The organism is Phyllobacterium ifriqiyense, from assembly GCF_030817885.1.
GTDB classification, from domain to species: domain Bacteria; phylum Pseudomonadota; class Alphaproteobacteria; order Rhizobiales; family Rhizobiaceae; genus Phyllobacterium; species Phyllobacterium ifriqiyense.
The window spans coordinates 343,582-400,091 of sequence record NZ_JAUSZT010000002.1; the positions used below are offsets into that span (position 1 = coordinate 343,582).

Here is a 56,510-nt window from a genome sequence, read left to right on the forward strand (position 1 = left end):
CTGGACGGGGTGCCGATCTTGGAGGCTTTGGAACGCTGTGATGGGCTATTTGCGGAAAAATGGTGGCACTGGTTTTTCTTCGCCCAGGCAGGTAAGCCTGAGCAGGCTATTCTCGCTGATCCGATTGCATGGTATGGCGGGTCTGAGGAAGCAATGGGAAGCGAGAACCACGCGGATTTTCTGGCGGCGATCACCAACCCAGAGACGGTGAGGGGGATGCTCGGCGACTATAGAGCCGGCTTGGCGATCGACGCCCATCATGACCGCATCGACCGGGACAGCGGTCGCACAGTAGTCTGTCCTACCCTTGTTCTGTGGTCGCTCAGGGATGATCTCGAGCTACTTTATGGCGATGTGCTTGGCGTGTGGCGACCCTGGGCGCCAGACTTGCGTGGCCACGGCATCGACAGTGGACATCACGTCGCCGAAGAAGCGCCTGAACGGCTTGCTGAAGCATTGTTGGCTTTTTTTTCCTCGTCCGAGTGATAGGCCAAAGTCATTCGGACACCGTAAGCAACGAGCATCAAACTGCCTTGGTCTTGCAGCGTGGCGGCCAAACTGTGAATTCAAACTACAAAACCGCACGTAGCCGGTCATAGGTAGGTACCAGGTTCATAAGCGCGGCTGCGGCTCTCCTGTCGTCCCCAACGACAAGGGGATGTTGCAAACTGCCTATCAGACGGGCCTGTTCAGCAACGATGACAGCGGCATCTACACTGCCGATACGGGCGAGACAAGCCGCGGCATCGCTGGTCCTGCGGGCACCTACCCGAACCGCAAAATGGATCAGGTGTCCGCGCAAGGCATCATCGCAGTTGTCGGCGACCAGTTCTGCCAGTGCTTCGGCCGCTCTGCTATTGCCCAAACTGCCTGCGGGCATAACAGGCGCGTGTTCCATCGACAGCCACTGTTTTGCTGCCGGGATCGCAGCCTTAATGATATCGACCTCCGTTACATTTCGTTGCCGTACGAATCTGGTGCGCATGGTGTAGGGCGTTCCGTAAGCTACTGTCTTCGCAGCCCAAGCAGCCATAAAATCGGTCAGAGGGAGCAATGCAAAGGGGTAGCCTTGGGGATCATGCATCAGCACGCGCTCCTCATCGACCTCCAGCACGACAACATAATGGTCAGCCTCTATGGGTTCTTTCATGCCAGGTTGGTGGGTCAGATATCCCATTTCGACCGGACCCACCCAGACGGGCCCATGGGTCAGCGCCGACTTTAAGCCTGAAAGCGCCTCCTCAGCCGTTCCGCCTCTTGCGACATCAGATGACCAGCCGAGAGCAGCAAGCGCGTCGTCAAAACCTCGTTCCGGATCCCAGCCATAAGGGTCAAAGAAGGGCAATCTGCCGCCAATCAGCTGCATGCCGAACGGGCTTGCCGTGGAGAATTCGATCACGGCCGTCGAGGGCGCAGCGGCACCAAACATCATGGCAAAGGCATTGGCGTAGCAATAAGGTCCGGAGCCGACATAGGGGATATTCATATTTAGGCACTTTCTTCAGGGATTGACTGGATAGACGATGTCGAAAGGCGCGTTGTCGCTACCGGGATAGATTTCATAAGGACTGTCGATGATGGTAAGGCCTTGCCGGTCGATCCAGGTTTCAATTGCGTCGTAGACGGACAGCACCAAGGGGAAATTCTGTTGGTCTGCGGGTACCGGCGTGAAGACCTCACGCCGAGCAGGCAGCAGACGGATTATCAAGTCGCTGGTTGGCTCAACGGGGCCATCGCAGGTTATCGCAACCTCGACAGGACCATCAGCGTCACGTGTGGTGAGGTTGTGATGATGCACACTCATCCTGCCATTATGGGCAAGACCTGAAGCGGCAAGATGTTTGCGAATATCCGCTTCGGCTTCCGCCATAAAGCCATTAAGGCCGGTCACTGTCACCGCTCGCTGACGGCTGACGATTTTGGTGGCATCAACCTTGCGCAACGCAATCGACAGAGCAGGATGTGTGAGGTCGGCTTGGAAGGCCATTGCCTCAACAAATTCGGTATGGACGGCGAGACGGGCATTTTGCGCCTCCAGCCACGTGCGCAATTCGATTGCACGCGCTTCTGCTGGCAGTTCCAGCAAGACAGCGATGCGGGCCATCGACAGTCCAAGCTGTCGCAATCTGGCAATCAGCCGGGCACGAGGTGCCTGTTGCGCCGAATAATACCGATAGCCGGTCTGTGGGTCGACATAGGCCGGGACAAGCAGCCCTTGCTCAGCATAGAGCCGCAGTGCCTTGGCAGAAAGACGGGTGGCCGCGAGGAAACGACCGGCAAGCAGATGAGAATGAGTCATGTCACCTGTCTAAGGCCTGCCCTAAGGGCGAGGTCAAGTGGCATTGGGTTACGCATTTCATAATGTCACTTGAAGGAAGCGTTCAGTTTATCATGACGGAGACGCTTGCGTAGGGTGTTTCGGAGAAGCTCGCTTGACTAACGCATAGCTCAATGGTTATACGTTTAATCATAACCATGGAGATATATGTTTTGCTGCCGAGCCACACCATATTGTTCAAAACGCTCGCCGATCCGACCAGGCGGGCTCTCTTCGAGCGCATGTGCCGAGAAGGAGAGCAGACGGTTGGGGCGCTGACGGCCCAGGCCGGAATATCGCAACCCGCGGTCTCAAAGCACCTTGCAGTATTGAAGCGGGCAGGGCTGGTGCGCGATCGGCAGGAAGGTCGCCAGACGCACTATAGTGCTCAACTCTTTGCTCTGGCACCGCTGATAGACTGGACAAGCCAAATGACCGGCTTCTGGCAAGACCGATTTGATGACCTCGAAAACCTGCTCAAAAGGATGGACTAATGACCGAAGCCTCAACGCAAACACGCTCCGTAGTTGTCGAGCGTGAAATCTCTTATCCAGCGGAAAAGATCTGGCGCGCTCTGACGCAACCATACCTCATAGAGGAATGGCTCATGAAAAATGACTTCAAGCCTGTTGTCGATCACCGGTTCAGTCTTAACGCAGATTGGGGCTCGGTTAACTGCCAGGTAACGGCAATCGAGCAGGACAGGAGGCTGTCATATACATGGGCAGCGTATGGTCTTGAGAGTGTCGTCACATGGACACTCATTCCGACGAGCACGGGGACGAGGCTGCGCATGGAACAGTCGGGATTCCGACCGGATCAGGAGCAGGCCTACCATGGTGCCAGGGATGGATGGCCGAAATTTTTCGATGCCCTTGAAAAGGTCTTGGCATCGATAGAGTGAAGCCGACCGGCGCAAATAATCGGATGTCATCAGGCGCAACATAAGGGGATTCCATTGAATATAAATGTTTGGATTCGGCTGGCACACCGATGGCTGTCTATCGTCTTTACGATAACCATCATTGCTAATTTCGCTCTCTTGGGGATGAATGACAGTGATCGTCCCATGTGGGTAGTCTACTCTCCTTTGATCCCACTTTTCTTGATGCTGTTCAGTGGCCTGTACATGTTTGCACTGCCTTATGCTGCAAGGTGGCGCAGTCGGCGACGTGTCAGCGCCGGAGAGTGAGCCGGCCTGCGATGTTCGAGTAACTGTTTCCCGTAATAAATTTCAGGATTTACTCGTCACGTCTTCAAGGGATGATTGCACCCGGACCTACGCCGGTGCGATTATTCTTGAGCGGGCAGTCGCCACCACAGGCATTCGTGAGTTTCTTTTACCGATGTCTTAAAATAAGGTCCTTCAGGAGGGTCGCTGAGGGACGATCTTCACGTCCGAGATCGCGAACACTGCTCATATGATCAGCTTGAGCGATGTTTCTGGTTGTCACTTTCTGCCCCCCGGCAGCCAAGAGAGTGGCGAAGTCCGCCGCTTGCTGGTGGAACGGAGGCGTTTCGTTGGCTCCGACGGCGATAAGCACTTCGCAGCCTTTGTCATAGTGATGTGAAATGGGCGAGAATGCCTCGACTTCTGCATCGGTGATGCCAATTTCGGAAGCGAGAAAAGATTTTTGCAAAGGCTTCAGATCGTAGATCCCGCCCAGCAAAAGCCCTGCAGCAATATTCGAAGTGCCGTCCGGTTTGTGAAACAGGAATGTTGCAAGGTGGCCGCCAGCAGAATGCCCACTCACAGTAATCCGAGACGGATCACCACCATAATCGGCGATGTGTTGGATCACCCATTGCTTCGCGCGTCGCACCTGATCCACGAGCACGGCCATCCTGGAGCCGGGCATAAGCGCATAATCGATAATAATGGCGATCGCTCCGGCGCTAGTCACTGTCTCGGCAATATAGGAGTAATCCCGTTTGGAGAACATCCGCCAGTAGCCTCCATGAATGAATATGTGCACCGGACGGCGTTCGCGTGCGCCATCGGGGAGGAAGATGTCCAGCGTTTCATTGGTGCCAGTCCCATATGGGACGTCCAATTTGGCGTTGAGCCTATCGCGGGTTCTGGCACTGGCTGCAATAATGTCCTCCACGATAATATCGAAATCTGCGACATGAGCGCGGATGCGGAAGGGATCATTTTCCAAGATCAGTCTCCCGGTTCAGAAGCTTGTTGCGATATACTTGGCTTCCATAAACTCGGCAATGCCATGATGTTGGCCGCCTTCGCGCCCGAGTCCGCTCTGCTTGACTCCGCCGAAGGGAGCGGCGGGGTCGGAAACCAGCCCCCGGTTTAACGCGATCATTCCAGCTTCTATGCCGGAAGAAACACGAAGCCCGCGGGCGAGGTCGCGCGTATAGACATAGGCGGCCAGTCCATACTCCGTGTTGTTGGCCCAGCTGACTGCCTCTTCTTCCGTTTCAAAACGGTAAAGCGGCGCGACGGGGCCGAAGATTTCTTCGCGCGCCATCTCGCAAGTGTCTGGAACATCAACCAAAACCGTTGGCGGGTAGAAGAAACCGGACCCAGCGGACATTTCGCCACCGCATAGAGCGCGGGCACCCTTGATTATCGAATCTTGGACCAATCGATCGATCTTTTCAACAGCTTTTCGCGTTATCATCGGGCCGCATTCCGTCTGTTCATCAACGCCTCGCCCAACCTTCAGAGCCGCCATCCGCCGCGTAAGGCCTTCGGCAAATGAATCATATATTCCAGACTGTACATAGAAGCGGTTGGCAGCGGTGCATGCTTCTCCCGCGTTACGCATCTTGGCGATCATGGCTCCGTCGAGTGCGGCTTCAAGATCGGCATCATCAAATACCACAAATGGGGCATTGCCGCCGAGTTCCATGGAGGAGGAAATAACGTGCTTGGCTGCTTCGCCTAACAGAAGTCGACCGACTCCGGTCGAACCCGTAAATGAGAGCTTTCTCACGCGCGGGTCTGCCAGTATTGCAGCGGTGATGGGGCCAGGATTACTTGTTGTCAGAACGTTGACGACGCCTGATGGTAAGCCGGCTTCTTCATAGATGGAGGCCAGGGCGTAGGCGGTCAGTGGCGTTTCACTTGCTGGTTTCAAGATCACCGTACAACCTGCGGCCAAGGCAGGTGCGATTTTGCGAGTAGCCATAGCTGCCGGAAAGTTCCAAGGTGTTATTAGCAGGCAAATCCCTATGGGCTGATAGTCAACAATGATCCGATTGGTGCCTGATGGCGCTATCCCAAATTCTCCTGAGATGCGTACGGCCTCTTCCGCGTTCCAACGGAAGAATTCCGCAGCGTAGGCGACTTCACCGCGAGCATCGCGCAATGCCTTGCCGTTCTCCATCGATATGAGTGTGGCCAGCATCTCTGAACGTTCAATCATCAACTCAAAGCAACGTCGTAAGATTTCGGATCGCTTACGAGGGGGAGTTGCACGCCATGCGGGGCCTGCCGCGGCGGCAGCATCGATGCATGCGCGCGCATCCTCTACCGTCGCGTCGGCCACAGCCGCAATTCGTTTGCCTGTTGACGGATCGATGACATCAATCTGTTGGTTGCTGTAAGCCGGCCACCAGCTTCCGTTAATATACAGACCACGAGTGGTGGCGCCGATATCGGGTCCATTGACGTCAGGCGTCAGCGTTTTCTGTGCAACGGTCATGTGTTGTTCCTCGGTGATTAAATGGCAGAAGCGGCGAAGTCGCCGTCATAGGCTGCTCTTACAAGACGTTTCATCGCGTCCAGATCGAAGGTTCGGGGATTGTTTTTGATCAATCTGTCGATACCGAACGCCTGCTCGGCAGTCCAATCGAGCTTGTCTAAAGGCAGACCAAGGTCAGCCAGCGTGGGTGTTATGCCGATCGATGCGAAAAGCCTGCGGATTTCTTCGATTGCAATTTTTGCATTCTCTTCAATATCCGAGCCACTGGCGAGGCCGAGAGCTGTGGTGATCTCGGCCATTTCAGCGGCGCAGACACGTTTGTTATAATTCATGACGTAAGGCATCATGGTTGCCACCCCGAGGCCGTGAGCCGTGTGCGTGACTGCTCCGGCGGGATACTGGATTGCATGGGCTGCGGCAGTTCCTGCTGTGCCGAACGCGCAGCCAGCTGCCAGTGCACCCATCATCACATCAGCTCTCGCATCTTCGTCCGACCCATCCTTGCAGGCCTTCTCCAAACTGCGGCCCAGCAGCTTAATTGCCAGCAATGCAAAATGATCGGTCAGTGCGCTTTTGCCGATGAAGACGTGGTTCTGCGCCAATGTGTGATCGGTGCCGCGGCGAACTGCTGTAAAAGCCTCAATGGCATGGGTGAGGGCGTCCGCACCGGCAACTGCTGTCAAACCGGGCGGGCAGGTCATTGTTAGTTCCGGATCGCAAATGGCCGCTGTTGCAACCAGATGGGGACTGGATATTCCAACCTTAAGGGTCCGCCCAGAGTCGGAGATGACTGCAACCGGCGTTACTTCAGATCCCGTTCCAGCCGTCGTTGGAACGGCAATGACTGGAAGAACAGGGCCGGGAACCTTGCACTCGCCATAATAATCCTCCAGTTCCCCGCCATGGCTAAGCAGGAGAGCCGCGCACTTTGCCATGTCCAGACAGCTTCCGCCGCCAATGCCGATTACCATGTCCGGACCAAACTCCCGCGCATCATCGACGCAAAGCGACACCGTCTCACTTGGCACATCCGGCTGAACCGCGTCGTAGATCAAGACCTCTATAGAGGCTGCGTTTAGCGCCTCGTGGATTTGCGCAAATATCGCCGTCGCTGCGAACCGCTCATCGGTGCAGATCAACGCTCGCTTTCCGAGTCTTGCGGCAACCATCGGTAAAGCATGACGCTGTCCTTTGCCAAAGAGAATTTCACGTGGGAGCCGAAGTGCAGCAAAAAGGGTCATCGTCCATTTCCTTGGAAGCGTTTACAGAATGGGGATATAAAATCGTATAGGATATGGGATTGCATATACGAAACCATTATGCTAGTGAGGGTCTATGTCAAGAGGCAACTTATGCAGAAGAAAAATTCGATGATCATAACCGAAGCGCCTGATCAAAGTGGTTTCATCCAAAGAAGCAATAGCTTGGCGGGAAGCGTTTATGACGCCATTTTTGCACAGTTAATGTCACTGAAAATCGCGCCGGGAGCCCGCATAACCGTCGATAATTTGGTGCGTGAGTTGAACGTTTCGCAGACGCCGATCAGGGAAGCGCTCGGCAGGCTCGAAGGAGAGGGGCTCGTGGTGAAGACCCACTTGATCGGCTATAGCGCTGCACCGCAGATCACCCGCCGCAGATTTGACGAACTGTACGAACTGCGCCTGCTGCTTGAGCCGGATGGTGCGGCGAAATCTGCCGCCGTGATGGATGAGACGAAGCTTGCAGCACTTCAGGAAGCGGCGGGTGTCATGGGGCGCGGAGACGGCACGGACGAGCGCATCCGTTACTCGACATTCGCCCGTCAGGACGCGGTATTTCATGACAAGATCATGGAGTTTGCAGGGAACGAGCTTATCCGCGAGACACTTAATCACCAGCACTCACATTTTCATATTTTCCGTCTGATGTTCCACTCCCGCGTAACCGAAGAAGCTTTGGATGAGCACGAAGCGTTGCTCGCAGCCTTTGCAGCAGGTGACGTTTCTGCTGCAAAACAGGCAATGCGTATGCACCTCCAGCATTCGCGTGATCGTCTGCTCCCGGCATTCGACTGAGGCCGGCCAATGTTCGCTGCTTCAAGACTTCAACAGGAGAGCGATGAGGCAGCCGGTGGCGACACTTGTGGACCGGTTCTGCAAGCCAAAGGGATGTCAAAAGATTATGGTCCAGTCACGGTCTTGTCCGATGTCTGGCTGGATGTGCTACCCGGCAGAATTCATGCCATCATCGGAGAAAATGGCGCAGGAAAATCAACCTTTATGCGATTGCTTGCAGGATATGCGGAGCCAACTGCAGGAACGCTCTCTATAGCCGGTTACGACGTCAGGTTCTCAAGGCCCGAACATGCACAGCAGGCAGGAATTGTTCTCGTTCACCAGGAAATCCTGCTTGCAGAAGGACTAACGGTTGCCGAGAATCTGTTCCTCGGACGTGAGCTTATGTGGAATGGAATGGTCGACGATCAATCCATGCGCCGTATAGCTGCCGAAAAACTTTTGGAATTGGGATGCCGGGTATCGCCCAATGCGCTGGTTCGTGACATCGCGCTTGCCGATCGGCAGCTTGTTCAGATCGCGCGTGCACTTCTTGATGACTATAAACTTGTTATATTTGACGAACCTACTGCGGTTTTGACCGGAGATGAGGTAGAGCGACTCCTGGGAATTATCCTGAAGATAAAAGAGCAGGGTGCCGCAGTTCTATATATTAGCCATCGTCTCGATGAAGTGCAGCGGATCGCTGATCAGGTAAGCGTGTTGCGGGACGGCAAGATGGTTGGAACCTATCCTGCTCAAGGTCTGACGCAAATGGACATGGCCCGCCTTATGGTCGGGCGTGATCTGGCGGCGCTTTATCCAGTCAAACGCCTCAAAGCTTCCAACGTGCCGTCACTGGAAGTCCGGGGTCTGGTCGTGTCGGGCTACGCCAAGGACATTTTCTTCACTGCACACAAGGGAGAAATCCTGGGTTTTGCAGGCATGATCGGTGCTGGGCGGACGGAAGTATTTGAAGGCATCATGGGTTTGCGACCGGCACATGGATCTGTCGTGCTGAATGGCCGTATCATCGATATCCGTCATTGGCGCGCTGCCATGGATGGAGGTATTGGATACCTTACCGAAGACCGCAAAGGTAAGGGACTTTTGCTCAACGAAAAGCTCGCGCCAAATCTGACACTTTCCGCACTCACACGCTTTCATTCAGGCCTGATGATGCGCAAAGCTCGTGAGCAAGCCGCCCTCGTTAAAGCCGTGGAAAATTACGATATCCGGCTCAAGAGCTTTGGCGTCAAGGCGGGGCAACTTTCCGGAGGCAATCAGCAGAAATTGCTGCTTGCAAAAGTGCTCCTCACCGATCCGTCAATCATTGTTATCGATGAGCCCACGCGGGGCATCGATATTGCAAACAAGGCGCAGATTTATGCATTCATCCAGCGCCTGGCGGAAGAGGGCAAAACTTGCATCGTCATTTCTTCCGAAATGCAGGAACTAATTGGCATCTGTGATCGGATTCTCGTGATGCGGGAGGGACGCATTACCGGCGAGGTGACAGGCGAGAAGATGACGGAACATGAAATTGCGCTGCTGGCAACCAGTGATGTGACGACAGCGGCGAGCAGGGAGGAATGACATGAGTGTTATTACAGGCTCAGCAGCACTTCGGCAGGAGCGGGACTGGAATATCGGCTGGACCGATTTTGGGCCATTTTTGGCACTCCTGGCACTCCTGGTGGTCGGCTTCCTCGTCAACCCCGACTTTCTTTCCGCTACGAACCTGGGGAATGTCATCACGCGTAGTGCTTTCATTGCCATTATAGCGGTCGGCGCAACATTTGTAATTTCCTCAGGGGGACTGGACCTTTCCGTGGGTGCGATGGCGGCGTTCATCACGGGCATCACTATAATGTTCATGAACAGCATGGCACCAGAGTGGGGTGTTTGGGCAATTCCCGCCGGGATGGCCGTAGCCGTGGTCGTGGGAACCGGCTGTGGTCTGATGAACGGTCTGATCGTTACGGTAGGGAGAATCGAGCCATTCATCGCCACGCTCGGCACAATGGGAATCTTCAGGGCATTGATTACTTACATGTCCGACGGCGGGACGATCCCGATTGATCGGAGCCTGCGTGAGGCCTACCGCCCTGTTTACTTCGGTACGGTAGGGGGGATACCACTGCCAATCCTGATCTCAATTGCGGTGGCCGCTGTGGCGTCCTTCATTCTCTACAAGATGAAGTATGGGCGCAAGTGCGCTGCGGTTGGGGCAAATGAAGACGTCGCGCGCTACTCTGGTATCTCAATAGTCAAAACACGCACGATCGCCTACGCAATGCAAGGCGCATGCGTAGCAATTGCAGCGATATGCTACGTCCCGCGCCTTGGCGCTGCAACGCCAACAACGGGTGTCCTGTGGGAACTTCAGGTTATCACTGCCGTCGTCATCGGTGGAACGGCCCTGCGCGGTGGTAAAGGCCACGTATGGGGCACGGTCGCAGGTGCTGTAATCCTCGAACTCATAGCTAATTTGATGGTGCTGTCGGATTTCGTCTCTGAATATCTGGTGGCAGGCGTTCAAGGCGTAATCATTATCATCGCTATGCTCATTCAAAGGTTCTCAAAATAATCCGCGTCGGGACCACGCGGATCATTAATTTCAGGTCCAATTCTGGGAGGAATGTATGTTTAAGAGTAGATGGATTGCCCCTGTAGCCATAGGCGTCATTTTGATCGCAAGTCAGGCGCTGGCTGCCGATAAGAAAGTGATCGCAGTCTCAATACCGGCGGCTGACCACGGCTGGACTGCCGGTGTTGTCTACCATGCCCAAGCTGCCGCAAAGGAAGTTAACACCGCATTTCCGGACGTGGAAGTCGTTGTCAAAACGTCGCCCTCGGCCGCGGCTCAGGTTAGTGCCCTGGAGGATCTGTCCGCCGGTCGAAAGCTCGATGCGCTTGTAATCCTGCCGTATTCTTCGGAAGAACTGACCACACCGGTCAAGGCGGTCAAAGATGCCGGAACGTTTATTACCGTCGTTGATCGGGGTTTGAGCGATGCCTCTATACAGGATCTATATCTTGCCGGTGACAATATCGCGGTTGGTCGAAACACGGCAAAGTACTTGATTGAAAAACTAGGGGGCAAGGGCAACCTCGTTGTTCTTCGCGGAATTCCAACAGTTATTGATGACGAACGGATTCAGGGCTTCAATGACGCCATTAAAGAAACAGAGCTGAAAGTTCTGGATATTCAGTATGCAAACTGGAATAGCGATGAAGCGTTCAAGCTGATGCAGGACTACCTCGCCAAATATCCTCAAATTGACGCAGTCTGGGCAAACGATGACGACATGCTGCTCGGCGTGCTTGAGGCGGTGAAGGAATCCGGGCGCAAGGACATCAAACTTGCACTCGGCGGGAATGGCATGAAGGATATTGTAAAGAAGGTTATGGATGGTGACGCGATGACTCCGGTCGAAACACCATACCCGCCCGCAATGATCAAGACCGCAATTTATATGACAATAGCCAATCTCGTTGGTCAGGCGCCCGTTCGCGGGACCGTCAAGCTCGATGCACCACTGATCACACAAGAGAATGCAAAGGAATACTACTTCCCCGATTCTCCGTTTTAACCAACAACGATGAACCGGGCGGCATGTGCCGTCCCAATGCATGAGATAAGAGGAGCAAGACATGGCAGGCAAGAAAATACTTATGCTGACAGGCGAGTTTACCGAGGAATACGAAATATTCGTTTATCAGCAGGCGATGGAAGCGGTCGGGCATACGGTTCACGTCATATGTCCAGACAAGAAGGCAGGCGACCTCATCAAAACGTCGCTGCACGATTTCGAGGGCGACCAGACTTACACCGAAAAGCTTGGACATTTCTTTACGATCAACAAGACGTTTTCAGAGGCCGAAACGCAGCTTGACCAATACCACGCAGTATACGCCGCTGGCGGTCGCGGCCCCGAATACATCCGTACAGATAAGCGCGTCCAAGCTATTGTCCGGCACTTTCACGAGAAACAAAAACCGATCTTCACAATCTGTCACGGCGTTCAAATACTTATCGCCGTGGATGGCGTTGTACGTGGCAAGAAGGTTGCAGCACTTGGAGCATGCGAACCTGAAGTCACTTTAGCGGGCGGCACCTACATCGATCTTTCGCCCACAGAAGCCTATGTCGATGGTACAATGGTATCCGCTAAAGGATGGACTGCGCTTGCGGCCTTTATCAGAGAATGTCTTAAAGTGCTTGGCACGGAGATCAGGCACAGCAACGACGTGGCTAAGGCTGCCTAGGTCAAAAAATCCCAAATGGCCGCTTAACGAGCGGCCATTTTATTAAAACTACGCAACGGCGGGCAGGAATTCCGGCGCTGTGTTATCGCTAATTGCCATGTTGGCTGACGCTTGCATCGAGCACAGTCATCGCGGCTTGCAACCGGATCTCGCCGATTGCTACCATTTTGTGGAACACTGCCTTTCCTCAAAACGGTCTTCTCCAGATTGAACAGCTCGTGCATTTTTCCCGTTGAAGGCGGTCGGTATGGAATCGCTTTACAAACGGAGACATCGTCATGAAGCTTTATTTCCATCCCCTTTCCGGCCATGCGCACCGGGCCCGACTTTTTCTATCTCTCTTGGGCCAATCCTTTGAGTTGATTGAGGTTGACCTGGCAAAAGGCGAACATAAAAAGCCGGAATTTCTAGAGCTCAACAGCTTCGGACAGGTCCCTGTCCTTGTAGACGGTGAAACGGTCATTTCGGACTCTAACGCAATTCTTGTCTATGTCGCCAGGAAGCTTGGCAAAACCGACTGGTTTCCAGAAGATGCGGTTGGCGGTGCCAGAGTTCAGCGCTGGCTCTCTGTTGCAGCTGGGCAACTTGCCTTCGGTCCTGCGGCGGCCCGACTGATCACAGTATTCGGAGCAAAGTTCAATGCTGAAGAAGTCATCGGACGCGCGCACGCACTCTACAAGGTTCTCGAAGGGGAACTAACTGTCAGGAAATGGTTGGCTGCCGATCATATTACGGTCGCGGACGTTGCTATCTACAGCTACACTGCCCGTGCGCCTGAAGGAAATGTTGACCTTTCTGCATACCCAAACTTGCGCGCTTGGCTACAGCGTATTGAAGCACTTCCCGGTTTTGTTGATTTTGCCAAAACGCCCGTCGGTTTTGCCGCCTGAGGGAAAAGGAGAGAGCCATGTCGGTCAACGGCCAAGTTGTATATGAGCTGGCGGTATCGCCATGGCACGAAGGCGAAAAGAAACTCCAGAACGCTGTCGGTGTTTTGGATAAAATGGAAGATATTGGGCGGCGATTCATCCGGGACCGCCTGATCGAACAGCACCGGAATTTTTATCCACAACTGCCTTTTGTGGTTGTCGGTGCCGTAGACGGCAATGGTGATCCATGGGCTACGTTTTTGGCGGGTAAGCCCGGGTTCATGAGCGCCACAAATGAGCACAGTCTTAAAATTGCTGCCCTCCGCGATCCCGGTGATCCGGCCGTTTTCGGGATGAATGAAGGCGATTCCATTGGTATTCTGGGCATAGAGCTTCATACGCGACGCCGAAACCGGCTGAACGGTATCGTCGCTAATTGCACTGACGCGCAAATCGATCTTCAAGTTGTGCATAGTTTCGGGAATTGCCCCCGGTATATCCAATATCGGGATTATGAGTTCGTTCGTGATCCAGCCGTTGAATTCCACACCACGCCGGAAGTGCTCGGCGGGCTTGATGAGGAAGCCAGAGATCTGATCTTGAAGGCGGATACGTTTTTTGTTGCCTCTTATGCACAGGTCGAAGGCAATCGCCAGGTCGATGTATCGCATCGGGGCGGAAAACCTGGTTTCGTTCGTATCGGACCAGATGGTCTTCTCACGATTCCCGATTTTAACGGCAATCTGTTCTTTAACACGCTGGGCAATATTGCCTTGAATGGTCGCGCCGGACTGGTGTTTGCAAGCTTTGATACAGGGGAAGTTTTGCAGATGAGTGGGCGAGCCGAGATCATTCTCGATTCTCCCGAAATTGCCGCCTTTCAGGGCGCTGAGCGATTATGGAATTTTCGCCCCGAACGCATTGTGAGAAGACGCGAGGCGCTGCCACTGCGCTGGGCAACCCGACGGAATGGTGAAAGCCCCTTTTCAACGATGACAGGTGATTGGCACCAAGCAGCCAATCGCCAGAGGGCCACCGAACTTGCGAAGGCCTGGCGGCCTTTTAGAGTAGATCGGATCGTCGATGAAAGTTCGGTTATAAAGTCCATTTATCTTTCGCCGAACGACGGGGCAGGGTTGATTCCTCACGCCGCGGGCCAGCATCTTCCTGTACGCATTTCCATCGACAAAGAAAGCGCCCCTCTTATCAGGACATATACGCTCTCGGTTGCACCATCAGACGGAGTGTACCGGATCAGTGTGAAAAAGGATGGCCGGATATCCGGGGTTCTGCATCAATTGAAAGTTGGATCCATCATAGAGGTTCGCACACCTGCGGGCGGCTTTACCATTGATCCACTGGAGCCACGACCAGTTGTGTTGTTGGCAGCTGGTATTGGCATCACGCCAATGTTGGCAATGCTTCGGCACCTTGTTTATGAGGGTCGGAGAAAACAAAGAATGCGCAAAACCTGGATGATTTATTCCGCTCGCACAAAGGCCGAGCAAGGGTTTGGCGCCGAGCTTGCGGATTTGGTGTTCGAAGCCAATGGAGCAGTTCGTCTCGTAAAGGTCCTTTCAGCGACCGAAGATGCGACGCACGGCGTCGACTTCGACGAAGCGGGACGCATCAATATAGAGCTGATTAAAAAAGTTTTGCCCTTCGACGATTTCGATTTCTATCTGTGCGGGCCGTCCGCTTTCATGCAGGACACCTACTCTGCTTTGCGATCCTTGAATGTGCCTGACAAACGCATTTTTGCCGAGAGCTTCGGTCCCGGATCAATCTCCAGACAAGCTGATGCAGATAGGCTAGACGGAAATGAAAGTCTGGCTCTCTCGACGGTCGCCGTACCGGTCATTTTTACTGAATCTGCCAAGGAGACCCGATGGCTCCCTGAAAGCGGAACGCTGCTGGAACTTGCCGAAGCACGGGGTCTGACTCCCGAATTTAGCTGCCGGAGCGGAACTTGTGGAACATGTGTCACAAAACTGGTCAAAGGAAGCGTGGCATACAAAAAGCCTCCGGAAGCTGCGATAGGCGATGGCGAGGTCCTGATATGCAGTGCCTATCCGGCATCTGTCGGAAATGAAGGCGCTGGTGGATTACAGATCGCGCTTTAAGAGTCCTCGGTGGCCCATACGGGTGGCATTTTCATTATTTCAGTGATGTGCTGCCTCGCACACTTGTACCCAACCGTTAGTTCTTGCACGATCCTTCGTGATTACTCGAAGGACGAGGTAGATGGTGGACCGTTGGCAGGCAATGCGAATATTTGTAAAAGTGGCAGAGACCGAAAGTTTTGCTGAATCAGCACGTCAATTGCACATGAGTCCACCGGCCGTAACGCGTGCAGTGGCTGCTCTAGAAGATATAATTGGTGCAAGGCTCTTTGTTCGCACCACACGTTCAGTAAAGCTGACAGAGCCGGGAAATCGCTATCTGGAAGATTGCCGCCGAATTTTGTCTGACATAGTCGAGGCAGAGGCCGCAGCTGCGGGTTCCTATGCGAAACCGTCGGGGACACTCGCTGTTACCGCATCAATGCTGTTCGGTCAGATGTATGTCCTTCCAATAATGCACGAGTATCTCGGCAGCTATCCGGCGGTCAACGGCCGCATTCTTTTTGTCGATCGTCCGGTCAACATCGTTGAAGAGGGGATCGACGTTGCGGTTCGCATTGGCCATCTTCCAGACTCAGGCTTTTCGGCAACCAAAGTCGGTTTGGTGCGGCGGGTCGTTTGTGGAGCTCCAGCGTATTTCAGGGAGCGTGGTATTCCGTCGACGCCTGCCGACCTCAAGGATCATCGCATTATTGCTTCGACAGGCGCCTGGGCATCACCAGAATGGCGCTTCGCCAATGATCAACGGGTAACCATACAGACATGGTTACAATCCAACACAAACGAAGCGGCCATCACGACCGCAGCGGCCGGTTTCGGCCTTACGCGCGTGCTCCATTATCAGATTGGCCCAGCGCTATTGGAAGAAAAATTGCAAATCGTGCTTACCGAGTATGAGGAAGCGCCGCTGCCCATTCACGTTCTTCATCCCGAGGGGCGCCAGGCTCCAGCAAAGGTAAGAGCCTTCGTGGAGTTGGCAGTAACGCGACTTCGTGAAAACAGACTGCTGAATTAAGTTTCTGCCGCTCTCGCATCAGTAGCATTGCGAGGAGCGATCAGTAATTTGGAATTCGTCACGGACGGGCGAATTATCCGAGGGTCACATCACGGCCCCATCGACAATAACCATGGGCCTTCCCTTCGAACAGTTCTCAATGCGCGCCTCGACGCGATAGATGTCACGAAGAAGTACTTCCGATATCACGTCATGAGTCGGCCCGCTTGCGATCATCGAGCCATCAGCAATCACGATTGTATGGTCGCAATAGCGCAGAGCATGATTGAGATCGTGTAACGCGATCATGACTGTGAGACCCGATTGCGCAGCAAGGTTCTTCATGAAACCAAGAACTTCGACCTGTCTGAAAAGGTCAAGCGCTGAAGTGGGCTCATCCATCAGCAACACCTCGGGTTTGCGGATCAAGGCCTGTGCAATTGAAACAAGCTGACGCTGCCCACCTGATAGTTCGCCAAGACCCTTGAAGCCGAGCGCTTCGATCTTGAGCGCCGCTAGGATATGGTCGATCTCGCGAAGTTCCCTGTCGTGGACTTTCCAGCCGGAACCCTGCTTGGCGGCCAGTAATATGGACTCATAGACAGTCAAAACCGCATTAGCTCCGGTATCCTGAGGCATGTAGCAGATCGTTTCCGAACCTTTTTCTGTATCAGACAAGTGAACCAGACCTGCTCCGGAGATAAGACCGGCAATGCGTTTGAATAGCGTTGACTTGCCCGCGGCATTCGGCCCGATAACAGCGGTCATACTGCCGGCCTTCAAAACATCGGTGGTGACATCGGCAAGTACTTTATGCTTGCCATATTGCGCACCCAGCTGTTCCAGCGCAATGCTTACCATGACTTCTTCCGATGTGTGAAAATGAGCACGAAGAAAAACGGCACGCCGACCAAAGCCGTCATGACCCCGATCGGCAGCATGGCGCCAGGTATCAATGTCTTGCTTACAACTGACGTTGCCGACAAGAGAAGTGCCCCGCAGAGGGCGGAAGCGGGAAGAAAGAAGCGTTGATCTTCACCGACCAACATACGTGCAATATGAGGTCCCACCAGGCCAATAAAACCGATGGTACCGACGAACGAAACGGGAATGGCTGCCAGAAGGCTGACTGCCATCATGGTTTCCAGACGCAAGCGACGCACATTGATGCCAAGGCTTGCTGCCTTGTCTTCTCCCAGACGCAATGCCGTCAGCGCCCAGGCACGTCTTGCAAAGAGGGGCATGACGACGATCACGATGGCAGCGGTTATGGCGACTTTGGGCCAAGTTGCTTTGGTCAGGCTACCCATCGTCCAGAACACCACAGCCGCCAATGCTTGTTCTGAGGCAAGATATTCGAGCAGTGATAGAAGCGCGTTGAATGTGAATACCAACGCGATCCCGAGCAGCACAATTGTTTCCACGGCAACGCCGCGCATTGTAGAGGCAAAATGGATAAACAAAGCTGCGAGCATAGCCATCAAGAAAGCGTTGATCGGCACCATGAATTGCGTCGCCAGCGGCAACACGGCGACCCCTACGACTAGTGCGAGCGCCGCACCAAAGCCAGCAGCGGCCGAAATGCCTAAGGTGAAGGGGCTGGCAAGTGGATTGGCAAGGATTGTCTGCATTTGTGCGCCAGCCACGGACAGCGAGGCACCCACCGTCAGCGCCATGAGCGCAATCGGCATGCGTATATCCCATATAACCACGCGAAGCTGATCGGTAGCGGCGAGGGGACTAAAAATGGTCGCCAATACCTCCGAAAGCGAATAATTCGCAGGCCCAAGAGCCATATCAACGGAAACGCTCAGAAACAGGCCTGCGACCAACAGAGCAATGAGCACTGTGCGGCGCAGAACCAATATTCGATATGCTGCCTGCCCTGTATGCGCGGGGTTCTCGGCGATAATAGCAGCCATCCGATCTATTGCCCGTCTTTGAGCGAAACGAAATAACCGGACTTATAGTCAAGCGGCAAAAAGCGCGCGTGCAGCTCCTTGAATGTCTCCGTCGGGTCAAGGTCTGCGAAAAGGTCTGGATGCAGCCATTTCGCAATTTCCTGAATCGCGACGAACTGATAGGGATTATTGTAGAATTGATGCCAGATGGCGTGAACATTGCCGTCTTTGACAGCCTTGACACCCGTGAATGCAGGGCGTTTTGTCAGGGCATCAAGCTTGCGCCGTGCTTCCTTTTCGTCGGCACCGTAGCCCACACCGACCCAGTTACCGCCAGGTACATACCCTTCCCAATTGCCGCCAGTAATAATGATCTGAGCGGGATTGGATGCGATAATCTGTTCAGGGTGGACGTTTCCGAACGTGCCCGGAATAATATCCTTAGCCATGTTGATGCCGCCAGCCGTTTCGACCATCTTGCCAAAGTTTTCATTGCCGAACGACATGCAACAATCATCCGAATAGCCGCCAGCGCGCTCTATGAACACCAAGGGTTTCGGGGCATTGGCCCTTGCCAGCACATCCGTGACCTTTGCGATGTTCTCGGCACGGAATTTGACGAACTCTTCGGCCTTGTCTTGTTTCCCGAAAAGCTTGCCGATAATACGGATGCTTGCTTCGGTATTTTCCATCGGCTTTTCGCGGAAATCGATATAGACGATCGGAATTCCCACCTTGCCAAGCTTTTCAATATAACCAGCCTCTTCAGTCGCGGTTTTGGCGTCAACGTTCATAATGATGACGTCAGGCTTCAAGGAGACAGCCTGCTCGACGTCAAATGTCCCGTCTTTCATGCCGCCGAAAGTCGGAATCTTGGCAATTGAAGGATCTTTTTCCAGGTAGGCCGCATAACTCTCGGGATCGGCTTTGGGTAAATCGTCGCGCCAGCCTACGACACGCTTGAATGGATTGTCACGATCCAGGATTGCCGTGAAATATACCTGTCGGCCTTCACCTAAAATCACGTGCTCGACAGGAACATTGACCTCCACATTACGACCGGTAATGTCTTTAATCGATATTTTGTCTGCGAGCGCCGCGCTCGACACAATCATAGACCAACCCATGGCGGCAAAAGCCACCTTGCCAAACAAACGCATCGCCCGTACTCCATGAAAACTCAGGCGTTCTATTATTTTATGACTTCGCAAGTCAACATATAAGATACGCCATTCGCAACATTAGCACTTGATGCAGTACGGGACACAGATGGCAAACGGCCTTGTCGATGGAACAAATTATAATCTTCGGGACGAGATCAAAGCGTATTGGTCGGAGCGTGCATCAACCTTCGATCTGTCACCCGGTCACGAGATATTCTCGGAAAAAGAACGGACCGCATGGCATGATCTGATTTCCCGGCATCTGGGGCGCGGGGAAGGTCGAGCGGCTCTGGATCTTGCATGTGGAACTGCAGTCGTATCCCATCTGCTTGATGACCTTGGCTTCGCGGTAACCGGAATGGATTGGGCCGAGCCGATGCTCAAACGTGCCCGTTCAAAAGCTGCGAGCAGGGGACGGGACATAACATTCAGACTGGGCGATGCAGAAAATACCATGGAGCCGGACAGCCATTACGATGTCATTACAAATCGTCATCTGGTTTGGACATTGGTTGATCCGCCAGCTGCATTTGCAGAATGGTACCGAATTCTCAAACCGGGTGGTCAGCTCCTGATCGTTGATGGGGATTTCGTAAACCTCAGCCTCAAGGAACAGATCGTGGCGAAGCTCTCCACATTCTTCCAGCGGCTGGGCTTTGCTTCTGCGGAAACTGCGAAAATGTCACCCCAGCTTGTTGAAATCCACCAGAACATTCTTGCGCAGGTTCATTTCTCAAGGGGTGCACGGGCTGGCGCAGTTGCCGACCTATTGGTTAAAGCCGGCTTTGAATCGGTTCGGATCGACAGCAATCTGCGCCGGATATTTCGCGCGCAGGCCAAGCATCTTGGCTTCTGGAAAGGCGTGGCGCGTATCACGCAACATCGCTACGCCATCGTTGCAACCAAGGGTGGCACCAGTTTGCGATAGAAACAGTCCGGTTTCACCACAGCGATCATGGCTTGTATTCCAGTTTTCACGCGGGCTTGGGTTGCCCCGGAATGGATGTATTGGTGACGGAGATTGGATCGCTCCCGGGAAAACTTTGCTCCAGTCCCTCATCCAGCTGTTCATTCAGCGTATCGGCATCCTCTGCCCGCCCAGCGGTGCGTCTGCCTTCTGTCGCGGGCTCGGCGGTCTCTCCGAATGCCGCAATTTGTACCAGCATCGCCTTGGCCCTTGCGATGAGTGCATCGCCATCATCGCCCTGCGTGTTCTTGACTGTAACAACGACAGATTCCCTGCCTTCGCCAATGAATTCTATCCGTGCAAGTCCTTCTGTTGTATCTGGTGTTACCAACGTATTGAGAATTTGCATCTCGCTCTCCTCGGTGTCGTTATTACTCGAACCCATTTCAATCAATCCTTCCAGAGGAACGGGAACCAATTCACCATCTGGATGATAGTCTTTCAGGAGAGGATCGGCGGGCGGAACTGGACCTGCTGGCTGTTCGGATCCTCCAGTATGCAATGGTGCTGCTGCCAAGAGGCGTGAGTACTGCACCAGCAACCGTCTCGCTCGCGCGATTATCTCGCCATGGCCCAGATCGCCGGGGTATTCCAAACTCACCTCGAGGTGATTTGCGTCGTCGCTGAAAAATTGCACTGTCCTTCGGCTACGAAGCTCCGCGCTTTGCTTGACGATAGTTTCCACAATCTTTGCCATGTATATTCCACCGTTGTTTCGCTCACGACGATCCGATTATCGTGATAAGTATCTGCCCATCAGAAAAGCCGCCCCTGCGGCATAAGCCATGTATGGCAGGGGATTGGCCCGAACACGGCTCCTGAGTTCTTCCTGCGCCAATGAAGGTGAATCCACCAGAATATCTCTGGCGCCGGACGATAGAAGCATCACCGATTCCTTTAAGCGCTCTACCTCATGTTTCAGAGCTGCCAGGCGAAATCCAAGTTCAGTATCTGTGCCGGTACGATCAGTGAAAGTTTCATCGACTTTGCCAAGCACTTCGTCCGTGAGAGGCGTTTCTGAACGGGTGGTAATTTCGACGAGATTGGGTGTTGATACTGTTGGGTCGTTTTGCATCGCTTCCTCTGGGAAATTAGATTTGATCGTTGTAGGGCTTCTTGTTTTCACCCACTGCTTTGGCGATAGCGCTGAAAGACAGATCGTCACCGCGTTGATTTGCTTCTTGAAGAAACCGGATTGGGAAAGTGACTGCATCGCGCTGGGGAGGCGTGAGGCTCTCAAAAAAACGCTCGTCGCCGGAGGCTGCAGCTTCTGCAGCCTGCAGAGCGGTGTCAATTTCACCGTCTGAAAGTACGCCCTTGGCGATAAGCAGCTTATTCAGGGAAGCTATAGCAAGGCATATGCCTTGTATCTGAAGATTGCCGGTGTCCATCCTACGCTCCAAAAATATTCGCTAGAATATAGAAGTGGTGAACGCGAGCATGGTTCCATTATGGGCGGTGAGGAATAATTGGATCTGCAATCTCCAGCAATTGCAGATGTATAAGGTTGCTGTCGTGCTGCAGGTCAGCCGGTCCCGTTCATGACAGCCCGAGTGTTCGCAACAGGCTTTCGAATGTGATCTCTGGCTGCTTGTCCGGTTGCCAAATTGGGCGCGTGGGGTCCATTGACGCTCGCTTGTGTATATTGCTGGGGCTATAGCCAAATTGCTGCGTAAAGGCGCGACTGAAGTTCGCAGCTGAATCAAAGCCGATTGCCAAACCAACTTCGGCGATTTTTCTTGTATCTGTGGGATCCGCCAACATGGCATGTGCTGCAGACAGGCGTCGCCGCCGAATATAGTTCGCAACGCCGCCGGACATTTCGAAAAGTTCGTAAAGCCGTGTTCTCGAGATCGCCAGTTCTCGTCCAAGAGCATCCGGCGTCAATTCAGGCGACGCAAGATTGTTCAAAATGAAGCGTCTGGCTCGCGTTATTAATCCAATTTGCGAAATCTGATCGCTGGCGCCACCATGGTCTACCAAAGGAGTGATTGCATCAAACACCATCTCTTGGAGGCGCTCCTTGACACCCGGGAGGTCGTCATAAGTGAAACGATCGAGATTGGCTTCGACACTCGACATATGATCAATCAAGAGTCTGGCTCGATGTCCACCCAAAACGATGTTGTTCCTCGCCGTCGTCAGGCCTCCTCGAACGGCAAATACGTCGACCGGAATGATCAGACTGAGCGAATCCGTTGCCAACGCTCGCCCGCTGAACGGAAAGCCGAGTGACCGGATTTCAATCGTTCCCGGCTCATTTTGTGCAACACGTCCGTTAATGCCAGTCCAGGTGCGTCCGGAGCGAAGGAGTGTGATCTGCCAATGGTCTATTGGACTGAACCGTACGGTATCCGGCGAGCGTTCATAACTGAAAGCTGGTACAGTTTGCTGCAGGAACAACATGCCGCCCAAATTCCACACAATTTGTCGTGCGACAAACCCGTCCGCCGGATCAACATCATCCGGCAGACGCGTATCGGCCAGCGGGGCCATATATTCCTGCCAGGCAGGAAATTGCTCGCGTGCCGGCAATTTTTCCGTCTCAAAACGCAATGGAAGCAAGGCAGGCGTTTTCACATCATCTTCACCGACTGGATCTTCCGTCACGCGTGGCCAACGACGTCGCTCCATCGACATCGGTTTTGGTTGGGAATTATCATCATTGTCAGACATTACCTGCCTCCCAGCCGAGACGCGAAGTTCGCACGCCACCTATCACTACGATGGTAGATATTGCGTCGGTGTCTCAGCTCGTCTGCCAAATCTGCAGGGTGCGTCATCTTGAAAGATCGCTTCACACATCATCCCTATCATGCAGACAGTAAACAAACTCAAAAACACCAAGTGAAAAGATCAGGAAATCTAGTTGTCGCATGTTCCGCTGACATTTTACTTTGAGTTGCTCATCGATTTAAGTTGCCGCTTTAGGAATTTTACGTCGAAAACTTTCTTTTCATACAGAACATGTGAATTCCCTCCGCACCAAGTCAATCAATTGCCCCTTGATGCCCGCCAGATCCTGAACCCCGAATGAACAAGCATTCCCGCGAGTTTGGGCGCCTTTTCCATGCGCACGCATCGCCACATCCGTTAGCCATCCAATTCATGCTTAAGACCTGCAGCACATGCAAATATGGACGTTTTGAATAGTTTCCGGATTCCTCGATATCGATACGCAGTAACCCGCACGATATGAAAAGCTATCTGCCACAAATGTTGGAGAGATCTGTGGGTATCGTGTTCAATTCATCAAACTTTCCCTCTGAGCGTGCCACAAAGGCGCGGGTTCTCGTTGCGGGCGGCGCTGGGTTCCTGGGGTCCCATCTTTGTGAGCGTTTGCTGCGGGAAGGCCGGACAGTCGTCTGTGTGGATAATTTTTCCACGGGCCGGATGGAAAACATCCGCCATCTGCTGCGCTTTGACACGTTCAGTTATGTACGCCATGACGTCATTGATCCGATCGATCTTCCTGTCGATGAAATATACAATCTCGCTTGCCCGGCGTCACCGCCGCACTATCAGGCAGATCCAATCCATACGATGAAGACCAATGTGATTGGTTCACTCAATCTTCTCCAACTTGCTGCTCGTTATCAGGCCCGGATTTTTCAGGCTTCCACTTCAGAAGTGTATGGCGACCCGCATGTGCACCCACAGCCAGAGAGCTATTGGGGCAATGTCAATTCTTTCGGTCCACGCTCCTGTTATGATGAAGGCAAGCGTTGTGCCGAAACCCTTTTTTATGACTTCCATAAACAGCATGGCGTCGACATCCGTATCGTGCGCATTTTCAATACCTATGGACCACGCATGCGTCCGGACGACGGGCGAGTCGTATCAAATTTCATCACACAGGCGCTTCAGGGCAAGGATATTACCATCTATGGCGACGGGTCTCAGACCCGTTCCTTCTGCTACGTTGACGATCTCATCGATGGCTTTAGCCGATTGATGTATAACCCTCGCGCCATTCACACGCCCGTTAACATCGGCAATCCCGGTGAATTTACCGTGCGTGAACTGGCCGAGCAGATCGTCGAGATGACAGGTTCGTCATCCAGTGTCGTTTATTATCCTCTTCCCACGGATGACCCCCGCCAGCGCCGTCCTGATATTACGTTGGCAGAGCGGGAACTCGGCTGGGCGCCGAAAATCGCGCTGACGGAGGGCCTGAAATCGACAATAACCTATTTCGAGCGCCAACTGGTCAGGCCCAATGGGGAACTTGCAGAGGTCGCATGATGAACGCAAAGAACGTCATCGTCGTTGGCGGAGCAGGCTTTATTGGCAGTCACACCTCCAAGCTGCTGTCGAGGCAGGGGTACAACCCTGTCGTTTATGACAATCTCTCGACAGGGCATCTCGCATCCGTGCGATGGGGACCGTTTGTTGAAGGTGACATTCTCGACACGCAGCAGCTTACCGACGTTATCGAACATCACGATCCGATCGCCGTAATTCATTTCGCCGCCTCTGCCTATGTCGGTGAATCCGTCCAGCACCCGGCTAAATATTATCGCAATAATGTTAGCGGGACGCAGTCGCTTCTGGATGCTTGCCGTCTTGCCGGCGCGCGCAATGTCATCTTTTCGTCGAGCTGTGCAACCTATGGTGTTCCAGATCGATTGCCCATTCGTGAAGCCGAGGCGCAACACCCCATTAATCCCTATGGACGCACCAAACTGATTGTGGAGCAAATGCTCGCCGATTATTCGGCTGCCTATGACCTACAATATGTGGCGCTGCGTTATTTCAATGCCTCCGGGGCGGACATCGATGGCGAAATCGGCGAAAAACATGATCCGGAAACGCATCTCATTCCGCGGGCCATGATGGCTGCAGCGGGCAGTATCGACTTTTTGGAAGTCTTTGGCAGTGATTATGACACGCCTGACGGCACCTGCATTCGGGATTACATCCATGTTGCCGATCTGGCGCGCGCGCATGTGCTGGCAGTGGAACATCTCGTCAATGGCGGCGGCAATCTCGCTATCAATCTTGGCACCGGGCACGGAACGTCAATCAAGGATATTCTCGATGCAATCAAGCGTCTGACGGGACGTAGCGTACCGGTTGAAATGCGTGCTCGTCGTGCTGGCGATCCTCCGGCTCTTTATGCTGACCCAGCGCTTGCAGCAGAAAAGCTTGGTTTTCAGACGTTTTACTCCGATCTTGATACGATCATCCGCACCGCAGCGCCCTTCTTCGGCTTGAAGGTGCTGGCATGAAAGCACATCGGACAATATTTGAGGCTGCCCCAGACGAGCCTTTGATGGTTCCTGTTTTTACCGGCTGGCGGCGGGTGGAATATTTGTTCGGGTCACTGTTGTGGGCTGCGGCGCTTTTTTATTTTTGGTACTGGTGGTTTGATCCTGCCAATCATGTAAATCTTGCAGGCTCAATTCTGGTTACAGCCATTCTGGCCTGGGTAACATTACTGCCTGCTTACTTCATCGTTCTGTTTTTTCGGGCGCGTCGTCCTAATGGACCGTTGAAGCTTCCGGCGCTAAGCCGCATCGCTATGGTGGTAACAAAGGCGCCGTCGGAACCCTTCGACGTTGTGGCCGAGACTTTGCGCGCCATGCTGGCTCAAGATGTTCCACATGACACATGGCTTGCAGACGAGGACCCATCTCCAGCAACTCTCGCTTGGTGCGAGAAACATGGTGTTTTCGTTTCCACGCGCAAGGGACGCGAGGACTACCATCGCCAAACTTGGCCGCGGCGCACGCGTTGCAAAGAAGGCAATCTTGCTTTCTTTTACGACCATTACGGGTATGATTTTTACGATTTCGTAGTGCAACTCGATGCGGACCACGTACCCGAGGCTGACTATCTGTTTCAAATGCTGCGCCCTTTTGCCGATGAGGATGTAGGCTATGTTTCAGCACCCAGCATTTGCGATCGCAATGCGCATGAGAGCTGGTCCGCGCGGGGTCGACTCTATGCTGAAGCCAGCATGCACGGATCATTGCAGGCTGGTTATAATAATGGTTTGGCTCCGCTTTGCATTGGTTCGCACTATGCGGTCCGCACGGCGGCGCTTAAAGAAATTGGCGGTCTTGGACCGGAATTGGCAGAGGATCACTCGACCACACTGATGATGAATGCCCATGGCTGGCGCGGCGTGCATGCGCTTGACGCCATCGCACATGGCGACGGGCCGCGCACTTTTGCTGATCTCATCACGCAGGAGTTTCAGTGGTCGCGAAGTCTCATGATGATACTGCTCCAGTACTCGCCAAATCTGGTTGGCAAGTTACCGCCGCGATTGAAGTTCCAGTTTTTGTTCTCGCAGTTCTGGTATCCTCTTTTTTCCGTTTTCATGGCCTTGATGTTTGTTTTGCCGATCATTGCGCTGATGGTAGGGGACAGCTTCGTTGCAGTCACCTATCCTGCCTTCCTGGACCATTTTCTGCCTCAGGCAATCATGCTGATTGTGCTGGCTTATCGCTGGCGTGCTTCTGGGACGTTCCGCTCACATGATGCAAAAATACTGAGCCTGGAAATGACCCTGTTCTTGTTTGCGCGCTGGCCATGGGCGCTGGCTGGAACGCTGGCGGCACTTCGGGATTGGTCAACGGGTTCATTCGTGGATTTCCGCGTCACGCCAAAGGGAGCCTCCGAGGTCGATCCATTGCCGTTCCGTATTCTGGCTCCTTACGGTTTCCTGGCAGTTCTCTCCATCCTGCCGGTAATACTCATCCCAGATGCCAGTGACAGCAGCCGTGGCTTTTATGTGTTCGCCATAATCAACGCCGTGATCTATGCGTCGCTCCTGTTTGTTATCGTTCTGCAGCATGCGCGAGAGAACACCGTTCGTTACCGCACGCGAGTTTATCGCCCGGCCGTTGCGGCAAGCCTCCTTGCTCTTCTGGCTCTGCCAAGCTTTGCAACCATTGAACGGGGCCGCGATGGCGTTGAGGCGCTCGCATGGGGAACCCAAAGCTTCTCTCTGTTTGATGACCGCTTTGCCGTTGCCGGCGCGGGTATCGGCGGACGGGACGTCCACAAGACCATATTCAATCCGCGTTGGCGCACCAACGACCGCAACAGCTTGAAACAACAGTAAGGGCATTCAACACATGAAAATCGCAGTCATAGGAACCGGCTACGTTGGATTGGTCAGTGGGACGTGCTTCGCCGCCTGGGGCCACGAGGTAGTATGCGTTGATAAGAACGCACAGAAAATAAACAATCTGGAACGCGGAATCGTACCGATTTACGAGCCGGGTCTGGACGAGTTGGTAGAACGCAATTCAGCAGTGGGCCGGTTAAGATTTACATGTAATTTAGCGGAAGCGCTGGCGGGGGCATCGACTATATTCATTGCAGTCGGCACACCGCCGCGCGCTGGCCACGGGGATGCCGATCTGTCCTTCGTTTACATGGCCGCTCGGGAACTGGCGCCACTCATTGATGACGATGCTGTCGTGGTCATCAAATCAACGGTCCCGGTGGGAACCGGAGATGTTGTGCAAAAGATCATTGAGTCGGTGCGCAAAACCGGCACTTTCTCGGTTGCGTCCAATCCTGAATTCTTGCGTGAAGGCGTCGCTATCCGTGACTTTCTCGAGCCAGACCGTGTCGTGATCGGAGTGGAAGACGAGCGTGGCCGCAAAGTTCTCATGGAACTTTATAGTGCGCCGCTCGAAGCGCGCAAGACGCCGATCGTGGTCACCCAGCGCCGGACTTCGGAACTGATCAAATATGCCGCCAACGCGTTTCTTGCGACAAAAATCACCTTTATTAATGAACTTGCTGATCTTTGCGAGCAGGTTGGCAGTAATGTCAGTGAATTGGCGCTAGGGATGGGCCTCGACAAGCGCATTGGAACAAGCTTCCTCAATGCAGGGCCTGGCTATGGCGGTTCTTGTTTTCCGAAAGATACAATGGCGCTTTTACGTACAGCCCAAGACTACGGTGTGGCTGTCCGCATTGTTGAAGAAACGGTCACCGCCAACGAAGCACGCAAACGTCGGATGGCCTTGAAGGTTGTTGATGCTCTGGACGGAGATATCGAAGGCCGAACGATAGCGGTTCTAGGTCTTACTTTCAAACCCGATACCGATGACATGCGTGACGCACCTTCGGTTCCACTCATCGAAACCCTGCAGCGTTTTGGTGCTATTATTCACGCCCATGATCCTGTGGGTATGGAAAATGCCAGTCGCATCCTCTCAGATGTCGAGTTTTTTGACGATGCTTATGAATGCGCACACAACGCCGATGCGGTCGTCGTCATAACGGAATGGGATAGCATCCGCAAAATTGATCTTGCCCGTCTGAAGCAGACCATGCGTCAGGCAGTATTGATCGACCTCAGAAATGCTTTTGAACAGGGCGTCGCTGAGCAAATTGGGTTTCGTGTATCAGCCATCGGTCGATCGACGACAGCTCGATTTGATAAAAATACTTCCGCTGCGATTCATAAAGGACGCAAAGCGGAAAAGCCTCATCTCGAGATAGCAGGAGTTTCCAATGACAATCGCTAGAACTGGAAAGATTCGGACAGGCTTTCGCACAATAACAGCAATTGTCTGCGCCTTGACTTGGGTTTCCACGCCAGCGACTGCGGCGCGAGCGTCTGAACAGCCGGGAACTCGCCCAATGATGGCTTTCGAAATCTACAATCTTTATAAAAACAAGAGCTGGCAGTGGGACGACGGCGCCGGTCATATGACTGATGCAGGACGGCAATTCAGTGCATGGGCGGATGGTGAAAAAGGCGAATCCTGGGCTGAAGGGCGTTGGGTCATCTCTGAGACAGGCCTGTTGTGTTTCAACGCAACATGGCATTCCAAACAGGGCTCGTTTCCGGCCAAGTCCTGTTTTTCACATCGTGTCGGCAATGGAACAATCTACCAGAAGCGCGAGCCAGATGGTGAATGGTATGTATTCAGGCACACCGAAGCCCGCGAAAACGATGAAGCGAGTAAGCTGATTTCCGCCGATCTCGTTTCTCAAAAACGTGACAGCATTAAAACCGCGCTTGGCGCGGAACAATTATCCAAACAATAAGAAAAGGAGGGGGAGATGAAACATCTCTTTAAATTAACCGCAGCTTTGTTGTGCGGTGCATGCGTTTCCGGTGGCGTTTATGCTGCCAGCGGGGTTTCAGGAGCAAGTATCGATAGCCGCAATCCGTTTCATGACAAACGGCCCGTCATCGCGGCTGATGCTGTGACGCCAGGTGCGTATGATCCGCATGGAGACTTTACCAATGATACCAACTCCAAGATCGAACACCTGTTCCTTCCTTGGGAGGACGTGGATCTTGCGACGCTCAGTGCCGCAGATACCTATGCGCGTGAGCGGGGAAGGTCGCTGCTGATCACTGTCGAGCCTTGGTCGTGGGCACGTGACTGGCGCGTCAGCCCGGAGGATTTGCTGAGCGGGATTCTCGCTGGACGGTATGACTCAAACATGTCTGCGGTCTGCTCAGCTGCAGCGAAATTGAAAAGCCCTGTTACCATTCGTTGGGCGCAGGAAATGGAGGATAATGACGGACAGTTCACTTGGGCCTTCTGGAAGCCTGATGGTTATGTAAAGGCATATAGACATGTAAACAATGTATGCCGAAAAGAACTCCCGTCAGCCAAATATATGTGGTCGCCGAAAGGAGAGGAAGGTTTGGAAGCCTACTATCCGGGCGATGAATATGTCGACATTATTGGTCTGTCCGTCTTTGGATATCAGCCCTATGACAAACTGGAAGTCGGTCACGATACAACATTTGTTGAGCGTACAGGCCCTGGATATGCTCGTGTGGCAGCATTTGGCAAACCAATCGCTATCGCGGAGTTAGGCTATGAAGGCGATGACGAGTATGTTCGCAATTGGGCTGCGGAAGCAAACAAGCCGCATGCTGAGTTTCCTGCCATGACAGCAGTTGTCTACTTCAATGATCGTGAGGTCTATAATTGGCCGAGAAATGTTGGTCGGCCTGATTGGCGCGTCGCCAACCATCCGTTGGATTGATCGCCGGCGGTCACATGGCGGTTCGACGATTTTATCTGTCGGCGATCCGCTTCCACCTTTGTGTTCATGCGATTCCTATGAGGGAGCCTTAAGACTCTCGCGGGATCCGATCTGTTAGTCAGGAAAATAAAATGTATCCGATCCGTTCAATTATCGTAAGTTCGGCGTTTTCCGTTCTATTGCTGGCAGGCAATGCCGGCGCTGCATCCAAAGCAGAAACTGACGACGCGACGGCAAAACTTGCCACTGCAGCGTCGCCGATGAAGGCCACGGCGCTCGAAAAGCTCTATGCCGGGCACACGTGGAAGTGGAAAACCGGTGGTGGTTTCTTTTCCGATGATCAAAAGAAGTTCGCTGCATGGTCGCGCAAGGGCGCAGCGTGGTCCTATGGCGAGGGACGTTGGTATGCCACGAACGCAGGGAAACTCTGTCTGCGGGCACTGTGGTCCAGCAAAGAGGGAGGAAGCGGCGCTGTCACATGCTTCCTGCACCGGGAAAAGGATGGCGTCATCTATCAAAAGCCAAATCTGGGCGGCAGTTGGTATGTATTCCGGCACAATCCCGCTCAAGAAGGCGATGAAGCGCTCAAACTGGTCGAAGGCGATCGGGTGAGCAAGGAAGTGTCTCGTCTCAAAGGCAATCGCTGATAAATATATAACTGTTGCCGCGCATGCCTTAGAGCCTTTGTTGCTTCTATTTAAACAAGAATGGCTCTAGGCGCGGCAGCTCTATTACAAAGTCCCTTATGCATCCGGCCGCTTGAAAACACCTGGATTGTAGCAACGCGACTTTTGTCCAAAGCCGCTTGGTGTACAAACATAAGGATTGCTGTTCATATATCGCGAAGCAGACACCTTCACGATTTTGCCAATAGGCTTCTTCGCATAACGAATTTCATTGTTAACCCGATATTTGACCAGATAAACTGTCCGGGTTTCTTCTTTTGGTTTGCGGATTTCTCCGGCTTGCGCATTCAGGCTGAGAACTGAAACTGTCAGCCCGATTGCTGTTGCCACTACCCATTTCAGAGTATTATGGCGAGTCATGGAAAATATCATTAGGTAGCCTCCAATGTTCTTATTCTGGAGCCTACTCTAATCAACAGGATTTAATGTTCCGCTCGAACTATCGTGTCAATTTTATGCAAATTCTTGCTTTTAAATGTATGCGCGAGGGCTCATTAGACACCGGAACCGACTATACACGGAACTTGCTGTTGCCCGTTACGTTTATGAAAACGCAGTCCGAACACGGGATTAGAAAATGTCTGTCAGTGACTGACGATTACCAGAACGATTGATGGACATTCCATTGCTTGGGGCGTGGTCGGAAACGGTCCTCCAGCGGTAGTCCTCACGGCACACCGTTTTCTTCGGTTGTGTGGCGTCGCATCGTACCATGGCTGGCCAATGAACGGCGTATATTTTACTTCGACATGCTCGGCTACGGGCATTCCGACAAACCTGATGCCGACGTATCACGCGGCTTGCAAAATGAGTTGTTTGCCGCTCTTGTTCATCATTGGGGCATTGATTTACCCGATATCGTTGCCCATGACTTCGGTGGCTCGACGGCCTTGCGCGCGTATCTAATGAATGGATTAAATTATCGATCGCTCGTTCTGATCGATCCAGTTGCGATAAGCCCTCAGGGCTCGCCCCTGGTGCAGGCTGCCAAGGCGCATGAGCAGATATTTGCCGGACTGCCAGCATATCTGCACGATGCTGCGAGCCTATATCGGCACCGCTGTCGTCAATACTTTGCGTGAGGATGAGATGCAGCTCTATCTGGCGCCATGGCTTGGGGACAATGGCCAGAAAGCATTCTGGCGGCAGGTCGCTCAGATCGATGATAAATACAGAGAGGAAATAGAAGGCCGCTTCGCAGAAATGCGCTGTCCGGCAATAATAATATGGGGCGAGGAAGATGAATGGATTCCGATTGCCGACGGACATGAGCTGGCGCGCCGCATGAATGTATCATTAACGCCAGTGCCGAATGCAAAGCACCTGGTGCAGGAGGATGCACCAGAAGCGATCGTCGTGAAGACGCTGCTATTTTGGAAAGCGGCTTGATTTGAGAATTGCCAGTTCCGTCAACGCAAGTGCGCATTTGACAATGTCACGCCGGAGTCACGGGGACCAAGATATTAATTAATTATTAAATAAAAATCATGAGCCGCGTCGTTCGACGATAGCGCGCATAGCATTGGCAGGGGCATAATGACAAATCTTACCTTTCAGCCGGTAATTGTGGAAAGTAATCACTTTGGCAGAAATGAGACGATTGCATCCATACGTGATGCTGCATCGTTTTTGCTGTCCGGGTGGCCGAAGAAGAAAGCCTCTCTTTATATGGAGGCCCGTGTCCTATGCTACGAAGCCCAAACGGGGATCGCTTCGGTGGAAGCAGCGAGACTCATCTTTGTAGAGGCGGCGATTGAAGCCGACATCTACGTTAAGGAAGTCCGCTAGGGCAAATTTGTTTTACAGCGGCTATTCTGTTTTTGAACGGCCAACCGCTTTGTTGAGGCAGCTGCGTCTGATGGGTAACATCGACGTCGCTGCCTTCGGCGTGGATTGTCTCGTTTTCCGAGACCACAATGGGCTTGTGCATGTCTGCAACTAGCGAACCCAGCACCAACCGAACATGCATCCTTTGATGACGACCTTCTGGGTGACCGCAAAGGGATGGTTTTCAGGTAGTGCAATCCGGATCAGCCGGGATCGATCGCGTGGGCGCAATAAATTCTGAAACTCAGCCGGCAGAGCATCGGCAATCGGCAATACTTTTTCGACAGTTCCTGTCGCCCGCTCGCTACCGCCGCTTACCTGAAGCCTCATGCCCTTGGTAACAGGAAACAGATACTGATCTGGCAAGTAAGCAAACAGGTAGGCCTTCCCCCCATTGATTTGCAGCATTTCATCGCCCAGACGGACGACCTGGCCCGGAACCGGAACTTTTGAGCCCACAACACCCGAAACCACTGCCGTTACCTTGCCGTCTCCATATATTGTTTTCATCTTGTAAACTGCGTTGGACGCAACCTGCCGTGACTCTTCGACCACTTGGAGTTCATTTGCAGTGACCTGCAACTCCGCCTGAAGTTGAGCATAGCGTTCTGCGGCGTTGTAGTTGGCCGTCAAGGCTTCATCCCTCCGATTTGCAAGCACAAGTCCTCGCGTCGATACCCGGTCAAGCCGCAAGATTGCATCGTTGCTTTCATGTGCTGACCGCTCTGCCAGGGGCAATAGTGACTTGTTCTTGGCTGCCTTCCCTCGAAGTTCTCCCCCCCGCACTGCAAGTTCACTTGTGCGTACAGAAAGTTCTGCGATCTCTTTCACCATGTCGAATGATGTGAGCCGAAGAAGAGGGGTTCCCTGTGTCACACTATCGCCCTCACTCACCAACACCTTGTCGACTGTGGCGGGATAGCTGGCAGACACAATGTAACGCTCTGCCAGTACGATGCCGTCGGCTGACAAGATAAACATGCCGCCGACAAGATAATTCGCGAGCGTTAGCACCAGTGCTGCCAGCATAAAGAGATAGACAAATCTGCTCAGGCGGCCAGATCCCTTTCTTTGTTGCCGATCGAGATTGTCAATGCGTGGGCGTTTGCGAATGTACTTCATTGTGTCACCCTACCACGCACGCTCATGACGCACTTTTTCCGGCGTGTAGTTATCGCGATGTGAACCTCGAAAAAACCACTCATCGATATAAGCCAGCAAACGCACCGAACGCATGCCGTAGGACATGAAAATGGAGTAACCAGGAAGGAACAGAATATTGCGCCAGAAGCTTGCGCGGCCCGTTGTCCAGCACGCCAGGGCAAGCATGACGGCGTCCAGAACAAGCAAGGCGATTTGCATCGCGACGAGAATCGGAATGGCAAGGGCACCGAAGTTGATTGCCAGCCACGATAAATAAATCGGGAAGATGACTGTGCCAGCTACGCCGAATGCCAGAAAATCCCATTGATGAAACGCTTCGGCCCATTTGAACTTGCGGTCAAACGGATTAAGCAGTCGACGGTGCTTTCTAAACCGGATCCACACTGCGTCACGCTCCCAACGCAGCCGCTGCCTGATGTAGGCATAGAATGTCGCCGGCACATCTGTATAGCACACGGCATTCGGCACATATCCGATGTGCCATCCAGCCCGGCGAAGCCGCAGCGTGACATCGAGGTCTTCGCCGCCGCCAACGTCAAGGCCCCCGATTTCATCAAGAGCTGTTCTGCGAAAAGCACTGAAAGCACCGGATGCGCAGGTTATTTGACCAATGGCTGCGCTGAACCGCTTTCCAACCGAAATTGACTCGAGATATTCTATTTCCTGAAACTGTGAAACAAGGCTGACACCGCCGTTGCGTGGGGCAATGTCTCCGCACGCTGCTCCGATCCGCTCATCCGAAAACGGCTCCAACAGGCGCTCAATTGCAAAGCGGTCAAATGAACAATCGCAATCGATGTTTATAATAATGTCGCCACGGGCTATTGTGCATGCCAGATTGGTCCCGCTTGCCTTGCCCCCACGAATTCCAGTAGAAAGAATGCAAGTTCCCAAACCCTTTTGCACCATTTTGCTGGCGACTTTGTTCATTCTGTCTGTTGAACCGTCGCTAACAATGATAATCTCGAAATCAAGGAATGACTGCTCCATCAAGGAATTCACGCAGGCGCCGATTGAGTCAGCCTCGTTGTGTCCAATAAGGACGACGCTGACTCTGGGCGATTGGAATAAAGACCGGCCCCTGTCATCACTCTCCTGATGCCGCAAGCTCATGGCAGCTATCGCAAATGGCACGACATATCGGGGGACGTCGAATATAAGTGTGTACCAGAAGACGGTAACCAGGCTCGAGCCAGTTTGAGCCAGGAGAAATGACAGGCCGATCTCGAGATCGGTCACGACAGTGCTTTTTCGCGTGTGCCCCACAAAACGAGCAAGGTGGGGTTCAGTTTATCGGAAAGAACAGACTCGGCATGGTCAAGCGCCTCTTTCAAATAGTCAGTAAAACCGGATTCGTCGCATCCGGAAAACAGGATGTACTCCCGCTCACGAGACGAATATACAGATCCCACTTCGCCAAGTATGCCTTGAAGATTGTCTGCAAGTAGTTTCCGCATCGCAATGAAGTCGCTTTCACCTCGCGTTTTGAGCATCTGGTCACGGCAACCATAGTGAACCTCAGCCAGCGTGAAATCCGATGCGGCCCCGGTTAAGGAAGAAAGCTGCGCAATCTTCTTTTGCAGTTCTTCCGGGAGATAACGTAGTTGAGCAATCGGAAATCGATCGACGTCTTCGCCATCGTTGGAAAGCAGGGCAGTGGATTGATTGGACAAGGAATAGGAAAACACATCCGCTACGCTGGCTGCATCGCCGCTGACGTGCATCCCGCAATCCTGGCACAGAAAACCAATGACGGGCTCGGAAGTCGTGTTCTTGCACCGGGCACACACCTGAATCTGTCCAGGCTTGTCATAATCCTTGCCATAGTGGCGCAATTGCTTGCTACATTTGGGACATATAAGCGCCGTTCCGCGGCGGAAGTCCGCCTCCGGACTCAATTGGGCGCAGCTATAATGATGGATCAGATCTGCTTCTGATAGTTGGGGCGAACGACAGGCAGGGCATTCTTCCCTGACAGTCAATCGGTGAGATTGGCAACCAGCGCATTTATAATATCTCTCGAAAAAACTGCGCTCAAGCCATCCTTTGTTGGCCAGGGCCTCTGCGACCATAGTTGCAGAAGCTGTATTGGGAAAACCCTTATATGCGTAATAGTACGGCGAATTGGGCTGCCTGACCGGGGTTAGATCTTCTCCGGAAACGAACAAATAAGCCATCATTCTTACAGCGGGTGCGGTGGGCGACAGAAATCTGCTCGATAAGCGAGCGCGGCGGTCGCGAAATTTTCTAATGCAGCTTGCAGTCTCCACCCATGATTTGGGGGCCTTCAGGCTAAAATCCACGTCAGCAACTACGCTCGGTTTGCCGGATACGTTCACCACCGGAACAAGAAACAGATCTCTTGCGCTTCGAAATCTTTCCAGACCGAATGATTGTCTTTCGTTGGTAAGTAAAACCGCATCAATGTCATTATTATCGACGACGGAAAATACTTCGCGAAAGTAACGGGAATGCGGAATGACCGTGTCAGGATAGAATGCTATTTGAGGGATGCGCAGGTTAAATTCTTGCCATACAGATCGGCATTGGTCCACCACGGGGTGTCGGTCGATGAAGGCCCGGTTTTCATGCGGAGCAGTACTTTCAAGCAAGGATATGTTGCTGTTTGACACGATACACCTTTTCAGACTCTGTTGAGCCGAACGCAAGTATAAATTAAAGCTGCGGCATCTTATATTATGGTATTTGTTTTGAATTTTAGTAAACTCTTCGTAAAAACCACTGTCAAGTAACTTGTTCTGGGGTAAATATATTTGTTCACGGGTAGTTAGTACCTAATATTTAGCTGATTACTGCGATTGATTGTCTTGTCAGCTTAAATGAAGCGCCGTCCAAGGGCGTGCCGTTTGTGACTGCAAGGCCAGATCACGCCGCTCATTATCAATAAGTAAGCATCCCCGTAAAAAAACACACCGCGAGCACATCACTGTCTGTCATTTTCCGGAGAGATGGAAGGCTGACAGTTATTTCTGTAGTTCGCCGAATTTTTAGCAAGCCGTTCTTTGACGGTTCAACAGTTAAGGGAAAATCTAGGTAGCTCCGAAACTAGATGGTCTTTCGCGTGTCGAAAGGTCGTCTTTATGCAATGGAGGCACTTCCTCAAAATGGGCTATGCACTCAGTTTACTCGATAAAAGTCCAATTTTTAATGGTGAGCCATCCAGTGCTGCTCTGAAAAGGACCGTCGCTTTGGCCCAGCAGGCAGAAGAGTGGGGCTTTCGTCGTTTTTGGGTCGCCGAGCATCATGATACACCGGACGTCGCTAGTTCATCGCCTGAAATACTAATCGCTTTTATTGCTGCACACACGTCCCGGATTCGTATTGGTTCGGGTGGTGTCATGCTGCAGCATTACAGCCCATACAAAATTGCCGAGAATTTCAATGTATTGGCGAATCTTGCGCCAGGCCGTATTGATCTTGGTGTCGGAAAAGCACCGGGAGGTCTCCCGTTCTCGACCCGGGCTTTACAGGGTTTGAACCCGCGCGCAGAAAAGCAGGATTTTTCGGCGCAACTTGAACAATTGAGCGCGTTCCTCAAGGAAGGTTTGCCGGAGAACGATCCTTTGGCAAGCGTCAGGGCGACGCCTATACCGGCACATGGAGCTGAACGGTTTCTGCTGGGAGCAAGCCCCGACAGTGCTGCGCTTGCGGCCAAACAAAGCTGGGACTTCGTCTTCGCCAGCCATTTGAACGGCGACGAAGAAGTGTTGAAGCGGACTTTGGATACCTATGTTGAAAAGGCGCCGGGGCAAAAACCACTGCTGGCCGTTGGTGTCGTTGCCGCTGAAACCGACAGCGAAGCGGAACGGCTGGTGGGTGATATCAACCATTTTAAGGTGCATGTCGATGGTGGTCAGAGCGTAACTGTCGGAAGTGTCGAACAAGCTGAGGAATATGCACGACAAGCTGGCGTGAGCAATTATCGTATCGAGAAGAAAACGCCAAATGTCATTCGCGGCTCTGCCCGTAAAGTGCTTGGAGAGCTTGATCGCCTGCACGAACGCTTCGGTATCGGCGAATTTATCATAGACACGCCCATACGCGATGCCGCCAAGCGCCTTTCGTCAATACAAATTCTGGCTCAAGCACAATATGCGCTTGCTGCGTGATCTTGGAGAGTTGCAATGAGTAAGAAGCCAATCCATTTCGGCATCATGCTGCAAGGTCCGGGTGGCCATATGAATTCCTGGAAACATCCAAGTTCTCCGCCGGATGCAAGCGTGAATTTTCCGTTCTATCTCGAACAGGCACGCAAGGCGGAAAGTGTGGGTATTGCCTTTGCGTTCATCGCGGACGGACTTTACATCAACGAAAAATCCATCCCACATTTTCTCAATCGTTTCGAACCCATTGCCATCCTGTCAGCGCTGGCAGCCACCACGACAAAGCTCGGACTCGTTGGGACACTATCGACGTCCTATAGCGATCCATTTACGGTAGCTCGGCAATTCGGCTCGATTGACAAGATCAGCAATGGCCGTGCGGGCTGGAACGCGGTGACATCCCCGCTTGAAGGGTCCGGCAAGAATTACGGGCGGGATCACCCCGATCATGCGTTGCGCTACGAAATAGCAGAGGAACATCTCGATGTCGTAAAAGGGCTTTGGGACTCCTGGGACGACGATGCCTTTACGCGCGATCGAACAACCGGGCAGTTTTTCGACTATACCAAGCTGCACAAACTCAATCATCATGGCCGCTTCTTCAACTCGGAAGGCCCTTTGAACATCGGACGTTCACAGCAGGGACAGCCGGTCGTCTTTCAGGCCGGTGCTTCTGACGACGGCATCAAGCTGGCTGGAAAGCATGCGGACGGTGTTTTCACAAATCTTGTGCCTATTGAAGACGCGCAGGTTCTTTACCGACAGTTGAAGGAAAGCGCTGTCGCCAGTGGCCGCAACCCCGATGAAATTCTCATTTTCCCGGGTATTGCGCCGATCGTTGGATCGACAGAAGAAGAGGCCGAAGCCAAATATCGGGAAATTCGCGATCTAGTTACGATAGATGAGGCGCTCGCCTATCTGGGTCGCTTCTTCGATCATCATGATTTCAGCGCCTATTCCCTTGATGCACCGTTTCCCGAACTTGGCGATATTGGCAAGAATAATTTCCGCTCGACCACGGACCGGATAAAGCGTGATGCCAAGGCAAAAGCTCAAACCCTGCGCGAGGTTGCTCTCGAAGTTACCACTCCGCGCAACGGTTTCACGGGAACACCAGAAAAAGTGGCGGACGAACTGATCCGCTGGATAGAGAATGGTGCCGCCGACGGTTTCATTCTGGGTTTCCAGATTCTTGCCACCGGGCTTGATGATTTTGCTCGCGAAGTTCTGCCGATCCTGGAAGCTCGAGGCTATCATCGTTCAAGCCTGGTGGGCAGTACCTTGCGTGACCATCTCGGTTTGCCGTTCCGTCGAAGTCGTTACGCCAAACAAACTGTTGCCGTAACGACAAGTCCAGCTGTGAAGGAATCTGTCTAAATGGCTTCGGCTCCCGACAGCGTTCAGGAGGCATTGGAGCACTCGCTTGGTGAAGCAATCGAGCTGCGCCATGACCTCCATCGTCATCCCGAACTGGCCTATGAGGAGCATCGCACTAGCGAACTTGTCGCGGGTAAACTTCGTGCGTGGGGCTACGACGTCACAACCGGCATTGGTGGTACTGGCGTTGTCGGAAAATTGCAAAATGGCAATGGACCGAAAACTTTAGGCATACGCGCTGATATGGATGCATTGCCGATAGAGGAAGCAACAGGCCTTCCTTATGCCAGCTCCTTCAAGAGAAAAATGCATGCTTGCGGCCATGATGGTCACACGACCATTCTTCTTCATAGCGCTCGTTATCTCGCGGAAACACGCAATTTTTCAGGCACATTGAATCTTATTTTTCAACCAGCGGAAGAGGGTGGAGCAGGTGCTCGCCGTATGATCAAGGAAGGGCTCTTTGAAAGGTTCCCGTGTGATGCTGTCTTCGGCCTGCACAATTGGCCTGGAATCCCTATAGGCCAATTTGGTTTTCTGACTGGACCTGCCATGGCCTCCGTCGATCTGGTCAAAGTCCGTATCGTTGGCAAAGGCGGTCATGGAGCACGACCGCAGGAAACGATCGATCCAGTCGTGGCCAGTGCGTCATTTATTCTTGCGATGCAGAGCATCGTTTCGCGCAACATTGATCCGCTGGATGCTGCTGTTGTCACAGTTGGGACCATTCATGCTGGCATAGCGCCAAACGTCATCCCGGATAGCGTCGAACTCGAACTGACCGTGCGGACTTTCCGTGCCGACGTGCGAAAGCAAATCAAGAAACGCATCGAGGTATTGGCTCGGTCTCAGGCCGAAAGCTATGGCGCTTCCGCGGAAGTAGATTACCCCCGCGGCTATCCGGTTCTTGTCAATCACCCCACCGAGACGGAATTTGCGCGCCAGACAGCAATCAACCATTTCGGCGTGGACCGGATCGAAAGCAATTTCCGCCCGATATCCGCAAGCGAAGATTTTGCTTTCATGCTTGAAGCCAGGCCCGGCAGCTATCTTTTTATTGGTAATGGCGACAGTGCGCCACTCCATAGCCCGCACTACAACTTCAATGACGACATCATCCTTCCGGCTGCCCGCTACTGGGTCAAGCTGACTGAAGACTACCTCAGCAACAAGCCATCTTGAACTGCGAAAGGACGCCAGCCATGACTGACGTGTTTGTTTACACCACCCCAGACGACGAGCGTTCACAGCCACTTATCGAGGCACTTATTGAGGAATATGAAGGCCGGTATGGAAACTATTTCGGCGAGCCCGCCCGCAACGAACTCAGCCGCTATCCAGCATCATATTTCGCACAACCGGATGGTGCATTTCTCTTGCTCCTGCGCGATGGCAAAACCATTGGCGGGGGCGCCTTCAAGCGCTATGACGAACGTACCGCCGAGTTAAAGCGCATCTGGACTCATGCCGATCTGCGCAAGCAGGGCTTGGCCCGAAAAGTCGTTTATGAACTTGAGGCGCAGGCATCACGTCAAGGTTATTCGCGCATTTATCTTACCACCGGGTTTCGACAACCAGAGGCCACTCAGCTCTATCTGAGATCGGGCTATACCGCGCTATTTGATGTTGATGTCGATCCGGAAATCTACGGTCACTTGGCTTTCGAGAAAGACATCAGTCATCTGGGGATTGACGGCGGGTTGCCAATCGTCGACAAACTTTCCAAAACCACAACACAAGCTGCCTGAGAGCGGGATTTGGAGCTCATCCCGCTGCTACCGCGATAATGGGATTTCATACTCAAGAAACGACGAACTTTGCAACAAAGCTTCCCATTATCCACCTCATACGCAGCATCCATCTTTGACTATATTCTCTAAAAACTACTAAATCAGTCGAGTAAAAAACAATCCGATCGGAATATTCTTCGCGTGTTGGATTTCTTGGCAAAAGTGGTTTTAAGAGGAGCGCAACCATATGGCGATCGCGACAGACTATTCGAGCGCTCATTCCTTGAAGGTAACTCCAAGCTCCGGCGAAGATTACACTCACTACAAGATCGTAAAGGCGAAATATCCAACCCGTTTCTTTGGAACACTTTTTGCAGCATTCGTGATCATCGCGATGCTGCAATCAATACTGACCAATTCGAAATGGGGGTGGGACGTCTTTGCGGAGTGGTTCTTTGCGGAACCAGTGCTTGCGGGTCTAGTGAGAACATTGCTGCTCACTGCATTGGCATCTGTTCTCGGCTTTGCTCTTGGTACTGCACTGGCACTCGCACGTGTATCAAAATCACCACTGCTATCCGGTCTTTCCTGGGCATATATCTGGCTGTTGCGGTCCATCCCTCTCATCGTGCTGCTGCTGATCCTCAACAATCTCGGTTACCTTTATGAAACCGTACGAATTGGTGTCCCTTACACGGATATCAGCTTTGCCGAATATCCAATGGTTTCAATCCTAAGTCCATTTGCCGCCGCACTCATAGGGCTTAGTCTCAATCAGGCGGCGTTCTCGTCGGAGATTATCCGTGGGGGTATCCTTTCCGTTGATCAGGGACAATTGGAAGCCGCTGCTGCCCTCGGGCTTTCGCGTCGACGGCAAGCTTTCCGCATCGTGCTTCCGCAGGCGATGCGTACAATTCTGCCTACGGGTTTCAACGAGATCATCGGCTTGGCGAAAGGAACGTCCATGGTCTACGTTCTCGCGCTGCCGGAACTGTTTTATACCGTGCAGGTCATCTATCGCCGCAACCTTGAGGTTGTGCCACTGCTGATGGTTGCAACTGTCTGGTACCTGATCATCATGACGGTGCTCTCAGTCGCCCAATATTACATCGAGCGTCATTTCTCTAAGGGCGCGCTTCGCAACGCACCTGCACCTTTGTTCGGACCGCTGCTCCGCCGACTTTTCGGTGCGTCAATCCTCGCACGCCCTCCGTTCCCGGCAGTTTTCAGCGGCACCTCCGTCCCGAAGGCTGGTACATCGAAATCATCGTTTACCCAGTGGCGTGCGCCCGGAGCGATCAGGATACATGGTGTGTCCAAAAGTTTCGGTCTGTTGAAAGTGCTGGACAATGTCCGGTTGGACATCAAGGCTGGAAGCGTAACAGCCATTCTAGGGCCTTCCGGCTCTGGCAAGTCCACGCTTCTACGCACGATCAACCACCTTGAGCGTGTGGATGACGGCTTCATCACCGTGGACGATGAACTTGTCGGTTATCGCAAAAGTGGCCGGACACTTTATGAGCTAAAGGAGAAGGAAATTCTCAAGCGCCGCGCCGATATCGGCATGGTGTTCCAGAGCTTCAATCTCTTTCCGCACCTCACCGTCCTTGAAAACATCATTGAAGCGCCGGTGTCCCTCAATCGCCTCAGCCGACCCGAAGCGATGAACCTCGCGCGCGAGTTGCTTGTCCGTGTTGGCCTCAGCGATAAGATCAATGCATATCCAAGGCAGTTGTCTGGGGGCCAGCAGCAGCGTGTGGCCATTGCGCGGGCACTTGCCCTACGCCCCAAAGTGCTGCTGTTCGACGAGCCCACATCAGCGCTCGATCCGGAACTAGTTGGCGAGGTTCTTGATGTGATCAAGGAATTGGCGCTCTCAGGAACGACTTTGGTCATTGTTACCCATGAGATCGGTTTTGCTCGTGAAGTTGCAGACACAGTGATTTTCATGGATGCCGGGAAAATCGTCGAATCCGGAGCACCTGATCAGGTGCTCAATCGGCCCGCAAACCCGCGGACAGCCGAATTTCTTGCAAAAGTTCTATAATCAGGGATTTCGATATGAAGCAGTACTCCAACCTTCTGCCACGCCTCCTTTTGCCCGCTCTTATCGTGGCAATCGGATTGTCGACCTACGCAAGGGCACTCGATCTCAGTCCTGAACAACCAGGGCGATTACGAGGCGAGAAGAGTGAAAAGGTCGTTGCTGCCATACCTACAACCTTCAAATTCGTTGAGGACGGCACCTTCACCGTCGGCATTGCAGTGGATAATCCACCGCTCGCTACCTACGCAACTGATGCGAAGACTGTTGTCGGCTATGACCCTGATCTTGCACTTCTGGTTTCGGACACGCTTGGCAAAAAGTTAGAGCTCGTTCCGGTTGCTTGGGCCGATTGGCCACTTGGCCTGCAGTCAGGCAAGTTCGATGCGGTAATTTCGAACGTAGGTGTGACCGAGCAGCGCAAGGAGAAATTCGATTTTTCAACCTATCGGCAGGGCCTGCATGGATTCTACGTCAAATCCGACAGCTCCATAACGTCGATCAAAGAACCGAAAGATATTGCGGGCCTCAGAATCATTACAAGTTCCGGCACGATCCAGGAGAAAATCCTTCTCGAGTGGGACAAGCAGAATCTCGCCAAAGGCCTGAAACCTGCGCAATTGCAATATTACGATGACGAAGCCGTCAGTGCGCTTGCCATTCAGTCTGGCCGTGCCGATGCAGAATTTAATCCCAATGCAACACAGGCTTATCGTGCAGCGAGTGAGGGGACGATCAAGCTAGTCGGTACCGTCAACGCAGGATGGCCACTGGTTGCGGATGTCGCCATCACGACACGCAAGGGAAGTGGCATAGCTGAAAGCCTGACCGCGGCTATCAATGAACTGATTGATAACGGTAAATATGCGCAGTTGCTGCAGCGCTGGCAGTTGACGCCTGAAGCGCTTGAACGATCACGTACCAATCCTCCCGGCTTGCCGAAAATCTGAACCGCAGCCGGGAGCAGCGTCATGTCCAATATCACAATAAATCATATCGGTTTTCTTACGCCCGGAAATTATGACGATGACAATCCCTATCCAGGTTTGGAGAACACGCTCAAGCTTCTTGCATTCGGTGAAGATCTGGGTTTCGACAGTGCATGGGTACGCCAGCGCCATCTTGAACACGGGATTTCCTCTGCAGGCGTATTCCTTGCAGCTGCGAGCCAGCGAACACGGCGGATTCAGATAGGAACGGCTGTTATCCAGATTGGATATGAAAGCCCATACCGGTTGGCGGAAGACCTTTCGACCGTCGATGTTCTTTCGCGCGGACGCCTCAATATCGGCGTAAGCGCTGGCGCACCGGCCCATGCCGATCTGCTTGCCCCCTTGGTATTTGATGGTGACTGGAAAGATTACGACCTGTCCCACGAGCGGGTAAAACGCTTTGCAAATCATCTTCGGGGCGAATTTCTCGGTCCAGCAGATACATATATCGCGACGCCGTTCGGGCATCAGCGCCCGCGGCTCCAACCCTATGCAAAGGGACTGATCGACCGGCTCTGGTACGGCGGCGGGTCGCTGCGCTCCAGTGGTTGGGCGGGCGAGAACCGGTTCAATCTCATGCTAAGCAATGTGGTGGCAGGGGAGGGCACGGATAACTTTTTCGAGGCTCAGTCACGCCAGCTGGACACTTTTAAAACCAGCGCCATACGTCCCGGCAAGCAACGGATCTCTGTGGGTCGCGTCATCGTCCCTACCGACAGCGCCGAAACCAAAACAAGAGAGAAGTACAGGGTTTATGCCGCTGGCCGTCATCAGAGAACTCTGAAGCCGCAAGGCGAACGGCGAACGCTTTTCCCTCAAGATCTGGTCGGAACTTCAGACCAGATCTTGGAGCAGCTTTTCAAAGACCCCGTGCTCGCGGGGGTTCAGGAACTGCGCCTTGAACTGCCATACGAATTCAAGACGCATGAATATGAGCAAATTCTCTCCGACTTCGCAACACGCATTGCTCCGGAGCTCGGCTGGAAAAAGATATCCAACAACGACCATTATTCAACGCACCTACAAAGGGGTCAGGCATGATACGGAAAACGGGGTTTTCAGCTGCATTTGCAGGTATATTTCTCACTGTACTGGCAGGGGCCGGGCACGCAGTCGATGGCGGGTTCGATCTCAGTCCGGAACAAAAGGATCGGGTGCGAACCGAGAAAAGCGCCTCTGCCATTGAGGCAATATCGAAGAGTTTCAAATTTGTTGATGATGGAAAGCTTACGATCGGTCTTGCGCCGGGCAATCCTCCGCTCAGCACCTATGCAACCGACGCAAAGACTGTTGTCGGCTATGACGTCGACCTCGCACAACTGGTTGCTGACAGTCTCGGGCGCGAGCTGGTTGTTGTTCCCGTCGCTTGGGCCGATTGGCCTCTCGGTCTTCAATCTGGAAAGTTCGATGCAGTCATTTCCAATGTGACGGTGACGGAACAGCGCAAGGAGAAGTTTGATTTCTCCACCTATCGCAAGGATGAACTGGGGTTTTACGTCAAATCCTCCGGATCACTCACTTCGATCAAGGAGCCGAAGGACATCGCAGGCCTGAAAATCATAACCGATCCGGGCACCAATCAGGAAAAAATCCTATTGGCTTGGGATAAGCAGAATGTCAATAACGGGCTGAAGCCTATCGAGGTTCAATATTATGATGACGAGGCTGTAAAATATCTCGCTATTGAATCGGGACGGGCTGACGCTGTATTCAGCGTGAATGCAACGCAGGCTTATAAAGCAAAGGTCAATGGAAAGACCAAACTTGTAGGTACCGTAAGCGGGGGCTGGCCAATCACCGCCGAAGTAGCTGTAACAACGCGCAAAGGAAGTGGGGCTGCCGAAGGCATCACACAGGCGCTAAATGACTTGATTGCGAACGGCAAATATAAACAAGTTCTTGATCGCTGGAATCTGGGTTCAGAAGCCATCGATAAAGCGGCAACAAATCCGCCCGGACTGCCTAACAGCTGAACGAAAACTAAACCCAGTACCCTTTGCGTTGAAGGCACGGCATGTTCCTTCAATGCATTGTGCCAGGTCCATTAAGAGCTCTTCCCATCGAACAGGGAAGGTTTATCTCATTCTCGTGCAGGCCACGGTCTGAAAGCATAGCCCTGCCTCTGCAAAGTTTTACGGTAGAAGAAGAGGCAGCAGCTGGCTCCCTTGTCGTTTTATTTCCGTGAGATAAGGCGTGTCTGAAAGCACGAAGTGAGTGATGCCAAGCTCTTCATATTTGCGCAGTGAGCGCGCAACATCCGCAGCTGATCCAACCAGCCATGTGGTTCCCGCACCACCGCCACCAAACTTTCCTGGCGCTGTATAGAGATTGTCATCCAACACATCACCTTGCCTTGCCAGATCCAGAAGGCGTTGTTGGCCGACAGCAACCCCATGTCTGTGATCCTGCCAGCTTCCTGCGGCCCCTTCGGCCATTTTAGCCACCTTCGCTTCGGCATCTGCCCAGGCCTGTTCGGTTGTATCACGGACAAGGGTCGTGATCCTCAGTCCGAATTCCAATGGCTGCAGGTCGCGATCGAGGGTTTTACTCAGGGCCTTCAGGTGCTCGATCCGTTGCCGCACGCCGTCCAATGGTTCACCCCAGAAAAGTTGCACATCGGCTTCGGTTGCCGCGACGCGTTCAGCCGCTTCTGAAGCGCCTCCAAAATAGAGCTTGGGGTGGAGGCGATTGCCGGCCGGCACAAGCCGCGGCGCTACGGTTGAACTTGCCACCTGGAAATGCTCGCCATGGAAGGTAACATCTTCTTCTGTCCACAGTCTGCGGATCAGCCGCATGAATTCTTTGGTGCGGGCATAACGCTGCACCTGGTCACCTTCCTGGTCGCCATAGGCAGCCAGGTGATCTGGTCCGGAAACGACATTGACGCGCACGCGCCCACCGCTCAAGTGATCGAGCGTGGCTGCAGCGGAGGCGAAGTTTGCAGGTTTCCAGTAGCCAGGCCGAACCGCAATCAGTGGTTCAAAGGAAGTCGTGCGGGCGACAAGCGCGGTCGCGATGGTAAAAGTATCGGGGCGGCCCCAGCCGGTGCCGATCAGCGCCCCTTTCCAGCCATGCTCTTCCAGAGCTTTCGCCTGGGTCGTGAGTGTGTCCAGACTGTTGTGATTTTCGCCAGCGGCGTCGCCACGGTGACCAGCTTTGATGTCGTTTGGAATGTACCAGAGAAATTCGGAATGGCTGCTCATGATTTGTCTGTAACCTGATTTCGAAGTTTGCCCTCATCGAGGAGTATTCTAACCGTCCTGGCCGCATTACGACGCATCTCGGCGGCTGCATGATCGGAATAAAAGGCATTATGCGGAGTGATCACCAGCCGTCCCGCAAGCCAGTCCTCGCGACTACGCCATGCGGCCAGCAACGGATGGTCGCCGGGCGGCTCCTTGACCAGCGTATCGATCCCGGCGGCGGCGAGGTGCCCGCTCCGCAGAGCAGTCTCAAGCGCATCAAGGTCGTCGATCAGTTCACCGCGGGCGGTATTGACGATAATGGCTCCGGGCTTCAGCTTCGCCAGACCATCGGTGTTCATCATGCCGCGTGTTTCTCCGTTTGCCGGGCAATGCAAAGTGACAATATCCGATCGGGCAAGAAGCTCGTTTAATTCTTCTGTGCGCTCGTAGCCTATTGCTTTTTCATGCCCGGGCGGCTGGACAGGATCATAGCCGAGGATACGAAAGCCGAAGGGTTTTAAGCGGTTGATCACTGCCGTGCCGATCCTGCCCACGCCGACGACACCGACCGTTGCCTGGTTCGAACGGGAAAGTGGCTTCAGGCTATGAATCTGCCATCCAGACCTATATCCGCGAGCGAGAGCATCATGTTGCCAAAGCCGGCGGTGCAGCGATAAAATCATCGCCAGTGCATGATCGGCCACTTCTTCTGTGCCATAGTCTGGATTGTTGGCGAATGGAATGCCAGCGCCGGCCAGAGCGGCAAGGTCGATCTTCTCATAGCCGACGCCATAGCGTACCACGCCCTTACAGCTGGACAGATGAACTATGGTTTTGGGTCCGATCCGTGCACCCCAAACCATGAGCGCGTCGAGCCTTTTTAGGCGATCAGGAGCGAATGCCGTCTCATCTGTGCTGGCGAAAAAGTCTATCTCGACATCATCGCCAAGCACCTCCGCTTCAAGATCGGGCGTGCCGATCATGTGGTCGGTTATTCCAACCACGTATTTCCTGCGATCTGCCATTTTTGTTCCTTTGGCACTAGCGCGCCATTCCCCATTTTGTCACCGTACGTTGCTCGAGCTGACGAAACAGGACGTTTTCGACCAGAAGACCAAAAAGAATAACCGTAATCAGTCCCGCAAAGACGCGGTCGGTGTAAAGTTCGTTGCGGTTCTGGAAAATATACCAGCCCAGCCCGCCCTTACCGGAGGATGCACCAAAGACCAACTCCGCTGCGATAAGCGTGCGCCAAGCGAAAGCCCAGCCGATTTTGAGTCCTGCAATGATGGATGGAAGAGCGGCTGGTACGAGGATCAAAAGCACATATCGCAAGCCACGCAGCCCGTAATTGCGACCAGTCATCCGCAAGGTTTCGGGCACGCCGGTGAAGCCGGTATACATGTTAAGCGCCAGCGGCCAGAGCACCGAATGGATCAGCACGAAGACGAGGCTTCCTTGGCCTAGCCCGAACCATAGCAGCGCCAATGGCAGCAAGGCTATCGGTGGTAACGGATTGAGCATGGAGGTGAGGGTAGACAGCAGATCGCGTCCGATCTGGGTGGAAACGGCGAGCGAGGTGAGCACGAAAGCCAGAACGACACCGATAGCGTAGCCCTTGACTAGGACATCCAGTGAATTCAGGGCCCGGCTTGGAATGATGCCGCTGGCAACGTCATCGACGAGCGCCCTGACCGCCGCGGAGAAAGGCGGCAGCAGCAACTCGTTGCCCTGAAGTCTGGCAGCGATTTCCCATAGCAAGGCAAGACAAAACAGGATTAGGCCTTTCCTTATCCAGGCATGTTGCCAAAGGCGCAGATACACAGGCAACGCCTCCCCGCTTGTGGCATGGGCAAGGGGCTCGAGCGGTAGCTCATATTCCGGTCGAATCGGTGGGGTTACGCGCGTGTTTGTTTTGCTGCCGACGCTCAGGATTTTACTCATCATCTGCTCCATCGACGGCGACTGCCTCTTCGAAAAGAAGCCGGTGAATATGATTTGCGGCTGCCTGAAATTGCGAGCTTCCACCGCTGCTTAGGTCCCACTCATGGCTGTTGATCTCAGCTCTCATCCGCCCAGGATGTGGCGACAAAAGCGCGATCCGATTTCCAACCACCAAGGCTTCTTCGATGGAATGCGTCACAAAGAGCAGTGTGAAGCGAACTTCTTCCCATAACGCCAGAAGTTCCTCCTGCATCTTTCGCCGGGTGAGCGCATCCAGTGCTGCGAATGGTTCGTCCATCAGCAGGACACGCGGTTCCATGGCGAGCGCCCGGGCAATGGCTACTCGCTGTTTCATGCCACCGGAAAGTGTATTGGGATAGGCATCAGCGAAACGGCTCAGGCCTACTTTTTCGATATAGTGTTCGGCGCGCTCGGCAGCTTCCTTGCGACCGACCCGCCCCGACACTCGCATCGGGAACGCGACGTTCTCGCGGACGGTTTTCCATGGAGGCAATTGATCAAACTCCTGGAAAACAACAACACGGTCCGGGCCTGGACCCTGGATCGTGCGCCCATCCAACACTATCCGACCTTCGCGTGGCGCAATGAATCCACCGACAGCCTTTAAAAGGGTGGATTTTCCACAACCGGAGGCTCCAAGCAGGATAAAACGGTCTGCTTCCCACACATCGAAGCTGACATTTTGCGTTGCACGCACCACACGGCCCGGCGTCTTATATTCGAGGGTGACGTTCTCGACCGAAAGAAGGGGCGGAGCGGGCGACCCGAAATTCTCGGGAGCAAATTCAGTCATGCCGTCCATTCTCAATTCCATCTGATTGACGAGTCAAAAGCAGATCGCCTGGGCCATCTGCTTTTTGCGCCGGGATGTTAAGCTCACTCAACTGCCGTTCTCACCAGAGGCCTCTGGGAAGAAATAATCTTGCCAGGAATTAGCCTTGTTTTTCAGCACGCCAAGCTTATGAAGCTCCGTCGCATAAACGAAGGTGTTCTGGGGGACGATGGTGAAATCATTTTCAGGATCGTTGATGATTTCTAAAATCAATTCAGGGGAGAGCTTGGAGCCCTGCTGACGGATAAATGTCTGTGCAGCCTCTTGCTTGTTTGCATTGATCCAGTCCGACGCTTCGCGCAGAGCGGCGTAGAAGGCAGCATAGGTCTTGGGGTTTTCGTCATGGAACACTGAATTGGCATAAAGCACGTTGAAGGTCGCTGATCCGCCTAAAATGTCGTAGGAACTAATGACCTTGTGTACCGCTTTATTTGCCTGCAAGGCTTGATAATAAAACGGCGCAGAGGAAAAATGAGAATTCACTTCGGTGCCGCCCGAGATCAGCGCTGCGGTCGCGTCGGGGTGGGGCAGGCTGATGGAAATCTGATCAAGCTTTTGGAAATTGTCGGTACCGAAGATCTTCGCGGCCTCGATTTGCAGCGTTCGCGACTGAAAACCGGTGCCGGCTGCAGGCACGGCTATCCTATCCTTATCGCTGAAATCCTTGAGTTCGTGGACATCCGGGTTAGTCGTCAGCAAGTAATTCGGTAATGAACCGAGCGCGGCGACAAGTTTGACGTCCTGCTTCCCCTTGGTCCGGTCCCACATTGTCAATGCCGGTGGGACTCCTGCTGACACAATATCCAGATTGTTAGCGAGAAGTGCCTCATTCATTGCAGTTGCACCAGAAATGCTTGCCCATTCAACCTTGATATCAACACCAGCTTGCTTTCCGTGCTTTTCAATCAAAGCCTGGTCGCGAACGACATCCAGGATCAGATAGGCTATTCCGAACTGCTGGGCGATCCTGATGGAGCCTTCGGCAGCAGCCTGCCCTGCCAACAGCATGGCAGCAATACCGAATGCCGCACCGACAGCTCTTTTACGCTTAAATTGGTTGCTCAATGTCGCAAAGCTAAGGGCCTTCATGAATACTCCAAGGGGCAAACTGATAAGTGATTGCGGTGAAGCGTCTGCTTCGCTTGCATGATGCGGACAGGCTAAGGACAACCACCAAACCGATCAACACAACTGCATTCTATTCTGACGTGCAAAAAGAGATCAGAATCGCTCTGCAGTATCGAAAATTCGAAGAATGTACTTGCACCGCCGTGCAAAGGCACATTGCTGACCACTGCAGCCTTCATATGCTTGTATTGTTGAACTACCACTTGGAGCACTGTGGTGTCTCAGCATCTCATGCTGGACCACCCTCTTCTAAAGGTCACTTCACAGCAATAACTACCTTGCCCTTTGCCCGGCCTGTCTCGACATAAGTCAATGCCTCGTTGGTTTTCTCAAACGGGAAGACTTGATCCACTACAGGGCGAATGACATTTGCCTCGATCAATGTGGTGATCTGACTGAGTTGCTCGCCATTGGCGGTCATGAAAAGGAAGGAATAACTAATATTTCGGCGTTTCGCTTTCCTGCGAATGCCGAAACTCAGGAGGCGCGTGATCTGTTGAAGCGGCCAGCTGAGCCCATTTTGCTTTGCGAAATTTGCATCAGGCGGACCCGAAATCGAGATCAGTTTTCCTCCCGGCTTCAATACCCGGAGGGAATTTTCCAGCGTGTCTTTACCAAGACTGTTCAGGACGACGTCAAATCCGTGCAACACTTCCTCGAATTTATCCCTCTTATAATCGACCACGGCATCCGCGCCGAGACTTTTCACGAGATCAATGTTTATCGTGCTTGTGGTTGTTGCCACATATGCTCCAAGATGTTTGGCAAGCTGGATGGCGATCGTACCCACGCCGCCGGAGCCTGCATGGATCAGGACTTTCTGACCCTTTTGTAAATTAGCGCGCTCGACAAGCACCTGCCATGCCGTCAAGGCGACGAGTGGAACGGACGCAGCCTCCGCCATTGTCAGATTATTCGGCTTTATTGCCAAATCTAACTCATTGACGGCAATATATTGCGCAAATGTTCCGATGCGATCCTGTGCTGGTCGTGCATAGACCTCATCTCCAGGCTTGAAGTGGCGAACTTTCGGCCCCACTCGGGTTACCACGCCCGCCACATCGTTGCCTAAGATCAGCGGGAGGCGATATGGCAAAATAAGCTTGAACTCGCCATCACGAATTTTACTATCCAGAACATTCACACTGGCGGCATGGATTTCCACCATCACATCATTGTCCCGTAGTTCCGGCATCGGACTATCGGTTAACCGTAGGGCGCCGCCCTTTGCGTATTGATCGACAACAAACGATTTCATAGAAAATAGCTTTCTTCAGTGCGGCTGAAATTCAAGCTGGAAGTCGATTGAATTTCCGCAAGTTTTTGTCAACGAACGACTCCGGCAGGAAGCGGCGTATAAAGCGAACCTGTCGCGCAGCCTTACCAACAGTATAGCGTCTTTTGGGCGATACGGCATTGGCGGCGCTCACAACTGCTGCTGCGACGCTCTCTGGTGCATCACCCTTCTCGATGATTTCGCGCATCAATTTTTCGGCGTAAGCACGGATAGTATCATAAACGGGAAGTGGCTGGTCTGGCCGGGTAAGGTTTTCTTCGAAAGACGTGCGAGTGACCCCCGGCTCCACAAGAACAACGCGGATACCTTGTGTTCGAATTTCGTGATCGAGCGATTCCGAATAGCCCTCAATAGCGTGTTTGGTGGATGAATAAAGAGCATTATAGGGCGCTGGAATAAGTCCAAGTATAGAGCTCAGATTGATAATCCGCCCTTTGCCCTGGCGTCGCATAATGGGCAGAACGGCATTTGTCCTACGTAGCACGCCGAACACGTTCACATCGAACACAAACTTTGCCTGAGTGACAGAAGATTCTTCAGCACCACCGAGCAATCCGATCCCGGCATTGTTGACCAGGAGGTCAATCTGACCAGTGCGACTGAGAACCTCGTCTACGAGTGTCTGCACCGATGCATCATCCGTTACATCGCAAATCAGCATTGTAATGCCATCCGGCGTGTTCGGCATGGGTTTTCGACTGGTCCCGAACACGTGATAGCCATCGCGCCGTAGCGCTTGGGCTGTCACCAGGCCAATGCCGGAGGAAGCCCCTGTAACAAGGGCAATCCGGTGCTCTATTTTGCTCATTTTCTTCAGCCTTCATTTTGCTATGGAACATCAATGAGCAATCAGTTACTATGAATTTAGTAGTAAGTCACTATCAAAAAGATACTAACATGAAAAAACTTTCAGACCAGCCATGTCTTATAGCTCGCAGCCTCGCCCTTGTGGGGGATGCCTGGAGTATGCTCATCCTGCGGGATGCCCATATTGGCCTCACGCGCTTCGACGAGTTTCGCAAGAGTCTTGGCATCGCTCCAACGATGCTGACTGCACGGCTTTCAGCCCTCACCGACGAAGGGTTGTTAGAAAAACGCCGCTACCTGGAACGACCGCCACGAGACGAATATGTGCTGACGGAAGCCGGACGTGACTTTCTTCCGGTGCTGTTTGCAATTGGCGCATGGGGCCGCAAATACCGCGGCGGGGGCGAGGTGACCCGCTTCTTCGATGCGGAGACTGGGACAGAAATTGATCCCCTCACTATTGATCGAGGAACAGGTGCTCCACTCGGTACACGCCCTATCCGGATCGAGCTTCCGGGGAAATGATTGTATGCGGATAAAGCAGTCTCCAGACATCGTCCAGTTTGCATGGAGTGGCTGTATGCGTTCGTGGACTGCAAATAGTAATACAAGACAGCATTCGTCTGCTGCCTTGTATTATATCAGTTTGTTCCTGCCACCCCGGTGCAAGGATCAGTCGCGGGGCTGCAATAGCGCCAGCAGAACGGTCGAAGCGGCAAGGATGGCGGTAAGGGTCAACGGGCCGGTTGCGCCATAGGTGTCCACGACATAGCCGCCGGCAACAGCGCCAATAGTGATGGCGACCTGGAACGAGGTAACCATCAAACTGCCTGCTGCCTCCAACGCGTCGGGTGCTGCGCGAGATAGATTGGTTGGCAACACCACTGGCGCCATGCCGAAGGCCAGGCCCCAAAGCGTAGCAAAGCCAAAGGCAACACCGATATGCACTCCCCAAAGCACCAAAGCGAGTGCCGCAAACGCCATTAAAGCGGCAGTGACGACGAGCGCCATGCGGATATTGGTATCTGCCAGGCGACCGCCAACAATGTTCCCGACAACAGCGGCGATGCCAAATCCAAGTAGTGCCAGGGCGATCGGACCGGTTGCAAGGAGGGTTACCTGCTCAAGGAAGGGGCGCACATAGACCGAGCCAGCAAAATGTCCTGTCATGAGCAGGAGGATAGCAAGCATGCCGAGTTGAATGCCGCGTCGCCGTGTCAACCGAAAGACATCCGCAAGACTGTTGCTGGTGCTGGCCGGCAGGGTTGGCAGGCTTAGAAACTGCATCAACATGGCAATCGCGGCAAGCCCCGCTGTCATGGCCATGGCGCTGCGCCAGCCTATCCAATCGCTGATTATCGCCCCCATTGACGGTGCGGCAATCGTAGCGAGCGACACGCCGAGGGTGACAATAGCCATACCTCGACCTGTTGCATTGGCCCCCACCAATCTGGCAACAACAGCAACTGAAAGCGCCCAGAACGCGCTAAGGGCGATGCCTAGGCCAGCTCGGCCGAGCAATAGGAGCCAAAAATCGGTTGCTGCCGCTGCAAGGATATTGGAGCCAATTGCAAGGGCGCTAAGGCCCACCAAGACGGTCTTGCGGTTCAGGCGTCCAATGAGAACATTGCTCAACAAGGCAGTCACAGCGCCAACGGAAGCAGTTGCTGTGACGACCTGGCCTGCCGTTCCTTCGCTGATGCCAAGATCGCGCGCCATCGGCGTCAAAAGACCCGCTGGCAGAAACTCAGCTGACACCAATGCAAAGCTGGTTGCCGCCATGGAAAGAACCGCAAACCAGGTTGCTGGGGTCCAGGCAGTTGGCGCAGCGCTATCAATATCTATCGCTGTGCGTTCAAACTGTAATGTCGTGTCTGTCATTAAAGTATCTCCAATGTTTGGAAATACTAATAGCCAATTTCTTTCGGATGATATGTATCCTAAAATCCGAAATCCATGTCCATTCGTCCGGAAATTGTGCGACGCACAATGCCGGGTGAGACATTGGTGATGCGCTTGAACGCGCGGGCAAAGGAGGCTTCTGATTCGTAGCCCAAGCGAGTAGCGACCTCGGCAACCGACATACCATTTTGCGCCAGTAATTCGCCGGCAAGCTGCATGCGCAGGCGAGCGAGATAATGCGCGGCGCCTTCGCCCAAGACAGCGCTGAAGCGCTCAGCGAATATTGAACGTGATTGCCCCGCCAAGCCTGCGAGACTCTCCAACGTCCAGTTATGACCGGGGTTTCTGTGCATCGCCGCCAGAACGCGGCCAATGTGGGGGTCGCGAATGGCGGCAAGCCAACCCGTTGTCGATGCACCCGTACAGTTGACCCAGCAGCGAATAAGTCTAGCAGTTAACAAGTCTGCCATGCGCGATAAGATAGTGGCGCTACCCATCTGTGGTTGTGTGGCCTCCACTGTCATAGCTGCGAGTAAAGGACCGACAATAGGGTCATTGCCGGCCACGTCGCACCCCTTGATGATTGGTGGCATCAAACTGATCAAGGGACTAAGCGCACAGGCGCCCAAAGTCATGGACCCGCAAAAAAGGGTACTCGTCGCGCCTGTTCCTTCCCGCACCACTTCGCAGACATTGCTGCCCAACTTGGTTACCTGACAACCCTTAAGCGAGTCACCCATCACATTTGGCGCGCTGGCCAGCCGATGGGCGATGCCTTGTGGCAGCAGCACCAGATCGCCATCGTGCAACTCCTGCCAGCCTTGCTCTTCCGTGTGGATCCAGCACGGACCTTGGCTGACAAAGTGAAAGCGGAGCAGGGGCTGCTGCGGAAAAGCGATGCTCCATGGGTGCCGTAGTTCACAGCGACCGTAGTTTACGCCACTCAAGCGGAAATCCTGCAAGACTTCGCTCAGCGCATCCATGGGGATATGCGATGGTGAAGGTGGTCGGGACGGATAATCAAGCATTCAATTGATATATATGCCGAACGTCCGGAAGACAAGTGGGTTTGCGGGCACACTCCGTTGACCCACTTCGCCATTAAGTGCTGTGGACCAACTTAATTTGTCTAATCCGCCTATTGTAGAGATACGCGCGAAAG

The 56,510-nt window shown here is 53.3% G+C and carries 58 protein-coding genes (2 of these 58 only partly in view); 32 read left to right on the forward strand and 26 right to left on the reverse strand.

The window, feature by feature from the left end:
• A protein-coding gene (locus tag QFZ34_RS03210; RefSeq protein ID WP_307276871.1) for an alpha/beta fold hydrolase crosses the window boundary here: on the forward strand, positions 1-486 show its 3' portion. 378 nt of this gene lie to the left of the window's left edge; only the last 486 of its 864 coding nucleotides appear in the window; the start codon falls outside the window, past its left edge; it ends in the stop codon at positions 484-486.
• Positions 487-571: 85 nt separating this feature from the next.
• On the opposite strand, the gene QFZ34_RS03215 is transcribed toward QFZ34_RS03210, so the two are convergent.
• Both QFZ34_RS03215 and QFZ34_RS03220 read right to left on the reverse strand, forming a co-directional pair.
• A complete protein-coding gene (locus QFZ34_RS03215) occupies positions 572-1,486 on the reverse strand; it encodes a YobF C-terminal domain-containing protein (protein WP_307276874.1) in 915 nt (304 codons plus the stop codon).
• A 15-nt stretch (positions 1,487-1,501) separates the two neighbouring features.
• Entirely contained in the window at positions 1,502-2,299 is a 798-nt protein-coding gene (locus tag QFZ34_RS03220; protein ID WP_307276877.1) for a MerR family transcriptional regulator, read from the reverse strand.
• Positions 2,300-2,475: 176 nt separating this feature from the next.
• Between QFZ34_RS03220 and QFZ34_RS03225 the strand changes: the two genes are divergently transcribed.
• From QFZ34_RS03225 to QFZ34_RS03235, 3 genes are read left to right on the forward strand one after another with little or no spacing between them, the layout of a single operon-like run.
• Positions 2,476-2,811, forward strand: coding sequence for an ArsR/SmtB family transcription factor (locus tag QFZ34_RS03225; RefSeq protein WP_307278875.1), 336 nt, complete (start codon positions 2,476-2,478; stop codon positions 2,809-2,811).
• Positions 2,811-3,221, forward strand: coding sequence for an SRPBCC family protein (locus QFZ34_RS03230; RefSeq protein WP_307276880.1), 411 nt, complete (start codon positions 2,811-2,813; stop codon positions 3,219-3,221). Before QFZ34_RS03225 ends, QFZ34_RS03230 begins: the two co-directional genes overlap by 1 nt.
• Positions 3,222-3,275: 54 nt before the next feature.
• Positions 3,276-3,509 (forward strand): hypothetical protein, encoded by a 234-nt coding sequence (locus QFZ34_RS03235; protein ID WP_307276883.1) that lies wholly within the window; start codon positions 3,276-3,278, stop codon positions 3,507-3,509.
• Between the two features lie 148 nt (positions 3,510-3,657).
• Here the strand turns inward: QFZ34_RS03235 and QFZ34_RS03240 are convergent, their stop codons facing one another.
• Genes QFZ34_RS03240 through QFZ34_RS03250 form a run of 3 tightly spaced genes read right to left on the reverse strand, consistent with a single transcriptional unit; the run spans position 3,658 to position 7,223 of the window.
• Positions 3,658-4,479 (reverse strand): alpha/beta hydrolase, encoded by an 822-nt coding sequence (locus QFZ34_RS03240; protein WP_307276886.1) that lies wholly within the window; start codon positions 4,477-4,479, stop codon positions 3,658-3,660.
• Between the two features lie 15 nt (positions 4,480-4,494).
• Positions 4,495-5,982 (reverse strand): NAD-dependent succinate-semialdehyde dehydrogenase, encoded by a 1,488-nt coding sequence (locus QFZ34_RS03245; RefSeq protein WP_307276887.1) that lies wholly within the window; start codon positions 5,980-5,982, stop codon positions 4,495-4,497.
• 17 nt (positions 5,983-5,999) lie between these two features.
• The gene (locus QFZ34_RS03250) at positions 6,000-7,223 is read right to left on the reverse strand and encodes an iron-containing alcohol dehydrogenase (protein WP_307276890.1); all 1,224 of its coding nucleotides are present in this window, start codon (positions 7,221-7,223) and stop codon (positions 6,000-6,002) included.
• Positions 7,224-7,334: 111 nt separating this feature from the next.
• On the opposite strand from QFZ34_RS03250, the gene QFZ34_RS03255 reads away from it, so the two are divergent.
• The 8 genes from QFZ34_RS03255 (at position 7,335) to QFZ34_RS03290 (ending at position 16,294) form a co-directional block, all read left to right on the forward strand.
• Positions 7,335-8,036: a GntR family transcriptional regulator gene (locus QFZ34_RS03255; protein ID WP_307276893.1), complete on the forward strand. Its 702-nt coding sequence runs from the start codon at positions 7,335-7,337 to the stop codon at positions 8,034-8,036.
• 93 nt (positions 8,037-8,129) lie between these two features.
• Positions 8,130-9,611, forward strand: coding sequence for a sugar ABC transporter ATP-binding protein (locus tag QFZ34_RS03260; RefSeq protein WP_307278878.1), 1,482 nt, complete (start codon positions 8,130-8,132; stop codon positions 9,609-9,611).
• Position 9,612: 1 nt separating this feature from the next.
• The gene (locus QFZ34_RS03265) at positions 9,613-10,605 is read left to right on the forward strand and encodes an ABC transporter permease (protein WP_307276896.1); all 993 of its coding nucleotides are present in this window, start codon (positions 9,613-9,615) and stop codon (positions 10,603-10,605) included.
• Positions 10,606-10,660: 55 nt separating this feature from the next.
• Positions 10,661-11,611 (forward strand): substrate-binding domain-containing protein, encoded by a 951-nt coding sequence (locus tag QFZ34_RS03270; RefSeq protein WP_307276901.1) that lies wholly within the window; start codon positions 10,661-10,663, stop codon positions 11,609-11,611.
• A gap of 61 nt (positions 11,612-11,672) precedes the next feature.
• Complete coding sequence (locus QFZ34_RS03275) at positions 11,673-12,287, forward strand: DJ-1/PfpI family protein (RefSeq protein WP_115054859.1); 615 nt, start codon at positions 11,673-11,675, stop codon at positions 12,285-12,287.
• Between the two features lie 278 nt (positions 12,288-12,565).
• Positions 12,566-13,177, forward strand: a complete 612-nt coding sequence (locus tag QFZ34_RS03280) for a glutathione S-transferase family protein (protein WP_115054861.1) — start codon at positions 12,566-12,568, stop codon at positions 13,175-13,177.
• A 17-nt stretch (positions 13,178-13,194) separates the two neighbouring features.
• Positions 13,195-15,279 (forward strand): 2Fe-2S iron-sulfur cluster-binding protein, encoded by a 2,085-nt coding sequence (locus QFZ34_RS03285; RefSeq protein ID WP_307276909.1) that lies wholly within the window; start codon positions 13,195-13,197, stop codon positions 15,277-15,279.
• A gap of 124 nt (positions 15,280-15,403) precedes the next feature.
• Positions 15,404-16,294: a LysR family transcriptional regulator gene (locus tag QFZ34_RS03290; protein ID WP_307278881.1), complete on the forward strand. Its 891-nt coding sequence runs from the start codon at positions 15,404-15,406 to the stop codon at positions 16,292-16,294.
• A gap of 84 nt (positions 16,295-16,378) precedes the next feature.
• Here the strand turns inward: QFZ34_RS03290 and QFZ34_RS03295 are convergent, their stop codons facing one another.
• From QFZ34_RS03295 to QFZ34_RS03305, 3 genes are read right to left on the reverse strand one after another with little or no spacing between them, the layout of a single operon-like run.
• Positions 16,379-17,134, reverse strand: coding sequence for an ABC transporter ATP-binding protein (locus tag QFZ34_RS03295; protein ID WP_307276912.1), 756 nt, complete (start codon positions 17,132-17,134; stop codon positions 16,379-16,381).
• Positions 17,128-18,195: a FecCD family ABC transporter permease gene (locus QFZ34_RS03300; protein ID WP_307276916.1), complete on the reverse strand. Its 1,068-nt coding sequence runs from the start codon at positions 18,193-18,195 to the stop codon at positions 17,128-17,130. Before QFZ34_RS03300 ends, QFZ34_RS03295 begins: the two co-directional genes overlap by 7 nt.
• A 5-nt stretch (positions 18,196-18,200) precedes the next feature.
• On the reverse strand, positions 18,201-19,334 hold the full coding sequence (locus QFZ34_RS03305; RefSeq protein WP_307276919.1) for an ABC transporter substrate-binding protein: 1,134 nt from the start codon (positions 19,332-19,334) through the stop codon (positions 18,201-18,203).
• A gap of 109 nt (positions 19,335-19,443) precedes the next feature.
• On the opposite strand from QFZ34_RS03305, the gene QFZ34_RS03310 reads away from it, so the two are divergent.
• Positions 19,444-20,265 carry a class I SAM-dependent methyltransferase gene (locus QFZ34_RS03310; protein WP_307276922.1) on the forward strand — a complete coding sequence of 274 codons (822 nt, stop codon included), beginning with the start codon at positions 19,444-19,446 and terminating at the stop codon, positions 20,263-20,265.
• A gap of 46 nt (positions 20,266-20,311) precedes the next feature.
• Here the strand turns inward: QFZ34_RS03310 and QFZ34_RS03315 are convergent, their stop codons facing one another.
• The 4 genes from QFZ34_RS03315 to QFZ34_RS03330 all read right to left on the reverse strand — a co-directional run bounded on the left by QFZ34_RS03315 (position 20,312) and on the right by QFZ34_RS03330 (position 22,980).
• Positions 20,312-21,001: a hypothetical protein gene (locus tag QFZ34_RS03315; protein WP_307276925.1), complete on the reverse strand. Its 690-nt coding sequence runs from the start codon at positions 20,999-21,001 to the stop codon at positions 20,312-20,314.
• A gap of 36 nt (positions 21,002-21,037) precedes the next feature.
• Positions 21,038-21,379, reverse strand: a complete 342-nt coding sequence (locus QFZ34_RS03320) for a hypothetical protein (RefSeq protein ID WP_307276927.1) — start codon at positions 21,377-21,379, stop codon at positions 21,038-21,040.
• A 16-nt stretch (positions 21,380-21,395) separates the two neighbouring features.
• Positions 21,396-21,695, reverse strand: a complete 300-nt coding sequence (locus tag QFZ34_RS03325) for a hypothetical protein (RefSeq protein ID WP_307276929.1) — start codon at positions 21,693-21,695, stop codon at positions 21,396-21,398.
• A 148-nt stretch (positions 21,696-21,843) separates the two neighbouring features.
• Positions 21,844-22,980, reverse strand: coding sequence for a helix-turn-helix domain-containing protein (locus QFZ34_RS03330; protein ID WP_307276932.1), 1,137 nt, complete (start codon positions 22,978-22,980; stop codon positions 21,844-21,846).
• Positions 22,981-23,535: 555 nt separating this feature from the next.
• On the opposite strand from QFZ34_RS03330, the gene QFZ34_RS03335 reads away from it, so the two are divergent.
• The 7 genes from QFZ34_RS03335 to QFZ34_RS03365 all read left to right on the forward strand — a co-directional run bounded on the left by QFZ34_RS03335 (position 23,536) and on the right by QFZ34_RS03365 (position 30,935).
• The gene (locus QFZ34_RS03335; protein WP_370878675.1) at positions 23,536-24,549 is read left to right on the forward strand and encodes a UDP-glucuronic acid decarboxylase family protein; all 1,014 of its coding nucleotides are present in this window, start codon (positions 23,536-23,538) and stop codon (positions 24,547-24,549) included.
• Positions 24,549-25,535, forward strand: a complete 987-nt coding sequence (gene galE, locus QFZ34_RS03340) for a UDP-glucose 4-epimerase GalE (protein ID WP_307278887.1) — start codon at positions 24,549-24,551, stop codon at positions 25,533-25,535. Before QFZ34_RS03335 ends, galE begins: the two co-directional genes overlap by 1 nt.
• Positions 25,532-27,379 (forward strand): glycosyltransferase, encoded by a 1,848-nt coding sequence (locus QFZ34_RS03345; RefSeq protein WP_307276935.1) that lies wholly within the window; start codon positions 25,532-25,534, stop codon positions 27,377-27,379. The genes galE and QFZ34_RS03345 overlap by 4 nt, the downstream gene beginning before the upstream one ends.
• Before the next feature lie 13 nt (positions 27,380-27,392).
• Complete coding sequence (locus tag QFZ34_RS03350; RefSeq protein ID WP_307276938.1) at positions 27,393-28,802, forward strand: UDP-glucose dehydrogenase family protein; 1,410 nt, start codon at positions 27,393-27,395, stop codon at positions 28,800-28,802.
• Entirely contained in the window at positions 28,789-29,328 is a 540-nt protein-coding gene (locus tag QFZ34_RS03355) for a DUF995 domain-containing protein (RefSeq protein WP_115054872.1), read from the forward strand. Before QFZ34_RS03350 ends, QFZ34_RS03355 begins: the two co-directional genes overlap by 14 nt.
• A gap of 15 nt (positions 29,329-29,343) precedes the next feature.
• Positions 29,344-30,288 (forward strand): glycoside hydrolase family 26 protein, encoded by a 945-nt coding sequence (locus QFZ34_RS03360; protein ID WP_307276944.1) that lies wholly within the window; start codon positions 29,344-29,346, stop codon positions 30,286-30,288.
• 131 nt (positions 30,289-30,419) lie between these two features.
• A complete protein-coding gene (locus QFZ34_RS03365; RefSeq protein WP_307276946.1) occupies positions 30,420-30,935 on the forward strand; it encodes a DUF995 domain-containing protein in 516 nt (171 codons plus the stop codon).
• 96 nt (positions 30,936-31,031) lie between these two features.
• Here QFZ34_RS03365 and QFZ34_RS03370 read toward each other — a convergent pair whose 3' ends face one another.
• On the reverse strand, positions 31,032-31,334 hold the full coding sequence (locus QFZ34_RS03370) for a hypothetical protein (RefSeq protein ID WP_307276949.1): 303 nt from the start codon (positions 31,332-31,334) through the stop codon (positions 31,032-31,034).
• A 332-nt stretch (positions 31,335-31,666) separates the two neighbouring features.
• On the opposite strand from QFZ34_RS03370, the gene QFZ34_RS03375 reads away from it, so the two are divergent.
• The 3 genes from QFZ34_RS03375 to QFZ34_RS03385 all read left to right on the forward strand — a co-directional run bounded on the left by QFZ34_RS03375 (position 31,667) and on the right by QFZ34_RS03385 (position 32,762).
• Positions 31,667-32,056, forward strand: a complete 390-nt coding sequence (locus QFZ34_RS03375; RefSeq protein WP_307278890.1) for an alpha/beta fold hydrolase — start codon at positions 31,667-31,669, stop codon at positions 32,054-32,056.
• Positions 31,971-32,363 carry an alpha/beta fold hydrolase gene (locus QFZ34_RS03380; protein ID WP_307279031.1) on the forward strand — a complete coding sequence of 131 codons (393 nt, stop codon included), beginning with the start codon at positions 31,971-31,973 and terminating at the stop codon, positions 32,361-32,363. The genes QFZ34_RS03375 and QFZ34_RS03380 overlap by 86 nt, the downstream gene beginning before the upstream one ends.
• A 147-nt stretch (positions 32,364-32,510) precedes the next feature.
• Entirely contained in the window at positions 32,511-32,762 is a 252-nt protein-coding gene (locus QFZ34_RS03385) for a DUF982 domain-containing protein (RefSeq protein WP_115054876.1), read from the forward strand.
• 150 nt (positions 32,763-32,912) lie between these two features.
• Here QFZ34_RS03385 and QFZ34_RS03390 read toward each other — a convergent pair whose 3' ends face one another.
• From QFZ34_RS03390 to QFZ34_RS03400, 3 genes are read right to left on the reverse strand one after another with little or no spacing between them, the layout of a single operon-like run.
• Entirely contained in the window at positions 32,913-33,923 is a 1,011-nt protein-coding gene (locus QFZ34_RS03390; RefSeq protein WP_307276953.1) for an HlyD family secretion protein, read from the reverse strand.
• A 9-nt stretch (positions 33,924-33,932) separates the two neighbouring features.
• On the reverse strand, positions 33,933-35,204 hold the full coding sequence (locus tag QFZ34_RS03395) for a glycosyltransferase family 2 protein (protein ID WP_307276956.1): 1,272 nt from the start codon (positions 35,202-35,204) through the stop codon (positions 33,933-33,935).
• The gene (locus QFZ34_RS03400; protein WP_307276959.1) at positions 35,201-36,634 is read right to left on the reverse strand and encodes a TackOD1 domain-containing metal-binding protein; all 1,434 of its coding nucleotides are present in this window, start codon (positions 36,632-36,634) and stop codon (positions 35,201-35,203) included. The genes QFZ34_RS03395 and QFZ34_RS03400 overlap by 4 nt, the downstream gene beginning before the upstream one ends.
• A 456-nt stretch (positions 36,635-37,090) precedes the next feature.
• Between QFZ34_RS03400 and QFZ34_RS03405 the strand changes: the two genes are divergently transcribed.
• The 8 genes from QFZ34_RS03405 (at position 37,091) to QFZ34_RS03440 (ending at position 46,205) form a co-directional block, all read left to right on the forward strand.
• Positions 37,091-38,095 (forward strand): LLM class flavin-dependent oxidoreductase, encoded by a 1,005-nt coding sequence (locus QFZ34_RS03405; RefSeq protein ID WP_307276962.1) that lies wholly within the window; start codon positions 37,091-37,093, stop codon positions 38,093-38,095.
• Between the two features lie 15 nt (positions 38,096-38,110).
• Positions 38,111-39,466, forward strand: coding sequence for an LLM class flavin-dependent oxidoreductase (locus tag QFZ34_RS03410; protein WP_307276965.1), 1,356 nt, complete (start codon positions 38,111-38,113; stop codon positions 39,464-39,466).
• On the forward strand, positions 39,467-40,648 hold the full coding sequence (locus QFZ34_RS03415; protein WP_307276968.1) for a M20 aminoacylase family protein: 1,182 nt from the start codon (positions 39,467-39,469) through the stop codon (positions 40,646-40,648).
• A gap of 20 nt (positions 40,649-40,668) precedes the next feature.
• A complete protein-coding gene (locus QFZ34_RS03420; RefSeq protein WP_307276971.1) occupies positions 40,669-41,214 on the forward strand; it encodes a GNAT family N-acetyltransferase in 546 nt (181 codons plus the stop codon).
• 229 nt (positions 41,215-41,443) lie between these two features.
• The gene (locus QFZ34_RS03425; RefSeq protein ID WP_307276975.1) at positions 41,444-43,243 is read left to right on the forward strand and encodes an amino acid ABC transporter permease/ATP-binding protein; all 1,800 of its coding nucleotides are present in this window, start codon (positions 41,444-41,446) and stop codon (positions 43,241-43,243) included.
• Between the two features lie 14 nt (positions 43,244-43,257).
• The gene (locus QFZ34_RS03430; protein WP_307276978.1) at positions 43,258-44,190 is read left to right on the forward strand and encodes an ABC transporter substrate-binding protein; all 933 of its coding nucleotides are present in this window, start codon (positions 43,258-43,260) and stop codon (positions 44,188-44,190) included.
• A 21-nt stretch (positions 44,191-44,211) separates the two neighbouring features.
• Positions 44,212-45,273 carry an LLM class flavin-dependent oxidoreductase gene (locus QFZ34_RS03435; RefSeq protein ID WP_307276981.1) on the forward strand — a complete coding sequence of 354 codons (1,062 nt, stop codon included), beginning with the start codon at positions 44,212-44,214 and terminating at the stop codon, positions 45,271-45,273.
• Complete coding sequence (locus QFZ34_RS03440) at positions 45,270-46,205, forward strand: ABC transporter substrate-binding protein (protein ID WP_307276984.1); 936 nt, start codon at positions 45,270-45,272, stop codon at positions 46,203-46,205. Before QFZ34_RS03435 ends, QFZ34_RS03440 begins: the two co-directional genes overlap by 4 nt.
• Before the next feature lie 159 nt (positions 46,206-46,364).
• Here the strand turns inward: QFZ34_RS03440 and QFZ34_RS03445 are convergent, their stop codons facing one another.
• The 7 genes from QFZ34_RS03445 to QFZ34_RS03475 form a co-directional block, all read right to left on the reverse strand.
• Positions 46,365-47,435: an LLM class flavin-dependent oxidoreductase gene (locus QFZ34_RS03445; protein ID WP_307276987.1), complete on the reverse strand. Its 1,071-nt coding sequence runs from the start codon at positions 47,433-47,435 to the stop codon at positions 46,365-46,367.
• Positions 47,432-48,442 (reverse strand): C-terminal binding protein, encoded by a 1,011-nt coding sequence (locus tag QFZ34_RS03450; RefSeq protein WP_307276991.1) that lies wholly within the window; start codon positions 48,440-48,442, stop codon positions 47,432-47,434. The genes QFZ34_RS03445 and QFZ34_RS03450 overlap by 4 nt, the downstream gene beginning before the upstream one ends.
• Before the next feature lie 16 nt (positions 48,443-48,458).
• On the reverse strand, positions 48,459-49,361 hold the full coding sequence (locus QFZ34_RS03455; RefSeq protein ID WP_307278892.1) for an ABC transporter permease: 903 nt from the start codon (positions 49,359-49,361) through the stop codon (positions 48,459-48,461).
• Positions 49,354-50,184 carry an ABC transporter ATP-binding protein gene (locus tag QFZ34_RS03460; RefSeq protein WP_307276994.1) on the reverse strand — a complete coding sequence of 277 codons (831 nt, stop codon included), beginning with the start codon at positions 50,182-50,184 and terminating at the stop codon, positions 49,354-49,356. Before QFZ34_RS03460 ends, QFZ34_RS03455 begins: the two co-directional genes overlap by 8 nt.
• Before the next feature lie 78 nt (positions 50,185-50,262).
• Positions 50,263-51,303, reverse strand: coding sequence for an ABC transporter substrate-binding protein (locus tag QFZ34_RS03465; RefSeq protein ID WP_307276997.1), 1,041 nt, complete (start codon positions 51,301-51,303; stop codon positions 50,263-50,265).
• Positions 51,304-51,598: 295 nt separating this feature from the next.
• Positions 51,599-52,600: an NADP-dependent oxidoreductase gene (locus QFZ34_RS03470; RefSeq protein ID WP_307277000.1), complete on the reverse strand. Its 1,002-nt coding sequence runs from the start codon at positions 52,598-52,600 to the stop codon at positions 51,599-51,601.
• Positions 52,601-52,631: 31 nt separating this feature from the next.
• Positions 52,632-53,447, reverse strand: a complete 816-nt coding sequence (locus QFZ34_RS03475; RefSeq protein WP_307277002.1) for an oxidoreductase — start codon at positions 53,445-53,447, stop codon at positions 52,632-52,634.
• Between the two features lie 89 nt (positions 53,448-53,536).
• On the opposite strand from QFZ34_RS03475, the gene QFZ34_RS03480 reads away from it, so the two are divergent.
• Positions 53,537-53,971 (forward strand): winged helix-turn-helix transcriptional regulator, encoded by a 435-nt coding sequence (locus tag QFZ34_RS03480; protein WP_115054894.1) that lies wholly within the window; start codon positions 53,537-53,539, stop codon positions 53,969-53,971.
• Positions 53,972-54,118: 147 nt separating this feature from the next.
• On the opposite strand, the gene QFZ34_RS03485 is transcribed toward QFZ34_RS03480, so the two are convergent.
• From QFZ34_RS03485 to QFZ34_RS03495, 3 genes are all read right to left on the reverse strand, one after another.
• A complete protein-coding gene (locus QFZ34_RS03485; protein ID WP_115054895.1) occupies positions 54,119-55,327 on the reverse strand; it encodes an MFS transporter in 1,209 nt (402 codons plus the stop codon).
• Between the two features lie 59 nt (positions 55,328-55,386).
• Positions 55,387-56,376, reverse strand: a complete 990-nt coding sequence (locus QFZ34_RS03490; RefSeq protein ID WP_115054896.1) for an AraC family transcriptional regulator — start codon at positions 56,374-56,376, stop codon at positions 55,387-55,389.
• A gap of 110 nt (positions 56,377-56,486) precedes the next feature.
• Positions 56,487-56,510 carry the end of an alpha/beta fold hydrolase gene (locus QFZ34_RS03495; protein ID WP_307278897.1) on the reverse strand. It continues 858 nt past the right edge of the window, so only the last 24 of its 882 coding nucleotides appear in the window; its start codon lies beyond the right edge, outside the window; its stop codon occupies positions 56,487-56,489.

Bases quoted from the DNA above. Each gene is read 5' to 3' on its own strand.
- QFZ34_RS03215 (WP_307276874.1), bottom strand. From the start codon at position 1,486: ATGAATATCCCCTATGTCGGCTCCGGACCTTATTGCTACGCCAATGCC.
- QFZ34_RS03220 (WP_307276877.1), bottom strand. From the start codon at position 2,299: ATGACTCATTCTCATCTGCTTGCCGGTCGTTTCCTCGCGGCCACCCGT.
- QFZ34_RS03225 (WP_307278875.1), top strand. From the start codon at position 2,476: ATGGAGATATATGTTTTGCTGCCGAGCCACACCATATTGTTCAAAACG.
- QFZ34_RS03230 (WP_307276880.1), top strand. From the start codon at position 2,811: ATGACCGAAGCCTCAACGCAAACACGCTCCGTAGTTGTCGAGCGTGAA.
- QFZ34_RS03245 (WP_307276887.1), bottom strand. From the start codon at position 5,982: ATGACCGTTGCACAGAAAACGCTGACGCCTGACGTCAATGGACCCGAT.
- QFZ34_RS03250 (WP_307276890.1), bottom strand. From the start codon at position 7,223: ATGACCCTTTTTGCTGCACTTCGGCTCCCACGTGAAATTCTCTTTGGC.
- QFZ34_RS03255 (WP_307276893.1), top strand. From the start codon at position 7,335: ATGCAGAAGAAAAATTCGATGATCATAACCGAAGCGCCTGATCAAAGT.
- QFZ34_RS03260 (WP_307278878.1), top strand. From the start codon at position 8,130: ATGTCAAAAGATTATGGTCCAGTCACGGTCTTGTCCGATGTCTGGCTG.
- QFZ34_RS03265 (WP_307276896.1), top strand. From the start codon at position 9,613: ATGAGTGTTATTACAGGCTCAGCAGCACTTCGGCAGGAGCGGGACTGG.
- QFZ34_RS03270 (WP_307276901.1), top strand. From the start codon at position 10,661: ATGTTTAAGAGTAGATGGATTGCCCCTGTAGCCATAGGCGTCATTTTG.
- QFZ34_RS03275 (WP_115054859.1), top strand. From the start codon at position 11,673: ATGGCAGGCAAGAAAATACTTATGCTGACAGGCGAGTTTACCGAGGAA.
- QFZ34_RS03280 (WP_115054861.1), top strand. From the start codon at position 12,566: ATGAAGCTTTATTTCCATCCCCTTTCCGGCCATGCGCACCGGGCCCGA.
- QFZ34_RS03285 (WP_307276909.1), top strand. From the start codon at position 13,195: ATGTCGGTCAACGGCCAAGTTGTATATGAGCTGGCGGTATCGCCATGG.
- QFZ34_RS03295 (WP_307276912.1), bottom strand. From the start codon at position 17,134: ATGGTAAGCATTGCGCTGGAACAGCTGGGTGCGCAATATGGCAAGCAT.
- QFZ34_RS03300 (WP_307276916.1), bottom strand. From the start codon at position 18,195: ATGGCTGCTATTATCGCCGAGAACCCCGCGCATACAGGGCAGGCAGCA.
- QFZ34_RS03305 (WP_307276919.1), bottom strand. From the start codon at position 19,334: ATGCGTTTGTTTGGCAAGGTGGCTTTTGCCGCCATGGGTTGGTCTATG.
- QFZ34_RS03310 (WP_307276922.1), top strand. From the start codon at position 19,444: ATGGCAAACGGCCTTGTCGATGGAACAAATTATAATCTTCGGGACGAG.
- QFZ34_RS03315 (WP_307276925.1), bottom strand. From the start codon at position 21,001: ATGGCAAAGATTGTGGAAACTATCGTCAAGCAAAGCGCGGAGCTTCGT.
- QFZ34_RS03320 (WP_307276927.1), bottom strand. From the start codon at position 21,379: ATGCAAAACGACCCAACAGTATCAACACCCAATCTCGTCGAAATTACC.
- QFZ34_RS03325 (WP_307276929.1), bottom strand. From the start codon at position 21,695: ATGGACACCGGCAATCTTCAGATACAAGGCATATGCCTTGCTATAGCT.
- QFZ34_RS03330 (WP_307276932.1), bottom strand. From the start codon at position 22,980: ATGTCTGACAATGATGATAATTCCCAACCAAAACCGATGTCGATGGAG.
- galE (WP_307278887.1), top strand. From the start codon at position 24,549: ATGAACGCAAAGAACGTCATCGTCGTTGGCGGAGCAGGCTTTATTGGC.
- QFZ34_RS03345 (WP_307276935.1), top strand. From the start codon at position 25,532: ATGAAAGCACATCGGACAATATTTGAGGCTGCCCCAGACGAGCCTTTG.
- QFZ34_RS03350 (WP_307276938.1), top strand. From the start codon at position 27,393: ATGAAAATCGCAGTCATAGGAACCGGCTACGTTGGATTGGTCAGTGGG.
- QFZ34_RS03355 (WP_115054872.1), top strand. From the start codon at position 28,789: ATGACAATCGCTAGAACTGGAAAGATTCGGACAGGCTTTCGCACAATA.
- QFZ34_RS03360 (WP_307276944.1), top strand. From the start codon at position 29,344: ATGAAACATCTCTTTAAATTAACCGCAGCTTTGTTGTGCGGTGCATGC.
- QFZ34_RS03365 (WP_307276946.1), top strand. From the start codon at position 30,420: ATGTATCCGATCCGTTCAATTATCGTAAGTTCGGCGTTTTCCGTTCTA.
- QFZ34_RS03370 (WP_307276949.1), bottom strand. From the start codon at position 31,334: ATGACTCGCCATAATACTCTGAAATGGGTAGTGGCAACAGCAATCGGG.
- QFZ34_RS03380 (WP_307279031.1), top strand. From the start codon at position 31,971: ATGAGCAGATATTTGCCGGACTGCCAGCATATCTGCACGATGCTGCGA.
- QFZ34_RS03385 (WP_115054876.1), top strand. From the start codon at position 32,511: ATGACAAATCTTACCTTTCAGCCGGTAATTGTGGAAAGTAATCACTTT.
- QFZ34_RS03390 (WP_307276953.1), bottom strand. From the start codon at position 33,923: ATGAAGTACATTCGCAAACGCCCACGCATTGACAATCTCGATCGGCAA.
- QFZ34_RS03405 (WP_307276962.1), top strand. From the start codon at position 37,091: ATGGGCTATGCACTCAGTTTACTCGATAAAAGTCCAATTTTTAATGGT.
- QFZ34_RS03410 (WP_307276965.1), top strand. From the start codon at position 38,111: ATGAGTAAGAAGCCAATCCATTTCGGCATCATGCTGCAAGGTCCGGGT.
- QFZ34_RS03415 (WP_307276968.1), top strand. From the start codon at position 39,467: ATGGCTTCGGCTCCCGACAGCGTTCAGGAGGCATTGGAGCACTCGCTT.
- QFZ34_RS03420 (WP_307276971.1), top strand. From the start codon at position 40,669: ATGACTGACGTGTTTGTTTACACCACCCCAGACGACGAGCGTTCACAG.
- QFZ34_RS03425 (WP_307276975.1), top strand. From the start codon at position 41,444: ATGGCGATCGCGACAGACTATTCGAGCGCTCATTCCTTGAAGGTAACT.
- QFZ34_RS03430 (WP_307276978.1), top strand. From the start codon at position 43,258: ATGAAGCAGTACTCCAACCTTCTGCCACGCCTCCTTTTGCCCGCTCTT.
- QFZ34_RS03435 (WP_307276981.1), top strand. From the start codon at position 44,212: ATGTCCAATATCACAATAAATCATATCGGTTTTCTTACGCCCGGAAAT.
- QFZ34_RS03440 (WP_307276984.1), top strand. From the start codon at position 45,270: ATGATACGGAAAACGGGGTTTTCAGCTGCATTTGCAGGTATATTTCTC.
- QFZ34_RS03445 (WP_307276987.1), bottom strand. From the start codon at position 47,435: ATGAGCAGCCATTCCGAATTTCTCTGGTACATTCCAAACGACATCAAA.
- QFZ34_RS03450 (WP_307276991.1), bottom strand. From the start codon at position 48,442: ATGGCAGATCGCAGGAAATACGTGGTTGGAATAACCGACCACATGATC.
- QFZ34_RS03455 (WP_307278892.1), bottom strand. From the start codon at position 49,361: ATGAGTAAAATCCTGAGCGTCGGCAGCAAAACAAACACGCGCGTAACC.
- QFZ34_RS03460 (WP_307276994.1), bottom strand. From the start codon at position 50,184: ATGGACGGCATGACTGAATTTGCTCCCGAGAATTTCGGGTCGCCCGCT.
- QFZ34_RS03465 (WP_307276997.1), bottom strand. From the start codon at position 51,303: ATGAAGGCCCTTAGCTTTGCGACATTGAGCAACCAATTTAAGCGTAAA.
- QFZ34_RS03470 (WP_307277000.1), bottom strand. From the start codon at position 52,600: ATGAAATCGTTTGTTGTCGATCAATACGCAAAGGGCGGCGCCCTACGG.
- QFZ34_RS03475 (WP_307277002.1), bottom strand. From the start codon at position 53,447: ATGAGCAAAATAGAGCACCGGATTGCCCTTGTTACAGGGGCTTCCTCC.
- QFZ34_RS03480 (WP_115054894.1), top strand. From the start codon at position 53,537: ATGAAAAAACTTTCAGACCAGCCATGTCTTATAGCTCGCAGCCTCGCC.
- QFZ34_RS03485 (WP_115054895.1), bottom strand. From the start codon at position 55,327: ATGACAGACACGACATTACAGTTTGAACGCACAGCGATAGATATTGAT.
- QFZ34_RS03490 (WP_115054896.1), bottom strand. From the start codon at position 56,376: ATGCTTGATTATCCGTCCCGACCACCTTCACCATCGCATATCCCCATG.